The organism is Gordoniibacillus kamchatkensis, assembly GCF_000829455.1.
GTDB classification, from domain to species: Bacteria; Bacillota; Bacilli; order Paenibacillales; family NBRC-103111; genus Gordoniibacillus; species Gordoniibacillus kamchatkensis.
On sequence record NZ_JXAK01000005.1, the window covers coordinates 1 to 56,892 of the forward strand.

General features: G+C 51.8%; 52 protein-coding genes, 9 pseudogenes and 2 riboswitches. Of the genes and pseudogenes, 24 read left to right on the top strand and 37 right to left on the bottom strand.

Features of this window, described 5'->3' with window-relative positions; all coding sequences use genetic code 11:
- Together pyrH (SD70_RS35775) and pyrH (SD70_RS04050) are read right to left on the bottom strand one after the other, a co-directional pair.
- Positions 1-99 (bottom strand): annotated as a pseudogene (gene pyrH, locus SD70_RS35775) (UMP kinase); the annotation flags it as partial.
- Between the two features lie 88 nt (positions 100-187).
- On the bottom strand, positions 188-940 hold the full coding sequence (pyrH, locus tag SD70_RS04050) for a UMP kinase (RefSeq protein ID WP_041045917.1): 753 nt from the start codon (positions 938-940) through the stop codon (positions 188-190).
- A gap of 224 nt (positions 941-1,164) precedes the next feature.
- On the opposite strand from pyrH (SD70_RS04050), the gene SD70_RS04055 reads away from it, so the two are divergent.
- On the top strand, positions 1,165-2,460 hold the full coding sequence (locus SD70_RS04055; RefSeq protein WP_041045919.1) for a PQQ-dependent sugar dehydrogenase: 1,296 nt from the start codon (positions 1,165-1,167) through the stop codon (positions 2,458-2,460).
- A 234-nt stretch (positions 2,461-2,694) separates the two neighbouring features.
- Positions 2,695-2,787 (top strand): YjcZ family sporulation protein, encoded by a 93-nt coding sequence (locus tag SD70_RS37585; protein WP_231571037.1) that lies wholly within the window; start codon positions 2,695-2,697, stop codon positions 2,785-2,787.
- Positions 2,788-2,962: 175 nt separating this feature from the next.
- Here SD70_RS37585 and SD70_RS37590 read toward each other — a convergent pair whose 3' ends face one another.
- Positions 2,963-3,076 carry a sporulation protein YjcZ gene (locus SD70_RS37590; RefSeq protein ID WP_231571038.1) on the bottom strand — a complete coding sequence of 38 codons (114 nt, stop codon included), beginning with the start codon at positions 3,074-3,076 and terminating at the stop codon, positions 2,963-2,965.
- Between the two features lie 219 nt (positions 3,077-3,295).
- Between SD70_RS37590 and SD70_RS40205 the strand changes: the two genes are divergently transcribed.
- Positions 3,296-3,529 (top strand): spore germination protein, encoded by a 234-nt coding sequence (locus SD70_RS40205; protein ID WP_197080935.1) that lies wholly within the window; start codon positions 3,296-3,298, stop codon positions 3,527-3,529.
- Here SD70_RS40205 and SD70_RS04065 read toward each other — a convergent pair whose 3' ends face one another.
- Positions 3,530-4,429, bottom strand: coding sequence for a cation diffusion facilitator family transporter (locus SD70_RS04065; RefSeq protein WP_041045923.1), 900 nt, complete (start codon positions 4,427-4,429; stop codon positions 3,530-3,532).
- A 308-nt stretch (positions 4,430-4,737) separates the two neighbouring features.
- Between SD70_RS04065 and SD70_RS04070 the strand changes: the two genes are divergently transcribed.
- A complete protein-coding gene (locus SD70_RS04070; protein ID WP_052487033.1) occupies positions 4,738-5,739 on the top strand; it encodes an LLM class flavin-dependent oxidoreductase in 1,002 nt (333 codons plus the stop codon).
- 63 nt (positions 5,740-5,802) lie between these two features.
- On the opposite strand, the gene SD70_RS04075 is transcribed toward SD70_RS04070, so the two are convergent.
- Genes SD70_RS04075 through SD70_RS04090 form a run of 4 tightly spaced genes read right to left on the bottom strand, consistent with a single transcriptional unit; the run spans position 5,803 to position 7,922 of the window.
- On the bottom strand, positions 5,803-6,261 hold the full coding sequence (locus SD70_RS04075; RefSeq protein ID WP_041045925.1) for a hypothetical protein: 459 nt from the start codon (positions 6,259-6,261) through the stop codon (positions 5,803-5,805).
- Between the two features lie 19 nt (positions 6,262-6,280).
- Positions 6,281-6,733 carry a hypothetical protein gene (locus SD70_RS04080; protein WP_041045927.1) on the bottom strand — a complete coding sequence of 151 codons (453 nt, stop codon included), beginning with the start codon at positions 6,731-6,733 and terminating at the stop codon, positions 6,281-6,283.
- On the bottom strand, positions 6,730-6,921 hold the full coding sequence (locus tag SD70_RS04085) for a hypothetical protein (RefSeq protein ID WP_041045929.1): 192 nt from the start codon (positions 6,919-6,921) through the stop codon (positions 6,730-6,732). Before SD70_RS04085 ends, SD70_RS04080 begins: the two co-directional genes overlap by 4 nt.
- Entirely contained in the window at positions 6,897-7,922 is a 1,026-nt protein-coding gene (locus SD70_RS04090; protein ID WP_041045931.1) for a ParM/StbA family protein, read from the bottom strand. Before SD70_RS04090 ends, SD70_RS04085 begins: the two co-directional genes overlap by 25 nt.
- 346 nt (positions 7,923-8,268) lie before the next feature.
- Here SD70_RS04090 and SD70_RS04095 point away from each other — a divergent pair, with 346 nt between their 5' ends.
- Positions 8,269-8,910, top strand: a complete 642-nt coding sequence (locus SD70_RS04095; protein ID WP_041045934.1) for an NAD(P)-dependent oxidoreductase — start codon at positions 8,269-8,271, stop codon at positions 8,908-8,910.
- 60 nt (positions 8,911-8,970) lie between these two features.
- Positions 8,971-9,108: a multicopper oxidase domain-containing protein gene (locus SD70_RS34530; RefSeq protein ID WP_394297935.1), complete on the top strand. Its 138-nt coding sequence runs from the start codon at positions 8,971-8,973 to the stop codon at positions 9,106-9,108.
- A 94-nt stretch (positions 9,109-9,202) separates the two neighbouring features.
- Here SD70_RS34530 and SD70_RS04100 read toward each other — a convergent pair.
- The 3 genes and pseudogenes from SD70_RS04100 to SD70_RS04110 all read right to left on the bottom strand — a co-directional run bounded on the left by SD70_RS04100 (position 9,203) and on the right by SD70_RS04110 (position 13,590).
- Positions 9,203-10,968, bottom strand: a pseudogene (locus tag SD70_RS04100) (ABC transporter ATP-binding protein).
- A gap of 28 nt (positions 10,969-10,996) precedes the next feature.
- Positions 10,997-12,739 carry an ABC transporter ATP-binding protein gene (locus tag SD70_RS04105; protein ID WP_041045937.1) on the bottom strand — a complete coding sequence of 581 codons (1,743 nt, stop codon included), beginning with the start codon at positions 12,737-12,739 and terminating at the stop codon, positions 10,997-10,999.
- Positions 12,740-12,906: 167 nt separating this feature from the next.
- Entirely contained in the window at positions 12,907-13,590 is a 684-nt protein-coding gene (locus tag SD70_RS04110; protein WP_041045939.1) for an MOSC domain-containing protein, read from the bottom strand.
- A 147-nt stretch (positions 13,591-13,737) separates the two neighbouring features.
- Here SD70_RS04110 and SD70_RS04115 point away from each other — a divergent pair, with 147 nt between their 5' ends.
- Complete coding sequence (locus SD70_RS04115) at positions 13,738-14,634, top strand: LysR family transcriptional regulator (protein WP_041045942.1); 897 nt, start codon at positions 13,738-13,740, stop codon at positions 14,632-14,634.
- A gap of 105 nt (positions 14,635-14,739) precedes the next feature.
- Here the strand turns inward: SD70_RS04115 and SD70_RS04120 are convergent, their stop codons facing one another.
- From SD70_RS04120 to SD70_RS04135, 4 genes are all read right to left on the bottom strand, one after another.
- A complete protein-coding gene (locus tag SD70_RS04120) occupies positions 14,740-15,936 on the bottom strand; it encodes an acetylornithine transaminase (protein ID WP_041045944.1) in 1,197 nt (398 codons plus the stop codon).
- Between the two features lie 80 nt (positions 15,937-16,016).
- Entirely contained in the window at positions 16,017-17,255 is a 1,239-nt protein-coding gene (gene glyA, locus SD70_RS04125; protein WP_041045946.1) for a serine hydroxymethyltransferase, read from the bottom strand.
- Between the two features lie 449 nt (positions 17,256-17,704).
- Positions 17,705-18,247 (bottom strand): MarR family winged helix-turn-helix transcriptional regulator, encoded by a 543-nt coding sequence (locus SD70_RS04130; RefSeq protein WP_231571040.1) that lies wholly within the window; start codon positions 18,245-18,247, stop codon positions 17,705-17,707.
- A gap of 114 nt (positions 18,248-18,361) precedes the next feature.
- Positions 18,362-18,601 carry a glutaredoxin family protein gene (locus SD70_RS04135; protein WP_041045948.1) on the bottom strand — a complete coding sequence of 80 codons (240 nt, stop codon included), beginning with the start codon at positions 18,599-18,601 and terminating at the stop codon, positions 18,362-18,364.
- Positions 18,602-18,880: 279 nt separating this feature from the next.
- On the opposite strand from SD70_RS04135, the gene asd reads away from it, so the two are divergent.
- From asd to SD70_RS04150, 3 genes are all read left to right on the top strand, one after another.
- A complete protein-coding gene (gene asd / locus SD70_RS04140) occupies positions 18,881-19,696 on the top strand; it encodes an archaetidylserine decarboxylase (protein WP_041045950.1) in 816 nt (271 codons plus the stop codon).
- Positions 19,697-19,778: 82 nt separating this feature from the next.
- The gene (locus tag SD70_RS04145; RefSeq protein WP_041045952.1) at positions 19,779-20,204 is read left to right on the top strand and encodes a MarR family winged helix-turn-helix transcriptional regulator; all 426 of its coding nucleotides are present in this window, start codon (positions 19,779-19,781) and stop codon (positions 20,202-20,204) included.
- Between the two features lie 63 nt (positions 20,205-20,267).
- Positions 20,268-21,542 carry an MFS transporter gene (locus SD70_RS04150; protein WP_041045954.1) on the top strand — a complete coding sequence of 425 codons (1,275 nt, stop codon included), beginning with the start codon at positions 20,268-20,270 and terminating at the stop codon, positions 21,540-21,542.
- A gap of 33 nt (positions 21,543-21,575) precedes the next feature.
- Here the strand turns inward: SD70_RS04150 and SD70_RS04155 are convergent.
- From SD70_RS04155 to SD70_RS04175, 5 genes and pseudogenes are all read right to left on the bottom strand, one after another.
- Positions 21,576-23,451: pseudogene (locus SD70_RS04155) on the bottom strand (electron transport protein).
- A gap of 87 nt (positions 23,452-23,538) precedes the next feature.
- Positions 23,539-24,516 (bottom strand): HAMP domain-containing sensor histidine kinase, encoded by a 978-nt coding sequence (locus SD70_RS04160; RefSeq protein WP_231571041.1) that lies wholly within the window; start codon positions 24,514-24,516, stop codon positions 23,539-23,541.
- Between the two features lie 93 nt (positions 24,517-24,609).
- Positions 24,610-25,305: a response regulator gene (locus tag SD70_RS04165; RefSeq protein ID WP_394297936.1), complete on the bottom strand. Its 696-nt coding sequence runs from the start codon at positions 25,303-25,305 to the stop codon at positions 24,610-24,612.
- Positions 25,302-25,891 (bottom strand): annotated as a pseudogene (locus tag SD70_RS04170) (DedA family protein). The gene SD70_RS04165 and the pseudogene SD70_RS04170 overlap by 4 nt, the downstream one beginning before the upstream one ends.
- Positions 25,892-25,893: 2 nt before the next feature.
- Positions 25,894-26,460, bottom strand: coding sequence for a class I SAM-dependent methyltransferase (locus tag SD70_RS04175; protein ID WP_394297937.1), 567 nt, complete (start codon positions 26,458-26,460; stop codon positions 25,894-25,896).
- A 203-nt stretch (positions 26,461-26,663) separates the two neighbouring features.
- Here SD70_RS04175 and SD70_RS04180 point away from each other — a divergent pair, with 203 nt between their 5' ends.
- On the top strand, positions 26,664-27,200 hold the full coding sequence (locus tag SD70_RS04180; protein WP_041045959.1) for a GrpB family protein: 537 nt from the start codon (positions 26,664-26,666) through the stop codon (positions 27,198-27,200).
- A 31-nt stretch (positions 27,201-27,231) separates the two neighbouring features.
- On the opposite strand, the gene SD70_RS04185 is transcribed toward SD70_RS04180, so the two are convergent.
- Both SD70_RS04185 and SD70_RS04190 read right to left on the bottom strand, forming a co-directional pair.
- On the bottom strand, positions 27,232-27,903 hold the full coding sequence (locus SD70_RS04185; protein WP_394297934.1) for a response regulator: 672 nt from the start codon (positions 27,901-27,903) through the stop codon (positions 27,232-27,234).
- A gap of 2 nt (positions 27,904-27,905) precedes the next feature.
- Positions 27,906-29,087 carry a sensor histidine kinase gene (locus SD70_RS04190; protein WP_052487034.1) on the bottom strand — a complete coding sequence of 394 codons (1,182 nt, stop codon included), beginning with the start codon at positions 29,085-29,087 and terminating at the stop codon, positions 27,906-27,908.
- A 199-nt stretch (positions 29,088-29,286) separates the two neighbouring features.
- Here SD70_RS04190 and SD70_RS04195 point away from each other — a divergent pair, with 199 nt between their 5' ends.
- Entirely contained in the window at positions 29,287-29,796 is a 510-nt protein-coding gene (locus SD70_RS04195) for a hypothetical protein (protein ID WP_052487035.1), read from the top strand.
- 140 nt (positions 29,797-29,936) lie between these two features.
- Positions 29,937-30,980, top strand: coding sequence for a hypothetical protein (locus tag SD70_RS04200; protein WP_041045963.1), 1,044 nt, complete (start codon positions 29,937-29,939; stop codon positions 30,978-30,980).
- 133 nt (positions 30,981-31,113) lie between these two features.
- Here the strand turns inward: SD70_RS04200 and SD70_RS04205 are convergent, their stop codons facing one another.
- The 6 genes from SD70_RS04205 to SD70_RS04230 all read right to left on the bottom strand — a co-directional run bounded on the left by SD70_RS04205 (position 31,114) and on the right by SD70_RS04230 (position 35,290).
- Complete coding sequence (locus tag SD70_RS04205) at positions 31,114-31,536, bottom strand: OsmC family protein (protein WP_041045965.1); 423 nt, start codon at positions 31,534-31,536, stop codon at positions 31,114-31,116.
- A gap of 21 nt (positions 31,537-31,557) precedes the next feature.
- Positions 31,558-32,304, bottom strand: a complete 747-nt coding sequence (locus SD70_RS04210) for an amino acid ABC transporter ATP-binding protein (protein ID WP_041045968.1) — start codon at positions 32,302-32,304, stop codon at positions 31,558-31,560.
- A 20-nt stretch (positions 32,305-32,324) separates the two neighbouring features.
- The gene (locus SD70_RS04215) at positions 32,325-32,969 is read right to left on the bottom strand and encodes an amino acid ABC transporter permease (protein WP_041045969.1); all 645 of its coding nucleotides are present in this window, start codon (positions 32,967-32,969) and stop codon (positions 32,325-32,327) included.
- Positions 32,970-33,055: 86 nt separating this feature from the next.
- A complete protein-coding gene (locus tag SD70_RS04220; RefSeq protein WP_041045971.1) occupies positions 33,056-33,925 on the bottom strand; it encodes a substrate-binding periplasmic protein in 870 nt (289 codons plus the stop codon).
- A 56-nt stretch (positions 33,926-33,981) separates the two neighbouring features.
- Positions 33,982-34,563, bottom strand: coding sequence for a TetR/AcrR family transcriptional regulator (locus SD70_RS04225; protein ID WP_082053122.1), 582 nt, complete (start codon positions 34,561-34,563; stop codon positions 33,982-33,984).
- Between the two features lie 142 nt (positions 34,564-34,705).
- Positions 34,706-35,290, bottom strand: coding sequence for an NAD(P)H-dependent oxidoreductase (locus tag SD70_RS04230; protein ID WP_041045975.1), 585 nt, complete (start codon positions 35,288-35,290; stop codon positions 34,706-34,708).
- A 120-nt stretch (positions 35,291-35,410) separates the two neighbouring features.
- Here SD70_RS04230 and SD70_RS04235 point away from each other — a divergent pair, with 120 nt between their 5' ends.
- A complete protein-coding gene (locus SD70_RS04235) occupies positions 35,411-35,839 on the top strand; it encodes a MarR family winged helix-turn-helix transcriptional regulator (RefSeq protein ID WP_041045977.1) in 429 nt (142 codons plus the stop codon).
- A gap of 212 nt (positions 35,840-36,051) precedes the next feature.
- Entirely contained in the window at positions 36,052-36,381 is a 330-nt protein-coding gene (locus tag SD70_RS40210; RefSeq protein WP_394297938.1) for a GNAT family N-acetyltransferase, read from the top strand.
- On the opposite strand, the gene SD70_RS40215 is transcribed toward SD70_RS40210, so the two are convergent.
- The gene (locus tag SD70_RS40215) at positions 36,375-36,584 is read right to left on the bottom strand and encodes a tyrosine-protein phosphatase (protein WP_394297939.1); all 210 of its coding nucleotides are present in this window, start codon (positions 36,582-36,584) and stop codon (positions 36,375-36,377) included. The two genes, SD70_RS40210 and SD70_RS40215, sit on opposite strands and share 7 nt — an antisense overlap.
- Positions 36,585-36,744: 160 nt before the next feature.
- Complete coding sequence (locus tag SD70_RS04240) at positions 36,745-38,949, bottom strand: OmpL47-type beta-barrel domain-containing protein (protein WP_041045979.1); 2,205 nt, start codon at positions 38,947-38,949, stop codon at positions 36,745-36,747.
- A 259-nt stretch (positions 38,950-39,208) separates the two neighbouring features.
- Positions 39,209-39,295: riboswitch (cyclic di-GMP riboswitch) on the top strand.
- Between the two features lie 110 nt (positions 39,296-39,405).
- Here SD70_RS04240 and SD70_RS04245 point away from each other — a divergent pair.
- The 6 genes and pseudogenes from SD70_RS04245 to SD70_RS04270 all read left to right on the top strand — a co-directional run bounded on the left by SD70_RS04245 (position 39,406) and on the right by SD70_RS04270 (position 47,562).
- Positions 39,406-41,433 (top strand): CHASE domain-containing protein, encoded by a 2,028-nt coding sequence (locus SD70_RS04245; protein ID WP_041045981.1) that lies wholly within the window; start codon positions 39,406-39,408, stop codon positions 41,431-41,433.
- Between the two features lie 22 nt (positions 41,434-41,455).
- Complete coding sequence (gene biuH / locus SD70_RS04250) at positions 41,456-42,139, top strand: biuret amidohydrolase (protein ID WP_041045983.1); 684 nt, start codon at positions 41,456-41,458, stop codon at positions 42,137-42,139.
- A gap of 19 nt (positions 42,140-42,158) precedes the next feature.
- On the top strand, positions 42,159-43,442 hold the full coding sequence (locus SD70_RS04255; RefSeq protein ID WP_041045985.1) for a cytosine permease: 1,284 nt from the start codon (positions 42,159-42,161) through the stop codon (positions 43,440-43,442).
- A 616-nt stretch (positions 43,443-44,058) separates the two neighbouring features.
- Positions 44,059-44,259: pseudogene (locus SD70_RS37605) on the top strand (JAB domain-containing protein); the annotation flags it as partial.
- Between the two features lie 448 nt (positions 44,260-44,707).
- Positions 44,708-45,973, top strand: coding sequence for an HD-GYP domain-containing protein (locus SD70_RS32830; protein WP_197080938.1), 1,266 nt, complete (start codon positions 44,708-44,710; stop codon positions 45,971-45,973).
- Positions 45,974-46,794: 821 nt separating this feature from the next.
- On the top strand, positions 46,795-47,562 hold the full coding sequence (locus SD70_RS04270) for a class I SAM-dependent methyltransferase (protein ID WP_041045989.1): 768 nt from the start codon (positions 46,795-46,797) through the stop codon (positions 47,560-47,562).
- Positions 47,563-47,741: 179 nt separating this feature from the next.
- Here the strand turns inward: SD70_RS04270 and SD70_RS04275 are convergent.
- The 6 genes and pseudogenes from SD70_RS04275 to SD70_RS04300 form a co-directional block, all read right to left on the bottom strand.
- Positions 47,742-49,045: pseudogene (locus tag SD70_RS04275) on the bottom strand (nucleobase:cation symporter-2 family protein).
- The gene (locus tag SD70_RS04280) at positions 49,039-49,656 is read right to left on the bottom strand and encodes a xanthine phosphoribosyltransferase (protein ID WP_041045991.1); all 618 of its coding nucleotides are present in this window, start codon (positions 49,654-49,656) and stop codon (positions 49,039-49,041) included. Before SD70_RS04280 ends, SD70_RS04275 begins: the two are co-directional and overlap by 7 nt.
- A 163-nt stretch (positions 49,657-49,819) precedes the next feature.
- Positions 49,820-49,923: riboswitch (purine riboswitch) on the bottom strand.
- A gap of 194 nt (positions 49,924-50,117) precedes the next feature.
- Positions 50,118-50,306, bottom strand: a pseudogene (locus tag SD70_RS37610) (transcriptional regulator); the annotation flags it as partial.
- 197 nt (positions 50,307-50,503) lie between these two features.
- Positions 50,504-51,418 carry an NADP-dependent oxidoreductase gene (locus SD70_RS04290; RefSeq protein WP_041045993.1) on the bottom strand — a complete coding sequence of 305 codons (915 nt, stop codon included), beginning with the start codon at positions 51,416-51,418 and terminating at the stop codon, positions 50,504-50,506.
- Between the two features lie 40 nt (positions 51,419-51,458).
- The gene (locus tag SD70_RS04295; protein ID WP_041045994.1) at positions 51,459-52,001 is read right to left on the bottom strand and encodes an NADPH-dependent FMN reductase; all 543 of its coding nucleotides are present in this window, start codon (positions 51,999-52,001) and stop codon (positions 51,459-51,461) included.
- 118 nt (positions 52,002-52,119) lie between these two features.
- Positions 52,120-52,401: pseudogene (locus tag SD70_RS04300) on the bottom strand (MFS transporter); the annotation flags it as partial.
- Between the two features lie 157 nt (positions 52,402-52,558).
- Here SD70_RS04300 and SD70_RS04305 point away from each other — a divergent pair.
- Complete coding sequence (locus SD70_RS04305) at positions 52,559-53,452, top strand: LysR family transcriptional regulator (protein WP_041045997.1); 894 nt, start codon at positions 52,559-52,561, stop codon at positions 53,450-53,452.
- A 406-nt stretch (positions 53,453-53,858) separates the two neighbouring features.
- On the opposite strand, the gene SD70_RS04310 is transcribed toward SD70_RS04305, so the two are convergent.
- Complete coding sequence (locus tag SD70_RS04310; protein ID WP_041045999.1) at positions 53,859-54,449, bottom strand: TetR/AcrR family transcriptional regulator; 591 nt, start codon at positions 54,447-54,449, stop codon at positions 53,859-53,861.
- A gap of 301 nt (positions 54,450-54,750) precedes the next feature.
- Here SD70_RS04310 and SD70_RS37615 point away from each other — a divergent pair, with 301 nt between their 5' ends.
- Positions 54,751-54,849: a hypothetical protein gene (locus SD70_RS37615; protein WP_231571048.1), complete on the top strand. Its 99-nt coding sequence runs from the start codon at positions 54,751-54,753 to the stop codon at positions 54,847-54,849.
- A 21-nt stretch (positions 54,850-54,870) separates the two neighbouring features.
- Positions 54,871-56,041 (top strand): annotated as a pseudogene (locus tag SD70_RS04315) (MFS transporter).
- Positions 56,042-56,892: the final 851 nt, after the last annotated feature.

Consider the following 56,892-nt stretch of genomic DNA (forward strand, 5'->3'; position numbering starts at 1 on the left):
GGGCTTGTCGAAATTGAATACGTGAATCGGCAAATTGTAGTCTCGGGCCAGAATGAACGCCGACTGGTCCATCACCTTCAAATTGCGCCGGATCACATCTTGACGATAACTCCCCCCTCTAAAAAGAACAGGACAGCAGATCCCATCCGCCGTCCTGTCCATACTGCCTCGCTCCCGCCGCCACGCTTCACGCCATGGACGGCTCCTCCAGCTCCAGCACCGCATCTTTGCTGATGACCGTGCCGATATGCTTGCCCTCGCAAATTTCCTTCATCGAGCCGGGCTTGTCGAAATTGAATACGTGAATCGGCAAATTGTAGTCTCGGGCCAGAATGAACGCCGACTGGTCCATCACCTTCAAATTGCGCCGGATCACATCGTCGTAATGAAGCGACTTGTACTTCCTCGCATCGCGGCTCAGCTTCGGATCCGCTTCGAGCACGCCGTCCACGCCCTGTTTGGCCACCAGCAGCGCATCGCAGTTAACCTCGATCGCTCTCTGCACGGAAGGATAATCCGTTGTCACGTACGGCTGACCGTTGCCCCCTGCGAAAATGACGATGTAGCCTTTCTCCAAATGGTGGATCGCCCGCAAACGGATGTACGGCTCCGCGACGGAAGTGGTCGGAATTGCTGTCATGACGCGAACTTCTTTGTCGGTTTTGGCTTTGAGCACGCCGCGAAGCATCAAGCTATTGATGACCGTCGCCAGCGTGCCGATATTATCGGCCTCCGCCCGCTCGATTCCCCAGCTGTCCGCCATTTGGCCGCGGAAAATGTTGCCCCCGCCGATGACGATGGAAACCTCCACTCCCATATTCACTACCGACAGGATTTCGCCCGCAATGTGCTCCAGCCGCTCCGGCTCGAAGCCGAATTCGCTTTTGCCGGCGACGGCCCCGCCGCTTAGCTTGATCAGAACCCGCTTGTACTTGTTCAAATCGCAGCACCTCCGCCAAAATAAAAAAACACTAAAGCAACAATCGCTTTAGTGTTTCCATGGAACGGGAATAGAGGAACCCGGTTTCCTCCTCATTTTCCCGCCCCCTTTCTTTCATATTCATTACATCTATTCTATGCTCGTTGCGGCGAAAACGCAACTTCCGGCGTTATATCGGAAAGGAGTGAATACAATGGTACAAACAAGAAGGCGAGGTGACCGGAATGAGTCCCAGGAAGACGAATCCCAGCGATATTATGCTTCCCGAAGGGTATACCATCAGCGTGTTTGCCGAGGGGCTAACGACCCCGATCAATTTAACCTATACGGATGGCGGAGAGATGCTTGTAGCCGATGCCGGGGTTGCGGATGGCAACGGCAAAGTGTTGAAGCTGACGGGCAGCGGCACTACCGTTCTGGCCGACGGGTTTCATCCGCCTCTGACGGGCATTACGTATCATCGCGGAGACATCTATGTGGCGCACCGGGGGTTCATTACGAAGGTGGGGCGGGACGGGTCGAAGGAACATGTGTTGGCAGGGCTCCCCAGCATGGGGGACCATCATAACAATCGGGTCGTCTTCGGTCCGGACGGGAAAATGTATTTCGGGCAAGGGACGGCCACCAATTCCGGCGTCGTGGGAACCGATAACAGGTGGGTGCAAAACTATCCTTATTTTCATGATTACCCCGGTACATACATTCGTTTATCGGGCCAAAATTTCCGTACAGACAACGTATTGACCGAGTCCGCACACGATTACGCCGAGACGGGAGGGTTTTCCCCGTTCGGCATAGCGACCGCACCGAATGAATGGGTCAAAGGCGTCACTGCGGCCAGCGGCAGCATTTTACGGGCAAATCCGGACGGCTCGCAGCTGGAGCTGGTCGCATGGGGGCTGCGCAATCCGTTTCGCATGAAGTTTGACCGGCAGCATCGATTATACGCAACGAATCATGGCATGGACGATCGCGGCAGCCGTCCGGTTGGCCATTGTCCGGATGAGTTTCATATCATCCAGCATCGCGCCTGGTACGGATGGCCCGATTATGCCGGAGGCGTTCCCGTGACGTTGCCGCAGTTTATGCCGGAAAACAAACAGCGGCCTTCCTTCTTATTAGCCGAGCACCCGATGACGCCCCCTAGGCCGGCCGCCGTTTTCGAGCCGCATAGCGCCATTATGGGGTTTGACATTAACTACAGCGCCGCTTTCGGCCCCGCCGGCGACGTATTTATCGCCGAATTCGGAAGCGAGGCCCCCCGAACTACAGGCGGAAAGCCTGAGCCTCGGGTCGGCCACCGGGTGTCCAGAATCGACATGCGGACGGGGAGAGTGATCCCCTTCGCCATAAACCGCTCGGGCGTAGCCGCCAGCCAGTCCGGGGAGGGCGGTTTCGAGCGGCCGATCGATGCCGTATTCGGGTCTGAGCGCGATTTGTTAATAGTAGATTTCGGTATGGCGGGCGAAGAAGGGTTCGTCCAGCATACCGGCGTCATATGGAAAATTAGCCGCCGATAGCTATAAAAATCAGCAAGTATATTTGGTAGAGTAGTCCAATCCTTTCTGTCGCTCTAGCAATATAAATATCATACAAGAAAGGAACGGCAGGGCGGCTCCACCTCCCCCCTTTCCATACCGCATAAAGCATACCGCAGCCCGGCTACTGCAGATGCTGCCCGCTCCTCCGTTCCTTTCTTGCATTGATCATATACTGCGACTCAACAATTTGATATGGAAGGCGGTGAAGTGGAAATGTCTGCTGCAGGCTCTTTCTTTACCAGCACGGGGACTATTCTGGTTCTCTTTATTTTGCTTGTTATTGTAAGCCGCATGGTAGGTTGGTGATTGCTCCCGCTTTCCGGTTTTCAATCAATGTGATCGCTTTGCCTCCCCAGCAACGACCGGACTGATCCGCCATACAGTTCGGTTGTTGCTTTTTTTCAACTGAAAAAGAGAGAGCTTAACGGCAAATAGAAAACCGCCCTGGTCTCATATGAGGCCGGGGCGGTTTTTGTTAGGATTAATAGCCTAACATCGTGCGGGAAACAATCACCAGCAGAATAAAGAGCACCAAGATGGTAGCCGTGCTAGTAAAGAGGCCTCCAACACCGGCACACGACCCAGTGTATCCCATACCTTCTCACTCCCCTCTGTTTCGGATAGTATAAGATATACTTGAAAGAGACATTGCGCTTGGACAAACGTTCTGATAGAAATGTCTATTTTTTAGTAGTCTTTTTCCGCCGAAAATGGGAGATGGAACAAGCAGAAACTATCGACAAAACATATCTAATAAGATACGACAGCCAGTACTGTGTCGGTTTGAATGATACAGCAAGGGAGGTTGAGAGCGATGGCTTCCTTAATACCTCGCTTTAGAGTCAATTCCAATAGCGGCGTCTTGAACAACGGCAACGCATTTATTATAGCGCCGACATCCAGCACCAAAACCAGCAGCGGTTCGGGCGGGTCATTAACGGGCGATTTCCCGTCAACGGTCACCGTCGTGAACGTTACGATCACATGCGACTCCAATATGATGAACAAGCAGTCAAGAAGTTTCCCGGCGCTGCGGAGGAAAGCTTGATTACTTGCCGGCGCTTTCGTACCACGGGTTAAAATGGACCATGACTTCCTCTACGTCGTTATGGTGCTCCATAATGATTTGTTTAATTTTCCGCGAAACGTCATGCCCTTCTTGCACGCTCAATTGTGCGGGGATACCGACTCGAACGTCGACAATCGTGTAGTACCCGTGCTCGCGCGCGCGAATTCGGTCGATGCGCTTCACTTCCGGAACCGAACGAACGAGTTGCATAAAGGAATCAAGCTTTTCGGCGGATACGTTCCTCTCCATCAAAATATCCATCGCGTCTCTCCCCATATGGTAAGTCAGTCTCAACACCAGGAAAGCGACGATAATGCCGGCGGCCGGATCTCCGTAACGGAGGAAAGCGATGTCGTACTTGTCGCCAATGAGCGCAGCCCCGATGCCGACTACGGCGGCGATCGAAGCGTACACGTCAGCCAGGTGATCGTACGCCGTGGCGATCAGGCTTTTGCTGTTCGCCTTCTTCCCGAGCCGGATGCAATAAAAGTAAAGCCACTGCTTCCATGCAAAAGAAACGATAGCCGCGATCAAAGCGATATAGCTCGCTTCGGCCGCGGGGTGCAGCAAAGCTTCGAACGAATGAAAGGCGATGAAGAGAGCGGCGAGTCCCATAATGACGGCGACGACGGCGGAGCCGATGACTTCGGCTTTGCCGTGGCCGTACGGATGCTCGCGGTCCGCCGGCTTGCGGGCGACAATCGTAGAGCCCAAAGCTGCGGCGGAAGCGATCACGTCGCCCGCGTTGTGAATGCCGTCGGCAATCAATACTTGGCTGCCAAACAAAAAGCCGACGATCACTTTGATGGCGGTCAAAATCAAGTTGCTAACCAGGCTGACCCAGCCGGCAATAACAGTAGCTTTGTTCGCCTGCATCATTTATTGCCCCCTACATGATTTTTGCCGCCGGGAAACAAAAACCCTTGACCGCCTTGGTCAAGGGTTCCGGTATTTTTTGACGTTGGCATGTTAGTCGATAACATCATAAGGCACCACACAATGATTAAAGTTGCATTATTATACCATGAACGCCGGAAAATTACAAAGCGGCGCCTGTCCCGGCAAGCCGTCAGGCACCCGGGCTTTCGCGGCCGCCCCCCTTTACTTTACAAAGTTCCGCAACTTCCTTATGATAAGTGGTAAAACAACTCCGGGGTCATATCGGACAGGTCAGGAGGTCAAATCGCATGCTTGGCATTCCCGTTTCCATTCTCGATCTTGCCCCCATCGTGAGGGGCGCTACCGCGGCGGATTCGTTCCGCAATACGCTCGATCTGGCGCGCCATGCCGAACAATGGGGCTACAACCGCTACTGGCTGGCGGAGCACCACAATATGCCGGGAATCGCCAGCTCGGCCACCTCGGTCGTCATCGGCTACGTAGCGGCGGGCACCGAGAAAATCCGTGTCGGTTCCGGCGGCGTGATGCTGCCGAATCATGCTCCGCTCGTCATTGCCGAACAGTTCGGGACACTAGAGTCGCTCTATCCGGGGCGTATCGATCTTGGCCTCGGCAGAGCGCCGGGGTCCGATCAGCTGACCGCCCGCGCTTTGCGGCGCAGCCTCGGCAATGACGGCGACGATTTCCCCGAGCTGCTGGAAGAGCTTCGCGCTTACTTGAAGCCGCCTTCCGGAGTGCATGGGGCCAAGGTTCGTGCCGTTCCCGGCGAAGGGCTGGACATTCCGATTTGGCTGCTCGGCTCGAGCGGCTTCAGCGCCCGGCTGGCGGGGCAGCTCGGCCTTCCGTTCGCTTTCGCCAGCCATTTTGCGCCGGATTATTTGCTTCCGGCCCTGGACATATACCGCAGCAGCTTCCGGCCGTCCGAGGCGCTGGATAAGCCCTACGCCATGGTCGGAATCCACGTCGTTGCCGCCGACACGGATGAAGAAGCGCGCAGGCTGGCTACGTCGCACGAATTTCAATTTCTGAACATTATCCGCGGCCGGTCCGGTCAATTAAGTCCGCCTGTCGACAGCCTGGACGGCGTCTGGAGCGAATACGAGAAATCGATCGTCCGCCAGCAGCTCAGCTATTCGGTTGTAGGAAGCAAACAGACGGTGCGGGACAGACTGCGGCAAATCGTAAGCGAAACCGGGGCCGATGAACTCATCGCTGCGGGGCAAATTTACGACCATGCGGCGCGCTTGCGCTCGTACGAGCTGCTCGCCGAAGTTGCCAGAGGAGAGTAAGCAGAAAGAGAAAGCGGCAGGCACTCATGGACTTGAGGGCTTGCCGCTTTTGGTATGGGCTTGTCAGTTTGCCAGCTTGCGCAGCTCGGGGTACTCCTCCAAATATCCGTAGCGGTGCAGGTCACGCAGCGCTTTGCGGATGCTCTGCTCGTCTTCCCCCGACTGGTTCGACAGCTCCTGCAGCTCGCTCAGCTTGATTTGCGGATGGTTCGCCAAATAAGCGAGCAGCCCTTTGGCCGCCCACGACAACCGGTTGTCCGCAAATTCGCCGACCATGTGGCGAAATACTTTATGCGGCAGCAGCTTGTGGTCCGCCAACCTTTGCAGCGCCTTCACCGCCTGCCCGGATTGCATGCGGCCCTGCCTGGCGACCTCGTCCACCGTCGGCAAGGAGGCTTCCGCTACGTACGATTTCATGACGATATAAACCATCTGCGCGTAAATATCCAAATTCGGCTCGAAAAAAATATCGGTGGAAAGCGTAAAGTTACGCGTATTGTCGTCGATAGATGCGCCGCTCATACGATCGTTAAATCTCCTTTCACTCGTCGTCGCGCCGGTCCAGCAGCTTGCCGGTGTTTTTCCTGGACAGCGAGAAAATTTGCGCCATATTCAGTTTCCGGCTTGGCTCCGGCCGGCTTGGTTCCGGATCCGGCCAATCTTCCATCCACGCCGCGGCAGGCGGCCTGTACGTCGCCGGCTCCAATAGCTCATCATCGGCGCCGAAGTCCTCGATGTCGGCCGGCATTGGCGCAGCAGGCTCAGATGCGGGAAAGCGCGCGTCTGCGTGCGGGTTCGCGTGCTCGTGCCCGCGTGCGGTATCCCTCCGTCCTTGTACGTGCGCCGCGAGAATGTCCATAACGCCTTGGCTGAAAATGCCTTCCGCCTTGAGCCGGTTCAAATAATCGATGACTTCGGGCGGCGTCTCGGCGGGAATATAGAGGGTAACGTCTTTGCCGGGCCGGACATAAACGGTGGAGCGCCTCTTTTTCAAGGCTCCGTGCTTGCGGCAGCCGCCGCCGTTTTATGGTCTCTGGCAGCCGCCGCCTCTCCCGCATGCCGCAGCGCGTGATCGAGCAGCAGGAACGTCCCGCGGCAATTGCGGAACTGGCTGTATTCCTGGGAATCGAAACGGATCGGCAGCCCCAGCTCCGCATTCAGCTTCTCGATCCACGGCTGCAAAATGATCGCGCCGCCGCCGATAAACCAAAATTCGCCCGCGTAGCAACATGCTTCCATGCGCCTCTGGCGTACTTGAGCACTTTTTCCGCAAGCAGGCGCATGTGCCTGTTCACCAGGTTCGTCATGTCGAACACGACTTTGCCCTCGGCGTAAATCTCGTACTCCTTATTTACCAGCATGATGGTCAGCTCGGCGGTGCTCGCGATCAGCTCCTCGCCTTGCGCGTTGACCTCGCTGCGAATATGCTCCAAAGCGTCGTTGAGGTGGATTTTCGCTCCGGTCGAATGCCGCTGATCCAGCTCCAGCCCCGGCCGGAAAAAGGCGATATCCATATCGACGCCGCCGACGTCCGCGATCCCGAACCCTTTGGACGACAGCGGCGTTTTCAGCGTCGCTTCCATGTCGTACACGCCCGAAACGTCATCGATGCAAATATCGATGGGCAGCGCAAACTCCAGCTCCACCGTAACCCCTTTGAATACGGGCGTCGTGACGAAAGTGACGGAATGAATCCCGCTCGCAATGCGGTGCGCAAATTCGGCGCGGAATTTGGATATTTCGCTGATCGGCAGCCCGGTCCCGAGCTGCACCGCCGCCTTGATCCTTTTGGCGCCGCTGCGGATTGCCTCCTCGTGCTTGCAAGCTACGGCGTAAGCCGCGCCCGTGAGCAGCGTAATCATCGTTTCGGGCCGTTGCGCCTTTTTTTGCGCGGCCTTGTCGCCGACGATTTCATGGACGACGCCTTCATCGCCGATGGCCAGATTCCCGACATACACGTGCCGGTACTTGTCGCCCTCAATGGCCGGAGACGTAATCTGGACATCCAGAAAATCGAGCGGATCGCCCTGTTCGATCAGCAAAATGCGCTCGCCCGTAGGCTGCGAAACAACGTTAGGGAAAATGAAAGTATGGCTCAAATCGTCGTAGATGCCTTTAATATGACTGCTGCCGTTATCCATGGACAAAACGATGGAGGTGGTCAGGCTCTCGCTCTTGGCCAAATCGATTCTCCTTTCATCAACCTTAGGTAGGTTAGTATAAAACGTTCGGCCGGCGGATCGCGGTTTGTGTCGGTTTCGGACAAAAATAACAGTTTAGACGCAAAATGGAACTTTAAACGTTAACGTTTAAAGTTCCATTTTCTGAAGGTTACGGTTTGAAGTTTGAAGGTTAAAAGGTAAAGTTTAAACTTTAAAGCGTAAAGTTGGCATAATCGGGCTGCTTCCGGCGCATATTACCGTTCAGGTAGCCGGGTCGTTTACTTTCTCTTTGCTGATAATATCCTTCACAACGTCTTCAATGGTTATGTTCCCCAGCGCCTTCTTAACGATTTAGGAGGACGATACAATGAAAATCGGCATTATCGGTGCAAGCGGCAAGTCGGGAAGTCTTATTCTCAAAGAAGCTGTCGAAAGAGGACATGAAGTGACGGCCATTGTAAGAGACGCATCTAAGGTTCAACATAAGCAAGTTGCCGTCTTGGAGAACAATATTTTTGATTTGAAAGCGGAAGATCTCAAGAAGTTCGATGTTGTCGTAAATGCCTTCAACGCCGCTCCCGGGCAAGAACATCAGCATGTAGAGGCCGGCAAAGTGTTGATTGAAGCGCTCAAGGGCGCTCCGCAGACAAGATTGGTGGTCGTAGGCGGAGCGGGAAGTTTATTTGCGGACGAAGCGCAAACCGTGCGCGTTCTGGAAACCCCGAATTTTCCCGCGGCGTATTATCCGACAGCTTCCAACATGGCGAAAAACCTCGAAGAGCTGCAAAGCACGAGCGGAATTCAATGGACTTATATTAGCCCGGCGGCATTTTTCAACCCGGAAGGCAAGCGAACGGGCTCTTACCAACAAGGCAAAGACCGGCTGCTCGTCAATGCAAAGGGCGAAAGCTACATCAGCTATGCCGATTATGCGATCGCCGTTTTGGACGAAATTGAACATCCGCAGCATCGAAACGAACGTTTTACCGTTGTTGCCGAAGCGGAATAAGCGGATGAATCGGGGCACCTGGACAGGTGCCTTTAATTCGAATGCAGCGCTTGGTATCGGATAACAAACCCTGGCATATGGATGGATCACTGCCATAATCTCACTCACGCCGCATTAGGCATGACCCTGCACCTCATGTACGAAGGCGTCACCTCTCCGTTTTCGATCGGGAGCGCAACGAGAAACCATCCGGAATAATAATAGTCGAGGGGCCGTCCCCAAAGCCATGAGAACGGCTGAGGGGCAGCCCCTTTTTACACGCTCGGTACTGCTATTTTCGCCGCACGGATCTTCAAGTTCCGGTTCTTGCCGCGGGTGTAGCCGCCCGCTCCCCTTTTTGCAGCTGATACATTTTGTAGTATCTGCCTCCCAGCGCCATAAGCTCGTCGTGATTGCCCCGCTCGACAATCTCGCCGCGGTGCAGCACGAGAATTTGATCGGCATCGCGAATCGTCGACAGCCTGTGCGCGATCACGAAGGTGGTGCGGCCTTCGCTGACGACTTTGAGCGCTCTTTGGATGATCCCCTCGGTCTCGCTGTCGATGCTGGCCGTAGCTTCGTCCAGAATCAGAATCGAAGGATCGAACGCAAGCGCCCGGGCAAAAGAAATGAGCTGCCTTTGCCCGGACGATAGCGTGCTCCCCCGCTCCACCACCGGCTCGTCGTAGCCGCCGGGCAGCTGCTCGATGAACGGCGCAGCGCCCACGTCCTTGAGCGCCTGTTTCACCTGGTCGAGAGAGATGTCCTTGTTGTACAGGCTCACGTTGAATTTAATATCTCCGGCGAACAGAAACGGATCTTGCAGCACAATCCCCATATGTTTGCGCAGCGCTTGCTTGGACATTTCCGAGATGTCGCGCCCGTCGATCGTAATTTTACCCTCGTTCGTCTCGTAGAAGCCGAGCAGCAAGTTCATGATCGAGCTTTTGCCCGAACCCGTATGGCCGACCAGCGCCACTGTCTCCCCCTTGCGCTCTTCGAACGAAATCCCCTTCAGCACCGGCTCCCCGTCTTTGTACGCAAAGGTGACGTTGTCGAATTTCACAAAACCTTCCGGACGGCCACCCGATCGGCCTTCTCTACCTCCGTGCCTTCCAAATCCATAATGGCGAACACCTTCTCCGCGGAAACAAACGCCCGCTGCGCGTTCGTCAGCTGGTCGAAAATCCCGATAATCGGCTGGAAAATGCGCCCCAAATAATCGATGAAGGCGTAAAACACGCCGAACGATATCGCCGTCTGCAGCGATTCCCGGCCAAAATACCAGACGACAAAAGCGGTAACCAGGCTGCCTATCGTTCCTACGATATTGCGGGAAGACAGGGAGAACACCCGGAACTGTTTGATTTGATTCGCATACCGGTCCTCGTTCAGCTGCTCGAATTCCGCCAGCGTCACTTTCTCGCGGCGAAACGCTTGAATAATCGGCATGACCGTGATCGATTCGTTCATCATGGCGTTCATATCGCTAAGCCGGGCGCGCATAATGCTGATGAACACCTTGGAGTATTTCAAATGGATTCGCATAATGAGAGCGAACAGCGGCGGCAGCAGCAAACAGAACAGCGCAAGCCGCACATCCAAAATAAACAAGGCGACGAAAATGCCCGTCAGCTGCACCAGGCTTACGACGAACGTGGCCATGAAGCTCATGAACAAATCGCGCACGGCTTCCGTGTCGTTCGCTATTCTCGATACGACTTGTCCGATCGGGGTGTTGTCAAAATACCGCAGCGGGATGCGCTGGATGTGCCGCATCAAATCCATCCGCATATTTTTAATAATTTGCAGCGCCGTCGATTGCAGGATGTACGATTGGGTGAAGTTTGCGACACTTGCAGTCAGAAGAAGACCCATATACAAGGCAAGCAGCCCGAACACCGGCGCTAATTCCGGCGCCCCCGCGGACAGGTGCTTGTCGATAATCGTTTTGGTTATGTACGGCCCGGCCAGCTCTGCGCCGACCGCACAGAACAGGATAAGCAGCGCGCCGATAATTCGGAACTTATAGGCGAGAGCATACGCGAGCAGTCTTCTCGCCGTGGATTGCTTTGGCATCGTTATGGCCTCCTCATCGTTTGCACCGCTAGTCCTCCAGGCTCGCTTCCATTTGTTGGCGCTCCCACTGTTCCTTGTACCAGCCGCCGAACAGCATCAGCTCGTCGTGCGTGCCCTCCTCGACGATCCGTCCCTCGTCCAGCACAAGAATCCAGTTCGCATGGCTGACCGCAGACAGACGGTGCGTCGCAATCAGCGTCGTTCTGCCGTCCCGTTCCTTCCGGATATTATGGAGGATGCGGCTTTCCGTGCGCGCATCGACCGCCGAGAGCGCATCGTCGAGCAGCAAAATTTCCGAATCGACGAGCAGCGCCCGGGCGATCGCCAGCCGCTGCTTCTGGCCGCCCGACAGCATGACGCCGTTCTCGCCGACGATCGTATTCAGTCCTTCGGGCATGAGGGCCACGTCCTGGGTGAACGAGGCCATCTCCACCGCTCTGGCGATTTCCCCGGGCGTCGCGTCCGGCTTACCGAGCGCGATATTGTCGCGAATCGACTTGGATAGCAGCAAGTGCTCCTGCGGCACGTAAGCGACCCAACGCTTCATCCTGTCCAAGGCGATATGTTCGACCGGTACGTCCGACAGGAAGAGCTTCTCCCGATCGACCGGATATTGGCGCAGCAGCTGTTTCAATAACGTGCTCTTCCCGCTGCCCGTCTTTCCGACGATGCCCAGCGTCTGCCCCCGCTCCAAGCGGAACGAAACGCCCAGGAGACTGGGATAATTGGCTGTCGGATACGTGAAAGTCAGCTTCTTCATCTCGATGCTTGCCGGCACTTCGAGCGCAACCGGCTTTTCCGCATCGTGCAAGTCCGCCTGCTGCATGAGCGCGGTTTCCAGCCGGTCGGCCGAGGCGCTTCCGCGCTGCAGCACATTGATGAATTCGCCGAACGAAATCATCGGCCAGATCAGCATGCCCAGATAAATATTAAACGAAATAAGCTGCCCGAGCGTGATCTGATCGTGAAACACGAGATAAGAGCCGTAGCCGATGCCGATGGAATAGCTCACCCCGACGATGAGCGAAATGAGCGGCTGAAACAGCGCGTTCAGAATGGAGACGCGTTTGTTTTTATTCATCACGTCCGACGTGACGCTGTCGAAAGCGTCAAGATCGTGATTTTCCTGCACGTAGGAACGAATGACGCGGATACCGGATATCGATTCCAGCGCATGGTCGTTCATTTTGCCGAAGGAGGCTTGGGCTTCCAGAAAGCGGCTTCTTACTTTTTTGCCGAGCTTGCCTATGACCAGCGCCAGGAACGGCAGCGGCACAAGCGCCGCCAGCATGAGCTTGAAGCTGATCAAGGAGATCATCGTCACGATGACGACGGACGCCCCCACCAGCGTGTTCACCAGCGTCATAACGCCGTAACCGGACGTCTGCCCGATCGCCAGCACGTCATTGGTCGCAAGCGCCATCAATTGGCCCGTGCTGTTGCGCTGAAAGAAAGACGGCGTCATCCGCGTCAAATGCGCCATCAGCCGCCCCCGCAGCACTTTCTCGATGAGCGCCGCGTTCCCGAACAGCGTCGTAATCCAGACGTAGACCATGACATAAAGAAGCAAGGAAAGACCTACGAGCAAAACGACCGTTTGGCTTAAGCCGGAAGCGGTCAAATCCCCACTGCGGATATGGTCGATCGTATTTCCTATCATTTTGGGCGGTATCGTCGTAAGCAGGCTGACCGCCGCCATCAAACCGATAGCGAGCGCATAACTGCCCCATCTCCATTGAAAAAACCACCGCAGCCGGGTCACAAACGACATTGCCGCCCCACCTTTTTCCATATTCAAATGCGCGTAGAATCATTTTACAGTTTTTTCCGAACCGCGTCTATGCGAACAGCCATCCCGAAGGATGGCTGCATCTTTCCCATATTCGTGAGATTTTACCGCTTCGCCTGCATTCTTGTATGGTCAATGCCCGATTCACCTCAAGCATTGCCGGTCAGCCTTTCCCTTGAATCGGTTTCATGGCCTTCCAGCCGTTTTAAAAACGTGTTTCTCCAGTTCACCGACAGCTCTTGCACTTCCAGTATCTTTCGAATCCCGATCAAATTCTCTTTCTCGTGATGCATGATCCGGTTGGCGTACTCAACCGTTATGGCTTCGGGATGCGGAGCGAGCCGGATCAAGCCGTCCGATGCGCTTACGTTCCCTTGCTGCAGCACGCGAAAATAAAAGCCGGTATAGCCCGTATCCTGCACGATCAGAGGCATGTCGGGACGACCGTACACGGCGGATAATTTGAAGCAGGGCTGCCGCGGTTGGCTGACCTGAACGATCGCTTCGCCAAGCAGGAACGTATCGCCGATGCAAACGTCCGTTTCGAGCAATCCTCGAACGGTTAAATTTTCCCCGAATGCGCCGTAAGGCAAGGCTTGCCCCAGTTCCTGCTCCCAGAACGGATAATGCTCGTAAGGATAGACGCAGACGGCCTTCTCTCGCCCGCCGTGGTGGACAAGGTCCGCCTGCCCGTCTCCGTCGAAATTCACCCACGATAAAAATAAAGGTTCCTTGACGGGATGCTTGAATAACCCGGTCGAGATATCCTTGCTTTGATACGGAATCGTCTTCGGCATGCCCACATTGATTGAAAGAATTTCGGCACCGTTCATAGCGAGCTATCCTCCCTGCTGTTTAATCCTACTATAATCCAACGAGTCTTTCATTCTCTTTTTGCGTCTCGAAAATAGATTGGAACTTTTATATGTTTTTCTTATAATGATTGCCATAACCTATCGATGCTCGGTGGAGGAACAACCATGGAATTGAAGCAGCTGGAATATTTTATGGCCGTATGCCGGGAATTGCATTTTACCCGCGCCGCCGAGAAGCTGGGTATCGCCCAGCCTTCGCTCAGTCAGCAAATCCGTTTGCTCGAACACGAAATCGGCGTGCCGCTGTTCGATCGCATCGGCAAGAAGACCGTCATTACCGAGGCCGGCAGGACGCTGCTGCATCACAGCTATAACGTGTTTCATGAGCTGTCCCAGGCGCGCGCCGCGATCAACGAATTGCAGGGCCTGAAGCGAGGCACGCTGAAAATCGGCGCGCTGCTCACGGTCGTCAACTATTTGCTCCCGCCTACCGTGATCGCGTTTCACCGCAGTTATCCGAACGTCGAGCTGTCCGTCCTCGGCTTGCGGACCGGGGACATTTATGACGGGCTATTGCAGAACGAGCTCGATCTCGGAATCGTCTATTTGCCGATGGAGCATGAAGATCTGGAGACGATCCCGCTGTACAAGGAAAACTTGGCGCTTGCGGCTCCCTTGGATCATCCTCTTGCCAAGGAGCCTTTTGTCACGCTCGATGTATTGAAGGAGACTCCCTCCGTTTTGCTGCCCGGGACGTACTTTTTGCGGCAGCTCGTTAACGAGCAGTGCGGCACGCTCGGCTTTACCCCCCAACCGGTCATGGAAATGACGACGATGGAATCCATCATCAACATGGTTGGAAAAGGCGTCGGCGTCACGCTTTTGCCGAGAGCGTATCTCAATTACATCGAGGATAAGCGGATTCGCACGGTTTCGCTTCAAAATCCGATGCTCACGACGCAAATCGGGCTCGTTTACCGCAAAAACAAATATTTGTGCGCCGCAAGCCGGGTTTTCATGGAACAGTTGATTGCGACGGTCAAAAAGCAAAACGGCGATTAAAAAGGACGATACCCCCAGGTGAGTGCGCCTCTCCCGGGAGCTTGCGGTGCTGTACGGCGAGCAGCCGGACCACAAGCCCGACACGTGCCGCCGCTAAGCCGAGAGTTACGCTCGGTTCGAGCTTGCCAGGACACTGGACAACAGATCGACGGCTTCGTCGATTTCTTCGTTCGTCACATACAAGTTCGGCATAAACCGGATCACGTGAGTGCCTCCCGGCAGCACAAGCAGGCCGCGCCGGTGCAGTTCCGTCACGATCGGGGCGACCGGTTCGCTGCAGGCGATGCCGATCAGCAGCCCGATTCCCCGTACGGATTGAACGATGGAATACGGAAGCAATCGCTCGGACAGCTTTTGCATCGCATACGCCCCCGCTTGTTCGGCGCGTTCAGGGAGACGTTCTTCCGTCAGCGTCTCCAGCGTCGCCACCCCGGCCGCGGCAGCAAGGGGAGCGCCTCCGAATGTGGACGCGTGGCTTCCCGTGGAGAACGCGTCCCTCAGCTTGTTTTTGCCCAGCATGGCACCGATCGGGAAGCCGCTGGCCAGTCCTTTGGCAAGCGTCACGATATCCGGCTCGATGCCAAAATGCTCGTAAGCAAACAGTTTCCCCGTTCGCCCCAGTCCGGTCTGCACTTCATCGACGATAAGCAGCAGTCCGTGCTCTTGACACAGCGCGGACAAACGAGTCACGAATTCCGGGTCCGCGAGATTCACGCCCCCTTCGCCCTGCACGAGCTCGAGCATAACGGCCGCCGTACGGTCGGTGATGTTGTCCTTCACGGATCGAATGTCGTTGTAGGCTGCGTAGGCAAACCCTTGCGGCAGCGGATAATAGCCATCCTTCACTTTATCCTGGCCCGTCGCAGTCAATGTCGCGAGCGTACGACCGTGGAACGACTTCTCGAAAGTGATGATTTCGTACCTGCTGTTGCCGAGCACGCGCTGGTGGTACCTTCTGGCGCACTTGATCGCCGCTTCGTTCGCTTCCGCCCCGCTGTTGCAGAAGAAGACGAGATCCGCGCAGCTATTCGCTACAAGCAGCTTCGCCAGCTTCTCCTGATTCGGAATGCGAAACAGATTGGACACGTGCCATAGCTGGTCAAGCTGTTCCTGTATGCGGCGCTTGACCTTCGCCGGCACATGTCCCAGATTGCATACCGCAAGTCCGGACATGAAGTCCAGGTACAATTTCCCCTGATCGTCCCACAGCCGGCTCCCTTCTCCGCGGACAAGCGTTATAGGATGTTTCGCATATGTCGGGAACAGAGCGCTCTTCTCTGCCAAGCTCTCGCCATTTCCCATCGAATTCGCTCCTTTACTTATTGATGGAAGCTCGCAAGCAGCTTGCGGATATCGGAAAGCTGCCTGTTGTTCTATGCGGTTCATGGTTGATAGAGAGGAAAACGGGATGTAAGCTCGCTTACCTTGCCGCGCAGCTGCTCCTGAACGGCATAACGATGCGGATGTTTTAAAGCGTGCGCCACGATGCCGGCAATCGCCTTCATTTCGTCCGGCCCCATGCCCCTAGTCGTAACCGCCGGGGTTCCGAGACGAATTCCGCTCGTCACGAGCGGACTGGCCGTGTCGAAAGGAATCGCGTTTTTGTTGACGGTAATCCCGATGTCATCCAGCAGCTGCTGCGCTTCGTTTCCGGTCAGCCCGATATTGCGCAGATCGACGAGCACAAGATGGTTGTCCGTCCCCCCTGTGACGAGATTCAGTCCTTCCGCCAGCAGCGCTTCCGCCAACGCTTGCGCATTGCCCAGCACGGATTCCATGTACGTATTGAACTCGGGCAGGGCTGCTTCGTGAAACGCAACAGCTTTTGCCGCTATGATGTGCATGAGAGGACCGCCCTGAGTGCTCGGGAAAACCGCCTTGTCGATCGCCTGCGCCCACGGCTTCCGGCATAAAATGACGCCGCCCCTCGGCCCGCGAAGCGTTTTATGGGTCGTCGCCGTAACGAAATGGGCGTGCGGCACCGGGCTCGGATGCAGTCCTGCCGCTACGATGCCGGCAATATGGGCCATGTCTACCAGAAACAGGGCGCCCGCTTCTTCGGCGATTTGGGCGAACGGCTCGAAATCGATCGTGCGCGGATAAGCGCTGGCGCCTGCTACCAGGATGCGGGGCTTGTGCTTCAGCGCCAGCTTGCGCACTTCGTCGAAATCGATCCGGTACGTCTGCTCGTTCACCCCATACGGAATGAAGTTATAGAGCTGGCCGGAAGAATTGACCGGACTGCCATGCGTGAGATGACCGCCATGGGAAAGATTCATGCCCAGAATCGCGTCCCCGCGTTGCGCTGCGGCGAAGTATACGGCCATATTGGCTTGGGCTCCCGAATGGGGCTGGACGTTGGCATGCTCCGCGCCGAACAGCTGCTTGACCCTTTTCCTGGCCAGTTCTTCCGCGATGTCCACGTACTCGCAGCCGCCGTAATACCGTTTTCCCGGATAGCCTTCCGCATACTTGTTGGTCAGCACCGTGCCCATCGCCTCGAGCACCGCTCCGCTCACAAAATTTTCGGAAGCGATCAGTTCGATCTTGCCGCGTTGACGTTCAAGCTCTTGGCTGATGGCCCGGGCTATGGCCGGATCTTGTTCGAGCAAATGCCGCATACGGTTTCCTCCTTAGCTTATCGCTTGCGCTTCGGCAGCGACCTTGACGTTTTTCAACGATAAACCCTCCGGCCCTTTTACCGGCAATCCTACTTCGAGGTGTTCGAGAATGTAGTCGATGTGCCGATTCCTTGAACAGGATAAATTCCGTATTGCCATAAAACGCAGCCCTTGGCGTTAACGTAAGCTGCGGAATGTCGGGAAATGCGATGATGGTTCGTGATCACTCTCGTTTCCTCTTCGGTTGCCGGATGGCTGTTCAAGCTTCGGGTTAAGTATAAAGGGAGAGAAATCATTGCTCAATACAATAATTCATATCATAACAATAGACATCACCTATGATTTGGTTACGGGAATTCAGCCGATCTGCCGGAATCAACTGAATGGGTCGGAGGGAGTATGCTCGGGGCATTCTTTCAGAGAGGCTTCGTCGGACAAATAGCTTTGTATCATTTCGCAAAAATGGGGAGCCGCGTCCTCCCGAACGTTCGGCGAAAATGAACGCAGCCCGGGCAAGGTTCCGAAATGACGAGATTTCCGCGTTGATGCATGGCGGAAACGATAACTCCAAGTCCAAGCTCGAAGCTTGCCAAAACGCTATCGGGAATGGATTGAAGCGCGTCCTCCAGCGTATGTCCCCAGTCCTCAAGCTTTAAGGCTGCTTCTCTGCCCTTTGCGGTTAGATCAAGCAAGGTCACGCGCCGGTCCCCGGACATTTTCTTTTTGGTCATCAAGCCTTTTTGCACCAGACCGTTGACGATCTTCACCGCCGTTACATGCGTCGCTCCGATCGACTTCGCGAAGTTGCCGATGGAAGCCACGTCGTTCCGGGTATTGAACGCGAACAGCAGCGCTTGAATTTGGACCGGGGACAAGCCTTGGGCATCGCTTTCCGTCTGCGTCAATTTTTTAATGGCCTGCGACATACGGAACAAGGCCATACTGACTCGAGCTGCGCGATTGCCCGTGCGCTCCTGCGGATCGAATATCATATGCTCTCGTACCTTCCATGCCGGGTTTTATCCCCTATTGTACACACAAACGCCGCCGGAAAAAAGCATACGAAAAACAAAAAGGTGCCGCTGCGAGGCACCTCGAGTCAGTCATTAACCGTTTTTAACGTCTTCCAGACTTGCGCCAAAATTGATGTGGTAGACGTTGCCGCCGACCACCAACGCCGGAACGGATTTTACGCCCGCTTGTTCCGCTTCCGCAATGCGGCTGCGGTCGGAGCCGAGGTGAACGACTTCCGTGTCGACTTTCGCCTTATCCAGGTACTCCAGTACTGCTTGCTCCGCATCGACACAAACGGGGCAACCCGCATGATAAAAAACCGCCTTCGCCATTTGAATCCTCTCCTGTTCTTTTAATATGTAGCATTGCTACGTATTTATCTTAGGATGGCGGCTCCGGAAGATCAATTACGAATCTCCTATCGATATGATAGGCTGGACCAATATACAGCCGCACAAAAAAACAAGGGCCGATTGCCCTGCTGCATAAAGCTCCTCCGCATACCCCCACGCCAGCCTATCGGAACAATAAGAAATTCGTAATTGATGTACACGCCCTCTCACCTTATACTGCATGTGAAAAAACATTTACAAGCAAGGTTGGCGATCCGAATGTCAGATCGGCATTTCTTACGTTTATTGACTGAGCTCACGTCCCATAAATGGCTGTCGCGATTGGTCGGCGCGTTGACGAAGTCGAGGGTGAGCCGCATCCTGATTCCGTGGTATTCCAGAACTTATGCCATCCAGATCCAAGAAGCGGAGAAGCCCCTCCGCGATTACCGAACGTTAAACGATTTTTTTATCAGGAGGTTGAAGGAAGGGCTTCGGCCCGTTCATCCGGATGCATCTTCGCTTGTTAGCCCGGTGGATGGTACAGTGACAGGAATCGGACGCATTCACGACGACCTGGCTATCACGGTTAAAGGCCAGGATTACAACGTATGGGAGATTTTGAATCAAGAGCAGGTTTCCGATACGTACCGCGGCGGCTTTTTCATTGTTCTGTATTTAAGTCCGGCCGATTATCACCGCGTTCATTCTCCGGTTGCGGGATCGATCGTCGGGAAAGCCCACAGCCCGGGAAAAGTTTACCCTGTCAACGGATTCGGTTTGCGTCACATGCGCAAAGTGTTGAGCCGAAATGAACGGCTCCTGACTTACATCCGGCATCGCTATGGGACTCTTGCGGTCGTCAAGGTCGGCGCCATGAACGTGAGCAGCGTTCAATATGCGGAAGGACTAAGGGATCGCATTGCTAAAGGGGCGGAGCTTGCCTATTTCGAGTTCGGCTCAACCGTCGTTTTGCTGACGGAAAACGCGTCTTTCGCATTCCGCGACGATCTCGCCGTAGGCAGCCGGGTGCGGGTAGGCGAGCCGATAGGCTTTTGGGGGGACATTCGGGAGGACGAGGAAGATCGGGGTTAAAATTCTCCAAACCACATATTGACATCGCCTCGCTTTGCTTTTATATTTGTTGTACATACAAACGAAGGAGGAGCATGCCGCCATGGACGACTCTTTTTTGCACAACTGCTTATTTTTTACGGCGAACCGGCTCAGCCGCGCCATCACGAAGCTCGCCGAGGAAGAATTCGCGCCGACCGGATTGACCCCCATGTACGGGTATCTCATTCGGCTCGTGAACGGAGCCCCGGGCATATCGCAAAAAGAATTGTCCGAGAAGCTGGCCATTACCGCTTCCACGCTCACGCGCTTTGTCGACAAGCTGGAATCCAAGCGGCTCGTGGAACGGAAAGTTCAAGGGAAGACTGTGCTCGTGTACCCGACCGCGAAAGGGAAAGAACTGGAGGATGCGATTCGTCTCGCCTCGAAAAATTTGCACAGCAAATATGAGGCGCTTATCGGCGAGGAAGCTTCGGAGCAGCTCAAGGCGGTCATTGTGGCCGCGAGCGAGAAGCTGGAAAAACGGTAACATTTTTGATGAGTCTTTTGTATGTACAACTAATAAAAGTCGCCGAAAGCGAGGGTTCACCCAATGAAAGCAAGCCCGCCTACACCGAAAATGTATTACGGATGGATCGTTGTCGCCATCACCTTTGTGACCTTGCTTGTATCCGCAGGAATCCGTTCCATACCGAGCATCTTCATGCTCCCGTTCGAAAAAGAGTTCGGATGGAGCCGCGGCGGCATATCCAGCGTCGTCTCGATCGGCATTTTTTTGTACGGATTGATCGGCCCTTTCTCAGCCGCCCTGCTGGAGCGGTTCGGCATCCGCCGCGTCATGGTCGCCTCGCTGGCGGTGCTGGCAGTTAGTCTGTCGATTACGCCTCTGATGAAGCATCTGTGGCAGTTTGAGCTGTTATGGGGACTTGTGGCCGGACTTGGCACAGGAATGATGGCGAACGTGCTTGGCGTTACGGTAACTAATCACTGGTTCGTCAAAAGGAGAGGGCTGGTTGTCGGGATTCTAACGGCCAGCGCGGCTACGGGCCAGCTGCTGTTCCTGCCGCTGCTGGCCAAAATTACGGTGGAGCTGGGCTGGAGATACTCGGTTTACACCGCCGTCGCCGTCATTGCCGTCTTGCTGATCGTCGTCGCCATCTGGATGAGAAACCATCCGTATGATGCGGGTGTCGCCCCATACGGCGAGCAGGAGCTCGTCAAACCGGCCCCGTTTCGGGGGAATTTGTTTCTCACGCCGCTGCAGGCGCTTCGCTCCGGCCTGAAAAACCGCACCTTCTGGCTGCTCGCCGGCACGTTCTTTTTTTGCGGCTTCTCGACCAACGGACTGATCGGCACCCATCTCATTCCCGCCTGCGGCGATCACGGCATTCCCGAGGTAATGGCGGCCGGGCTGCTCGCTCTGATGGGGCTGTTCGACCTGTTCGGCACGACGCTGTCCGGATGGTTATCGGACCGGTACGACAGCCGCTGGCTGCTTTTCTGGTACTATGGGCTGCGCGGCCTTTCCTTGCTCTTCTTGCCTTATGCTCTTAATGCGAGCGCAACGAGCCTTATGATTTTCACAGTTTTCTATGGCTTGGACTGGATTGCCACCGTTCCGCCCACCGTCAAGCTGGCGACAAAGGAGTTCGGCAAAGAGAAAGCGGGCATGATCTTCGGCTGGGTTGTCGTGTCTCATCAAATCGGCGCGTCGGTGGCTGCCTACGGGGCCGGGACACTCAGAGATTTGCTTGGCTCTTATACCGTTCCTTTTATCGCGGCCGGTTTCGTATGCTTGTTTGCCGCCTTAATGGCTATCCGGATTGCCAAAGTCGCCTCTGCTTCCGCATCTGCTCCTGCAGCCTAACAGCTGCAAGCTAACATGCGGGGAGCCTATTACTTATTTGCCCGTCAATGAAAGCAGGTAGTGGATCAAGGCGTCCTGCTGTTCTTTGGTGAAGCCTGTCGATTCATCCACCCAAAATTCGTGCCCGGTCCCGGCGGCATGCACGTCTTGAAGCCGCTTGGATTGCCGGTTTGCGGCGATCACTTTTGCCGCAATTGCTTGTCGACCAAAGCGCGCAAGCTGTTGGCCGGATCGGGCGCGACTCCTTGCAGGAGGGTGCCGGGGATGCCGATTTGCTTAGCGGCGTCCGGTCCTACCGCAACTCCACCGTCATGCAAATACGGAGCCGTCCACAGGAGCCCGATAAGCCCTTTGACCTTGTATCCGCCCGGTGAATCGCCATGCGCAAAAGCCAGCTTGATCTGCTCGGGGTCCAAGTGTCCGGTCGGAACAGCAACGGCCTTGGCGCCTGGCGGCACGGGAACCGGCGTGTCCGGGGCGTACATCGATGCGGGACCGAACATGTTCCCGGTTTTCTTGAGCGCCGCGGCGCGGGACGGTTCCGTGCCAATGACCGTGGACGGAACGACGCGATTGTTCGTAAACGCGTCTCCTGCGTGGCAAGAAATGCATTGCGCGCGTTTAAACACCTCTTGCCCCATTTTCAACGTTCGCCCGTTCGCTTGTTGTTTCCCGGCGGGCGGAACGATCGTGTTCTGATACGCGGCCATTGCGTTGACCTGTTCGCCTACTTTGTAACCGGGCGAGCTAATATACAGCCCATCTGGGGCCATCATGGTCAGCTTCGGGAACGACGGGGGCTTGATCATTTCGTTTACCCCCGGGACGCCCGGAGTCGGATCGACTTTGGCGAAAAACTGCGACGGCTTCACTCCGCTCTTCGGATCGTACCGAAATTTGCGGCTCGCGGCGTTTTGCAGCAGCGTGCCAGGTACACTTCCTTATCTATGCCGAATAAAGCCGGACTCGCTTCTACTTGGGCCAGTGAGTCGGAGTTTTGGGCATGGACGTTGTTGCTGAACGCGCTAAGGCCGTGAAACGGCCCGGCTGCGGCAAACCCGCTCCACCCGTACGGATGTCCGCCTTTCGTAAAGGAATCGGGAATTTGCGCCGGATTGCTTTTCAGATCGATGGTCGAATCGAAATTGCCCCTCGGCCATTTTACGAGGTTATCGTCCACCGCCTTCTCCAAAGCGGCCGGATCGGGCAGCGCGCTTTTGCCGCCGTCTGCCGTAGTGACGGTACGGGTTACGTCTTTCACATATTTCTTGAGATTGTCGACATCGGTATGCGTAAAATAGGCGGCAGAATTGGTCGCCAGCGCCATGAGCAGGCCGGCGTTGAGGTCGGCATTCGGCGCGCCTTCAACGACCGTTTTCGTCTGCGGATCGACGGTTGCATGGCAAGCCATGCAGGTGATTCCTACTTTCACGGCCCCTCGCGAAAACTTTACCGGCATCCCCAGCGGGGCGTAGGCTCCTTTGGGCACATCGATGCCCGTATCGATTTTCTCGCCCTTTCTATACGTTTTGCCGCCCAGCGTCACATCTTGGGCAAGTTCGACCTGCAAATTGGACGTCCCTTGCCCTTTTAACTGCGCGATCGCCTTGCCTATGTTCGTTATCGTCAACGGGCCGTTCACCAGCCCCATAATATCGGTCAAAAACACTTCATTACCGAACGTTTCCTGATATAACGTTTTCCTGCCTAGGCGGAGCAGCTCCTCGCTTATGGGAACGTCCCTGTTGCCGGACGAGAGCATTTGCAATCCGCCTGCGTTGGCAGGATTCAGAACTTTGTCCCGCGGCGGCAAATAGGCGTATTCCGGCTCCCGCCAGGTTACGGCGATGCCGACCGCTCCGAGCAATACGACAGGGATAAGAAAATATAGCCAGATGCGCGGCCTCATGGAAAAGCTCCTTTGTCGGGTAATGTTGCGAATTGGGATTCAACGACAATAGGTTCTCCTCATTGGCCGAATATCATGTCCTTTCTTTTATCGGCAAGGCTCGGCGCGCGGGGCAATACGGGGCAATTCGAGATAAAACGTATAATGTCCGTCCTCGTGATGGAGTCCCATCTGTCCCCCGTGCAGTTCCACGATGTTTCTGGCGATCGACAGTCCTAACCCGGCTCCCGGCGGCATGGCGCTGTCCGAACGCGACGGCTCGGCTTTATAGAACCGCTCGAACAAACGCTGCTCCTGTTCGCGGGTGATCGGCTTTCCCCGATTTTCCACAGCCAAATAAATGCCGTGCGCCCGTTCCGACAGCCGAACCGTGATTTCGCCGGGCTTAACGGAAAACTTGAGCGCGTTCATCAGCAAGTTATCGACGGCCCGCACGAACTTCTCCGTATCAATGTTCGCCGCAACCGCCGCAGGCTCCCACATCTTCACAACGGTCAGAGCCTGCTCTTGGGCGATCGGCTCGAATTCAAGGATGATTTGCTCGAGCAAGCCGCCTAGATCGACGGTCTGAGGGGAAAGATTCACTTCGCCGCTCGTCAAACGGGTATACTCGAATAAATCGTCAATCAGCTTTTTCAACTGCTGCGATTTGTTAAAAGCGTTGAAAATATATCGTTTATGCTCTTCGATATCCCGGTAATCGTCGTTTTTGAGCAAATTCAAATAGCCGATGATGCTGGTGAGCGGCGTCCGCAAGTCGTGAGAAATATGCGTAATCAGCTCCATCTTCGACGTCTCGATCGTGCGCTCCCGCTCCATCATGCTTTGCAGCTGCTCGGCCATATAGTTGATGTTGCGGGCGACGCCCCCGAGCTCGTCCTGGTTGGAAACCGGCACCCGATAATCCAGATCCCCTCGAGCGATAGACATGAGACCGTCGGACAGCTCCCGCAAATCCCGCACGATCGGACGTGTAAACAAGTAGAAGAAGAACAGGAACGTGAAGACCCAAAGCAAAAAGTTGCCGGCAGGCCGAAGCTCATCGACAAATTGGCTTGCAGCCACGATACGCTCACCATAAGAAAAAAGCTGAGCAGCGCGGTCCAAAACATGCGGATGCGAATATTTTTTTTGCCGCTCACAACGTCAAGGAACGTTTTATTCAAGCTTATACCCTACCCCCCAGACGGTTTTAATGTACTGCGGTTCGCGCGGATTTTCCTCCAGCTTCTCCCGGATATTGCGAATGTGGACCATGACCGTATTATCGGACAGGAACTTGTCCTCCTTCCATACGTTCTGGTAAATCTTTTCCACATTGAAAACGTGGCCGCGATGGCTCGCCATCAGCTCCAGAATCGAAAACTCGATCGGGGTAAGCGCTGCTTCCCGGCCGCGTACCGTCACGCTATGCCGGTCCCTATTGATAACCAGATCGTTGATTTCAATGATCGATTCGTCCGGGACTTTAGCGCCGCTATTGCCGGTCAGCGACTGCCTGCGGAACTGGGCCTTCACCCTCGCGATCAGCTCCAGCGGATTGAACGGCTTGGCGACATAATCGTCGGCGCCTGTCGTCAACCCCGCGATTTTGTCGATGTCCTCCCCTTTGGCGGATAACATAATGATCGGGATGCTGGACTCTTCCCTGATTTTGAAGCAGGCTTTTATTCCGTCCAGATTGGGCATCATGACATCAAGGATCACCAAATCCACCGTTTCGCGGCGGAGGATGTCCAGCGCCTTCACCCCATCCTCCGCTTCAAACACCCGGAATCCTTCGTTTTTCAAATAAATGCGAACGATATCCCGAATTTCGGTATCGTCGTCCGCCACTAATACGCTCCTGCTCAACATGCATTCCTCCTGCGCATAATAAGAAAGATGGCCATTAGGACGAACGGCAGCCAAAGGAAGTGGAGCCCCTCCGCGTAAACGAGGTAACCGACGTCTTTCGCGCTGTGGCCGACATAACGCCCGACCGTAAAGAACGCAATCGTCCAGACCAGACCCGTTGTATAGGAAAAAAGAGCGTAGCGTCCGTAGCTCATTTTATTCACGCGGACCACATACGGCATGACATGCCGAATCACTGGAAAAAAATAGCTGATGCATAATGCAAAGCTACCATATTTTTGCACCCATGTCTCCGATAAATCCATATACTTGCTCAATTTTTTCTTGCGCCTCAGACTGTTCACAACCGGCGTTCCCACGCACCGGCCCAACACATAACCGAGCGTCAAGCCGGTAACGACCCCCAAGTACGTCAAGAGAAAAGAAGGCAGCGGCTGCAGAAGCCCGCCCGCCGTCACGGCTCCCCCAGTCATGACCACGACTTCATCCGGAATCGGCATGCGACGATCCCGAGCCATAAAGCAAAAAATAGCGCCGCGTAGCCGAAATGATGAATGAGGGACAGCAAAGACTCATAACTCATAGTCAGCCCTCCCCTTTGCGGCAAACGTACACAAAAGCAGGCGGAAAATTGAGCGGAACGAAATGCACGTGCTCGATATGAAACCGGGTGGCGAGCTGTTTCCTCATCTGTTGGGAATATTGGAATGCGATAAATAGACCGCCAGGCTTGAGAGAAGCTGCGATTTGGTCCATCAGCCGCTCACGCAAAGCTTGCGGGAAGTTGAAGAACGGAAGCCCGCTCAGAATGCAATCGAGCTGCTCGATCCCCTCGCGCCGCATGGCTGTCTGCAGCTCGGCTGCATCTTCGTGGCAGGAGCAATCCGGGAACCGCCCCGCCAATTGCTCGCGCATCGAAACGTCCTTTTCAAACAGCAGCACTCTCGTATCGCTTCTTCTTGCCGCGTGAATGTAATTGGTAATTGCGCCTGTGCCCGCACCGAGTTCGGCGATATGCGCAATCCGGCTCCACGGAACCGGTTCGGTCATTTTTCTGGCCAAACACGTCGAACTCGGCGTTACGCTGCCTATGTGCCTGGGATCTTGTAAAAATTTATTTAAGAACAGAAGCTTTTCCTGAACGGCTTTCATCATGATATGTCTTTCCTCCTCCTTCGTTCGTATATGCTCATGTTACCCAACAAATCTTTAGCGCGAGGAGAGGAATTTATAAAGAATATCTGAATGATTTCTGTATGGAAAAAGCAGCCCGGAACGCGGCATCACGGTTCCGGGCTGCTTATGGTATCCTTGTTAGGCGCACCCTGCAATCTTTATTTGAGGAGGCTGAATCGATGACTTATGATGTTCAAGTAGTGCCTTACCGTCCGGAATGGTCTGTCGCGTTCGAGAACGAGAAAGCCCGTCTGCTCGAAATTCTGAGCCCGCATGTCACTGCCATCGAACACGTCGGCAGCACTTCGATCCCAGGCCAGGAAGCCAAACCTATTATCGACATGTTCGCGGCCGTTCATACTTTGCAGAAGGAGTCGGTGTACGCTGACTTGCTGAGCTCTTCGGGTTACCGGTACGTAGAAACAGGCATGGCGGGCCGACATTTATTTGCTAAAGAGTCAGCCGGCGAACGCACACATCATTTGCACGTGCTCCCGTTTACGGGGTTTTATGAAAGAAATGAGCTTCTACTCCGCGATTATCTTCGCGCTCATCCGCAGTTCGTCAAGGAATACGGCGATCTGAAACGGACACTGGCCGAACAATACCGTGCCGATCCTGAATGGTACACGCGAGCTAAAACTGCCTTTATCCAACGGGTTGTTGACCTTGCGCGCACGGAACGGGGACTTCCACTCGAAAGCGTGTGGGATTAACCGATAAAGCCATCTGGTTAGAGTGGTCCTGCTATTTCACCAAACCGTTGCGCAGCGCCGTGACCACGACCTGCGTCCGGTCTTCGCAGCCGAATTTTTGCAAAATGCGGTGAACGTGCGACTTGACCGTTCCCTCGCTAATGACCAGCTTTTGCGCGATCTGATCGTTGCGAAGCCCGTACGCCATCTCTTGCAAAATTTCCTGTTCCCGCTCCGTTAGTGGCTCCAATACGAGCGGTTTAGGGGCCGCTCCGGGCGCGATGTAGCTGGCGGATACTACCTTGGAAAGGGCATGAGCCGCTAGTCCCGTTCTGTATACCGCTTCGCCGCGGAAGGCGGAACGGACGGCTTCCAGCATGTCTTCCACTTCCGCATCCTTCAGCAAATAGCCGACCGCTCCCGCCCGAATCCCTTGAACTATATACTCCTGGTCGTCAAACGTAGTTAAAATGACGATTTTCGTGGCCGGCAACCGCGCCATAATGGCTTGGGTCGCTTCAATCCCGGTCATGCGCGGCATCTGGATGTCCATAAGAACGACGTCAGGCTGGCTGGCGATTGCCATGTCGACCGCTTCTTTCCCGTCGAAAGCTTCGCCGACGAGCATCATATCGGCTTGCAAGCCGATCACATACCCGAATCCTTGCCGTATCATCGTCTGATCGTCGGCGAGCAGAACTTTGATTTTCTCCCCGGGCGGCACGTTCATCCCTCCGTTTCGCTATGTTGCCGGCTAGCCGGATCGGCCGCCGGAATTTCCGCGACAAGCTCGAAGCCGTGCGGCTCCGGAACCGTATAGCGCAGACGCCCGCCTCGTTCTTCAAGCCTCGTCTTCATCGTCTTTAAACCAAACCCTTCGCTAATCCCGCCAGCGGATCGCAAAATACCGTTATCCCGGATACGCATCACGATATGCCCCGGCTGTCTGGTCAAGCTGACGTCCACCTGGGTAGCCCGGGAATGGCGAATGATATTGGTGACTGCTTCCTGCAACACTCTGAACACCATACCGTTCATGTCGACGTCCAGATCTTCGTCGTTGATGTTGGCGTGAAACGTATACCGAATAGAGGCCGAAGCTTCCATGCGGGAAAGCAGCGCTTTTAAAGGCGCCAGCCCCGATCCCGACCGGTCGTCGGCCAACGAATGAACGGAAGTCCGGATATCCTGCAGCCCTCGGCGGGCTACCGCCAGCATTCCTTCCAGCGATTGTTCCGCTTGCGCCGGATCGTTTTTGATCATGTAGCGCATAGCCTGCATCTGCACGATTAACGAAGTCAAACTATGTCCCACGGAATCGTGAATTTCTCTCGCAATCCGCGTTCTCTCCTCCAAAACCGCATGCTGCATCGCCGTTACCGATGCATCCTGCAGTTGATCGTATGCCTCCTGCAGCTCCGCCAAATGCTGCTTGTTCAGCTCGTACATTTCGTTTCTTTGCATGCGGTTGCGAATATTCAAGAATAAAACAACAGTCAGCAAGAGGAACGACAAAATACTGATCAGGTCGTTGCGGCCAAATTGGATATAGAGAATTGCCGTCACCGACATCGCCACGATTGCCGGAATGGGCGTTCTGGACAACGACAGGCGAATTGCGGTGCCAAGCAGGCAAATGGCCACAAAGTATACGAGCTTGATTTCTTGATAAAGGACAAGAGCAGCCGCGCACTCCGCCGTAAGGATACAAAGCGTGACGAATACGCGCAATCTTGTCCACCATGGCTTCGGGAAAAACAGAATGCCGGAACATGTGGCCCAGATCAAGAGATGCAGTCCGATTCTGGGAGGGGGCCCGATAAACAATTTGAGCACATTCATGATAAAAAAGAGGGTCACGGCGCCTGCCAGCGGCCTTCCAAACGATCGAAAATCCCTCGGAGCCATCCCATTCCCCCCGCAAACGCCGTATTTGTACATCCATTTTATGCGGCGGGGGCCGCAAAATCAAAGCCTGCGCAAAATCTCTATCTGCAGATAGAGATTTTGCTTTATAAGATTGTATCTCCGGTTAGTCGTTCGATTGCTGCAAAAGAGGTAACATAGGAACCGTTACGAGCATAATCGACAAGGAGGAAACTGAACCATGCAGCTTCAGACCATTATTCCCATTCTCTTAGGCATCTTTATTCTATACAGAATCTACCTGCGCGTGCGCCGAAGCTTCGGATGGCAGCAGCTGAACCCGGGGAAAATGGGGACAACGATCATCGTCCTCTCCGTCATCGGCTTATTGTTCCTGATCGTGGGCGGCTTACATCCCATTAGCCTCATCTCGGACGCAATCGGCATTCTGTTCGGCGTCAGCCTCGCTTATGTTGGGGCGTCCTTGACCCGGTTCGAACAGCGTAACGGAAGCTGGCATTATCGGCCGAACACGTGGATCGGCGGCATCGTCACCTTGTTGTTTTTCGGCCGGCTCATTTATCGCATTTACGGTATATTCACAACAACTTCCGGCGGAGGATTGGACCGCTTACAGGCGATGGCCGGCGGCTGGACGGCCGGACTCATGCTGATCATGTTCGCTTACTACGTGGTTTACAACATGATTATCCTGCAAAAACAGAAGCAGTCGTTCAGGCTAAGCAAATAAGCGAGCAGCAGAAAAGGAGCCCTCGGGCTCCTTTACATTTTTATCATAACGCAAATTTCAGAAAATGACCAGACTACCAATATTTGCGTAATGATGCCTATAATGAATACGTCAAAGCGAATGGATGGAGGGTGTTGTTTATGAGAGTCGGTTGTGCCCGAGCTGAAGCGGCTGAATGGGTTATGCAGCATGCCAGCCTGGAGGCTGATTTCCGAGGTGCGTATTTCAGCGGTTCAACGATAGCGCTGCCGGATGACGCGGAGTTGTCCCCCGCCTCCGATATCGACGTCGTGATCGTTACCGCAGCGGCCAAACCTCCGCTCAAGCTGGGGAAGTTCATCTACCGCGGCACGCTGGTGGAGGTCACGTATTTGTCCTGGAATGAGCTTGTCTCGGCCGAGGAAGTGCTGACGTCCTATCACCTGGCAGGCAGCTTCCGGGTGAACACGATCATTTCCGATCCTACCGGACATCTCCGCAAACTTCAAGCGGAGGTATCCCGCCAATTTGCCGAACTGAGCTGGGTGCGCCGCCGCTGCGAGAACGTTCGCCACAAAATCGAAACCGGGCTGCGAGCTATCGACACCTCTGCACCGCTGCACGATCTGGTGACGTCGTGGCTGTTCCCGACCGGCGTGACCACGCACCTCATCCTTGTCGCTGCGCTTCGCAACCCTACTGTCCGGCTGCGCTACCTCGCCGCGCGCGACGTGCTTATGGAATATGGCCACGCCGACTTCTACCTAGAGCTGCTGCAGCTGCTCGGCTGCTCCCACCTGACCCCGCAGCGCGTCGAACATCACCTTGACGAGCTCGCCCGAACGTTCGACGCCGCGGCGGCCGCAGCCAAAACGCCGTTCTTCTTCAGCACCGACATCACCGCCGCAGCACGGCCGATCGCCATCGACGGAAGCCGTGACCTTATCCGGACCGGCCATCACCGCGAAGCGGTTTTCTGGATCGTCGCCACTTTTGCCCGCTGCCATAAAATTTTAGCCGCAGACGCCCCGCCGGACCTGCAACGCGCACTCGCTCCTGCCTTCGACGCAGTCATCGCCGATCTCGGCATCACCTCAACTAGCGACTTCATCCGCCGCGCCGAGGTCGCCCTTCAATTCCTCCCGAGACTGTGGGAGACCGCCGAAACCATTCTGCTCGCCAACCCGGACATCGTAGCAAAGTAGTACTTTACCGCTGCACTACTTGTTGCAGCATTCGGTTCAGGTGCCCGACATCATCGCCCAGGACGGAGAAGAACGTCGAACCGCTATGGAGGGGCTGCCGCGGCAGCCCCTTCCATTTTCGTCGAACGACGGTTTAAGCTTGAGGAACTTCTTCCCCGTTCAAAACGACCTTATAGCGTATGTCGGCTTTTAACGAATCCGATACCGCGCAGTACTTCTTGTGGCCCAACTCAATCGCCTTCCAAATGCGAAAACCTTCAATATCGCCGTCCACCTTGAACGTCAGCTCGATTGCCGTAAACCCGGTGGGCATTTCTTCTTTCCGCGCGCCGTCGGCTACAATCTCCATATGCCGGATCGATTCCAGAAAACGGTTCAAAATCATCGTAACGTCAATCCCGATACAGCCGGCTAAACCCGCCAGCACCAGCTCCATCGGAGTCGCTCCTTTACCGTCGCCTCCGTACGCGGCCGTCGCATCCATGCCGACCGGGTATCCGGAATCTCCAACGGAAGTAAAAGCTCGTTTGCCCTGCCATGTTGTCGTTACTATCATTTTACATCCCTACCCTTCAATTCAATGATCGCTCAGCTGATTCAGAAATTTTTTGGCTCGTTCGGTTGCAGGCTCCCGGAAAAATGCTTCCGGCGGCGCTTCTTCTACAATCGTCCCTTCGTCCATAAACACGATACGGTTTGCGACCTGGCGCGCAAACTTCATCTCGTGCGTCACGACCATCATGGTCATGCCTTCCTTGGCCAGCTCCCGCATGACATCGAGCACTTCCCCGACAAGCTCCGGATCCAGCGCCGATGTCGGCTCGTCGAATAGCATAATGTCCGGCTCCATAGCCAGCGCCCGGGCGATAGCGACTCTTTGCTGCTGGCCGCCCGATAGCCGGGATGGATAAGCGTCCTTTTTGCCGGCCAGTCCGACCCGTTCGAGCAGCCGTTCCCCGATCTGCACAGCTTGATGTTTTGGCATCTTCTTGACGGTGAGCAGCGCTTCAATCACGTTTTCGAGCGCCGTCTTATGCGGATACAGATTGAACTGCTGAAACACCATTCCGGTATGCTTCCTGATTTCCCGGTATCTGCTGCGCTTTTCCCGAACTTTCATCGCTGCGTCAACCCGAATCCCGTTCAACTCGACCGCACCGCCAGTGGGCTCCTCCAAGCCGTTCAAGCAGCGAAGCAGCGTGCTTTTTCCGGAGCCGCTCGGCCCGAGCAGAACGACGATTTCGCTTTTGGCTACCTGCAGATTGATATTTTTCAGCACTTCCGCTCCGTGAAAAGCTTTCGACAGCCCGATCGTTTGTATCATGTTCGTACCACGTCCCAACTTCAATATGCTCTGGATAACCGCTTCTCAATCGCCTCTAATATAGCCGCAAAAACAGTGCTCATCACCCAGTACATAACGGCAATCCCTAGGTAAAAGGGCATGTTGACATAGTACTGAGCTATCAGCAATTGCGCGGACCGAAGCAATTCGGTGACCGTAATGACGGAGACGAGCGACGTTTCTTTGAGCATGCCGATAAAGGTGTTGCCCATCGGCGCGATGGCCACACGGGCCGCTTGCGGCAGCACGATCCTTCTATACGTCTGCCAGGGCGTCATTCCCGTTGCGTAAGCCGCCTCGGTCTGTCCTCTCGGAATGGACAAAATCGCGCCGCGTACGGTCTCCGATAAATAAGCCCCCACATTGATGCTGAGCGCCACATAAGCTGCGGTTAACGGACCCAAGGTGATACCGTAATCGACAAGCCCGTAATAAACAATAATAATTTGCACGAGGGTCGGCGTGCCGCGAATGATGGACACATAAGTGCGCGCCAGCCATCTGAGCGGAGCGTTGCCTTTCAATCTGGCCAAGGCAACTACAACCCCGATAATCAGTCCGAACAAAATCGAAACGATCGTGATAAGCAGCGTATAGTAGGCGCCCTTGAGCAAAAAGAATCCGTTCTCCAAAACCAAACTCATACAACCGAATTCCTTTCCGATTCCGCTGTTAGATTAGGAAGGCTATGACTCGAAATCAGTCATAGCCTTTTGTCCAGCCTCGCATGTTATTGCGCTGGGGGTTCCTCGCCGAACCATTTTTTGAAGATGGTGTTGTAGGTCCCGTCCGCCTTCATATCCGTCAACGCTTTATCGAGTGCGGCCAGAAATTCCGGGTTGTTTTTGCGGACCGCGACTCCTGCCTTGTCGGCTTTGATGGCTTGACCAACGGCTTTGATCTTGAACCCGTTCTTGTCTACGATCGGCTTCAAAGCGTACAGGTTGTTGATGGTGGCGTCGATACGGCCTGCGTTCAAGTCTTGAAGCGAAGTAATGACATCATCGTACGTTTTGATCGTAAAATTGCCGACTTTGGGCAGAACCTCGTTGCGCAAATAAGCTTCGTCGTTCGTCCCGAGGCCTACGCCGATATTTTTCCCTTTGAAATCCTCAAGCTTCGTGATCGTGTTGTTGTCTTGGCGAACGATGATTTTCACTTCATTCGTAATATAAGGCTGCGTAAAATCAATCTGCTGTTTGCGTTCATCCGTAATCGTTACCTGACTGATGATCGCATCGATTTTGCCGGCTTGCAGGCTAGGGATCAACGCCGAAAACTCTTGAGGGGCAAATTCGACTTTGACTCCGAGACGTTTGGCGATTTCTTTGGCGATATCCGCGTCGAAACCGTCGATTTCTTTCTTATCGTTCAGAAAGTTATACGGAGCGTAAGTCCCCATGAGTCCTACTTTCAAGGTGCCGGAGCTCTTCACTTTGGCAAGCAGATTGTCCGCCTTGGCTGCTCCGCTATCGCCGGCTGCCGGCGTCCCCGCAGCACGATTGCCGTCTGTGCCGGCTTTCGTACCGCAGCCTGCAATCGCCAGAATGAAGACGAGCAAAAGCGCCATAATCGTTAAACCCTTTGACTTTCTAAGCATTGGTTCTCTCTCCTTGCCATCTTTATATTTGTTTTCATGATCTCCAAAGCACCACATTAAATACCGAGCAACCCAAAAAATTCAAATTTGGCCGTCTCGGCCGCGAGCTGCTGAGCCGTCTTGCCTTCAACCCCGTTGCCCGGGAACATGGACTCGAACAGCCAACGTGAAATGACGCCCTCGATGAGGCTCATGAGGAGCGATGATCTCAGCCTCGTATCAATGGCTTCCGGAAGCATCCTCAGTTCAATCGCCCGCTCGATGTTGAGCAGAAACGCGTTTTCCATCGCCATGCGGGTATCTGCAATAGCCTGATTGATCAAGTCGCTTGCCGCCTTCCTTCCAAGCAGCAATTCCATTAAATATCGGTTAGCTTCGGCAAAGAGGAATAACCTGCACAGCATGGCTTCCGACGCCTGCACCATATCAAGAACGGTTCCTGCATCCCGACGATAGCCCCGAGAAATAACGGCAAGCAATTGCTCCCGCCCCTCCTTGATGATTTCAAGGAAGATGGCCTCCTTACTTTTGAAATACCAGTAAAACGTACCTTGTGCTACGCCCGCATCCCCGACGATATCGGATATTTTGGTGGCATGGTATCCGTCGACTGCGAAGCGCTTCAAAGCGATGTTCATCAGCTGCCTTCTACGCTCGCCGTTATACTGAACATCTGAATCAGATGTAGGAATATCTCATCACCCCTCGATTGACTGGTCAGTCAATTGCTTTAATCCTATCGGGTAACTAGAATATTGTCAAGATATTTGTACGGGACGATTACCGACCTACCGTTTTGAAATAGCGATAAACTTTTTGCAGCTTCTCCCCTTGTCTCCCCTTCGGGCTCTCCATGCTGCCGAACTCAAAAAACTTCACTTTTTTGATGCCTACAAATTGAAAGAGCGCTTTTCGCATCAACACTTTGTGAGCGTTATTGAGCCAAAACAGCGGATAATACGTCGGCCCCTTCATCGTAGAAACGCAAACGACCGACTTCCCCTTCAGAAGTCCCTCCGGCAAAAGCCCGCCCTTCTCCTTATAAGCAAATCCCGAAGCAAACATTTGATCTATATACCCCAGGAGCATAGCCGGAGGGCGCCCCCACCAGATCGGGTAAACAAAAACGATTTTGTCGGCCCACTTTACCTGATCTCGATATTTGGCGAGAGACGGGTCGATATGCATATCTCTTCGGCGCTTGCTTTCATTGAGACGAGTACCGGGTTGAACCTCCTCATATAAATCAACTACTTTTATCTCTTCTATATTGGCGTTATCCTTGCATCCTCGAATGACCTCCTGCAAAAATGCATAGCTTAAGCTCTGATGATTCGGATGCGTGAAAATAACGAGTGTTTTCATTATATGGGCCCCTTTACTTATCGATTGATAAGTAAAAAGTAGCATGCCCGCTTCATAGTTGTCAAATGATAATTGTTTTGTGACAATTGTTTTGCTAATGTGTCGGTAAGAGGTGATGTTGTGGACAGCAATGCTCTGTTTCGTAAATTTGTGGCCTTTACGGTCTCCGTCCATGAAATGACGAATGAAATGGCAAAAGAAGTCCGATCCGAGGCGATCACGCTTGTTCAATATAAAATTCTTCAATACATTGCCGTCAGTCAGCCTGTTACGCTCAGTGAAATCAGCGATTGCATGCATATGTCCATGCCAAATACGAGCCGCGAGCTGAAAAAATTAAGCGAGAAACAATTGTGTGAAAAGGTTGCCGATAACGAAGACCGGCGCAAGCAATTCATTCGCCTTTCCGCCAAAGGGGAAGCGATGATGAACGATGCTTTTCAACGCATCGAAGCGCGGTTCGCCGAACGCGTCGGAGCTATCTCCCCTGACGAAATGAAGGAGATCGAACGTGCGCTCGATCTCCTCCGCGCCAAAGTTTTTTATTGAGCATTAAATCCGATTATATGAATGGGGTAATTATGGAAACTTCCAATCCAATTGAGAACGTTGTTTTCTTTGAAGTCGATCAAAATCGTTGGCCGGATTTCGAGAAGCTTTTTGAGAGCAGGGGAGGGCCTAAAAATTGCTGGTGCATGGTTTGGCGCGGGAACTCTGAGGACCGCAAAAATAAAGAAACCAAAAAAGCTGCCATGCGGAAAATGGTGCAAGATAATGTCCCCGTAGGTCTATTGGGGTATGCAGGAGATAGACCGGTAGCTTGGTGCTCGATTGCGCCGCGTTCGACTTACCGCGATCTTGGGGGCTTGCATGAACCGAATGAGAATCCGGATCGTGTCTGGTCCTTGGTTTGTTTCTATGTATCTCGGGAATATCGTGGACATGGAGTTATGAAGCAGCTGATTCAAGCGGCCGTCGAACATTCACGTCAAAGGAGCAACAGTACTGGAAGCCTATCCTGTTGCTCCCGATTCTCCGAGTTACCGGTTCATGGGTTTTGTTCCGCAATTCAGAGAGCTTGGGTTTATTGAAGTCGGTACTGCGGGAAGCCGCCGTCACGTGATGCGTTTAAAGCTGCAACCAAACAATACTCCCGAATCCGCACCCTCATCTTCGGCGTCATATTATGCTCCTTTTCAAAATAAGCATCCCAATTCCCATACTTTCCGATCACCGCAGTGAAAGTCGCCTGCAAATAATCAGCGTCCGCCGTGAATAAAGGCTTAGGTGAAATCGCCTAAGCCTTATCGCGTTTCTAACACTACCCGTTTAAACAATTGGAAGCTTGATCGTTTTGTGATCGATCATGTAATGAATGAAGATGAGAAGTTCGGATTTTAGTGCCGGGTTAGCTTGTTCGTCCGAAAATTTTTCGATCTTGTCGCTTAGCTGCTTCAGGGAATCGTACCCTTTAGCCTCAAAGAAGGCGGCTTGATCCGCTTTGCCTTGATCTCTGAATACGACCGCTTGCCGGAAAGTCTTCTCCACGTTGTCGATGTGGCTGACGACGGATTCCTGAGTTCCCTTTTGCCCGAAGGATTCGTTCTGTACGAGGCTCGCAGGTTCGCGATCGTTGCGGATGTCACCTTGACGGTTTGCGTTTGCGGAAGCTCGACATTCCCCGCTTTGTCAATAGCATGGAATTGAATATCGAGGATGGCGTCTTGGTTCAGCGCAAAAGATCCGGTATAGAGATTCCACGTATTTCCGCGATCCAAGCTGTACTCGATTTTCTCCACGCCAGAATAATCGTCCACCGCCGCAAGACGAACGATGGCCTCGTGCAGGTAGGAACCGTCTCTCAAAAGCGTGCCATCTAGGGTCAATGTCGTCGTCGGAGGAACCGAATCCTTGACGGTCAAATGGTATTGATCCTGCACACCGCCATATTCGGCGGTGATGACCGTATCTCCTGGACGCAGCGCGGTAATCATACCGCTAGTTTTGTCTACGGATGCAACTTCGGTATCGCTGCTCGTAAAGGTAAGTCCTTCCGTCACCAACTCGGTCGAAAAATCGCTATAAGTCGCTTTGACGACAGTCTGGCTCGTCTCGCCCGCTTTCATAGGATCGATGGTTTGAATTCGGATTGCCCACAAGGTGACAGGGAGCTTTTCCGGCGTGGCGTCGATCTTCATGGAGCTGATGATTAGCGGAAGTTTATTGGCCGCTACGATGCGCATATCGGCCCCCCCGTTTTGGCGATTCGTGAACCTAGCTCCGGGCATGTCCAACGTAACGGTCTGCCACTTATCGACCTGATCGGCCTTTATACTGACTCTTGCGGTGCTCTGGTACGTGGCTCCCGTAGCCGCGGATTCGTACTGCAGCACGAACGATCCGGCAACAGGCGACCGGTATTCGATCGACGCGGTGGCTTTGTACGGCCCGCCGTACATACGTTCATCGTCGATTTTCATATACAAATTGTTGGCGGTGCCGAATGCGCTGCGATCGAGCTGCAATGCGGTTCTTCCATCGATTTCGATCTCATGCGCAGGTCCGCTTTCGTACGGAAACCAGTCCAATCCGTTCTTATACTCGTTGTCTTCCCCGAACGCCATGGATACCGTTTTGTCCCCTGTCGCCTGACTGTCGCCGGGGTTCGGATTCGGATCCTGCCAGTCCGTCCGGCTGGCTACATAAGCTTTCTTCGTAAACGGATCTTTCTTCAACGTGAAGGAGTAGACGACGGTTCCCGGAATATTGACGTAATCCACCGTCAACGTTTCAGGTGTAATTGTGAGACGGACCGCTCCATATTCCGAGTTGTCGCGGAACATGCTGCCCGGAACGGGAGGGAATAGCGGAGTTAATCCCTGGCCGCCGTTGCCCGTAATGACTTCGTTATACCCTTCCGGCGTAACGATATGCTCTGCATGATGATCGTGACCTTGCAGCAGCAGGTCGACACCTGGAGTCATCAGCCAGCGCCGATTGAGGTTATTCCCGGCTTGGCCGGAAGAGAAGATCGGTTGATGCCCGCCCGTCAACACCCACTTCGCGTTTGCGGAGCTTTCGTTGACGGTATTTTTGTAAGCATCGAATATAGCCGGTTGGGCGCCGGTTTGGCTGGACATGTTGCAGTTGACATCCGGATTTATGAAATCGACCAGCCCGTTGCCGAAACCGGCGACGTAGGAAGCGGGGATTTTAAAATAATCCAGACTCGGTTTCAGGCTATCCGGGGAACAGCCGTTTCCGTAATCGTGATTGCCGTAAATCGGGAAGAACCGGCCGGCGGCAATATCCGTCCAATAGGGCTTCTGATCGGCTTCCACTTCATCAACCGTACCCAGCCGGTACGAATTGTCCCCAACGGTCAGTATGGCTCCGGGATTCCAGGAATGGACGAGATCCGCCACGGCTTGCTCGTGTTCGCAATTACGGTAGCAGTCCCCATAATCGCCGATGACGGCCAATACCAGCTTGTCGGCCGGCGGCTTCGAAGGGTCCGCGATTTCGCCGATCCGCTGCAAGCTCGCAGCTCCCAGATCGGCCCCTTCCGCCTGCGCCGTTCCATTGGGGACGAACGATGCGGCCAGCATGAATAAAGCGAGGCAAACGAGCAGCGCGCGGTTCATCAAGTTTTTTTTCATATGTATCCTCCTCCTTACTCATGATGTAATAGATACGCAGCGAGATTAGAATCTAAGTTATGTGATTGATAGATTCCTTCCCAATTTTAGAACGCAAGTATTTTCGAATGATTAACGCAAGGTATGATGAATATTATCGTTCGGACTAGGGCAGACGTGTCGATTTCACATCAACCGACATCCCGACTTGGCTGATTTTGTATTTTCTTGTTGATTTATTTAACCTTCTTTGTATAATAAATTCCAGTAGATAAACAATTTATGAAAAAGGCAAACCAATTGAAAAATTGGGACGCAAAGCCACGGGTCTAAGGTCCTAACAGACTATGATCGCCGAGTTGCCATTATTGGATCTAATCATCAGCTTAGATCTGACTTTGCATTTTCGGGCGTGGAAGCTGCGTCATTACGGCGCAGCTTTTTTTGTTTTTCAATCATGATGGAGGTTGTGGACCAATGAAAAAGCTGCAGTTGAAGAAAACTCCGATTCGTTTCAAAAAAACTTATTTACCCGTAGTCATCTCCATTACAGTTGGAATTCTGCTTTCCGCGTTCCTTGCCGTCTATTTGTATAAATCGGAAACAACAAAAATTGAGGACAAGCTGAAATTGCAGTCCGACATTCTTACGGGAACCGTTCAGAAGGGGATCGACAAATACGTTGAGGTGCTGCTGTCACTCGGCGATTATTACAACACGAAGGACAAGATCGACAGCAGCCGGTTTACCGCATTCGTCAATCGGGCTTTATCCAAAAATTCCGGAATTTCGGCTCTCGAGTGGGCCCCGCGCATTACAGACCAACAGCGGGACTCTTTTGAAAAAACCATTCAAAAAGAATTATCCAACGGTTTTCAAATCACCGAGAAAAAAGCAGACGGCACTTCCATTCCGTCGAACCACAGACCGCAATATTATCCTGTGACTTACGTGGAGCCATTCAAAGCCAATGAAAAGGCGCTCGGCTTCGATTTATATTCAAACCCTCAGCGACAGTCGGCAATTGATAGCGCCGTAAAATCCGGGAATATTGCAACGACGGAACGGGTAAAGCTTGTCCAGGACAAAGGGGACGAGTACGGATTTTTAATGTTTTTGCCCGTCTATGCCAATACGGCCGCAGGACAGAAACCGAACAGCAACGACATACTCGGGTGTTTGCTGAGCGTATTCAAGATTTCCAACATCATCAACGAGTCGATCAACAAAGTGAACTACCATATCGATTTTGCGATCTACGATGAAACCAGTGCCCCTGAAAACAGCTTTTTCGGCAATTACGATTCCGAGAATTCAAGTTTCGTCATTACCGGTGAACCGGATGTTAAAAACTTGAAATATTCTTATGAAAAATCGTTAACGGTAGGCGACAGGCAGTGGAAGGTCGTTTTCTATCCGACCAAGCAATTCATCAGCAACGAAAAGAACAATCTATGGATCTTCCTTCCAGCCATGCTGCTGCTTATTGCCGTGGGAATCAGTTTCTATTTGTTCGTAACGAACCGTAGAGCGGCAGAAATCAAAAATTTGATCAGCGAGGTCGACAATCGGAAAGGATTCCTGGAGAACATCGTTTCGGAGGTTACGGCGGTTTCCGAACAGCTTTCGGAAGTGAGTCATAACGTTGCCAATTTTTCACGAATCAGTACGGATATGAGCAAGCAGGTCGCAGCAACGATCAATAATATTTCAGAGCAGGTTCAAAGACAGAGCGGCGATACCGAGATCGGATTGAATTCCGTTAAAAGTATTGTCTCCAGCATTCAGGAGATCGCAGCCACTTCGGAAACGGCAACCTCCTTTTCCTACGATATGTTGGATGAATCGACCCGGGGTCACGAATCCATACAGCAGATTGTGAATCAGATGGACAAGCTGAACGGTATCGTTGTCAAATCGTCGGAGTCCATCCGGGAATTAGGCGAATACTCGGAGAAAATTAAAGAGATTGTCAAAATCATCACCGATATTTCCGGACAGACCAATTTGCTCGCCTTGAACGCTTCAATCGAAGCGGCGAGAGCTGGAGAGCACGGACGGGGCTTTGCAGTCGTAGCGAGCGAGATTCGCAAATTAGCTTCGCAGTCCGAAGCATCGACACAGCAAATTTCGGAATTCGTCGGCAGCATCCAATTGCAAACTGAACATTCCATCCGCGCAATGGAGGAAGTATCGGACGAAACCTCCGCCAGTATTTCTTTGGTGATGGATGCCGGACAAAAATTCGAGCATTTGCTGCAAACCTCGAACAGCTTGATGGCACAAATCGAAGCCGTTACGAATGCCGTTCAGAGCATATCCACCGAATCGCTGTCCGTCATTTCGATCGTCGAAAAAATTGAAAGCACATCGAAAGCGAACGAAGCGGAGACTGACCACGTCAGGAAAGTAACGTCCGAATACAATTCCGTCTTTGAGGAGTTCTCCTCGGCCATCGAGAAACTCACGAATATGGTCGAAAAATTGAAGACGGTCATCCAATAATCCCAGGAAGGGTCGATCCAAGATGTTCATCCAAGCTAACCCGTATTCATGGCCTTATAACGGTCATTTTGATCCCCGAAAAACGGCACTCCTAATCATCGATATGCAAACCGATTTTTGCGGCAAAGGCGGATATGTCGATCAAATGGGATATGACTTGTCCTTGACCCGCCGGGCCATACAACCGATTCGGCGGCTGCTTGACACAGTCAGAAAGATTGAAGGTTTTACCGTTATTCATACCCGTGAAGGACATCGGCCGGACCTGTCCGATCTGCCGGCAAATAAACGATGGAGAAGCAAACAAATCGGCGCGGAAATCGGCTCACAGGGGCCAATGGGGAGAATCCTGGTACGCGGGGAGAAGGGCTGGCAAATTATCGAGGAGCTCCAACCGCTGGAGAACGAAATCATCATCGATAAACCCGGAAAAGGAAGCTTCTATGCAACGGATCTGGATCTGATTCTTCGCACCTTGGGCATTACGAATCTCATTTTAACCGGTATCACAACGGATGTTTGCGTTCACACCACGATGAGAGAGGCCAACGATAGAGGTTATGAATGCCTCATTCTAGAGGACTGTACAGGAGCTACCGACTATGACAATCACTTGGCGGCTTTAAAAATGGTTACCATGCAAGGGGGAGTTTTCGGGAGCGTATCTTCGTCGGAGCATGTGATTCGAGCTTTAGAAAATATGTAGGGACAAAGGGGATGGGCCAATGAGCAAGAAAGACCAGGCATTGTTGGAGGAAGAATACGAAAGCTCGCCGGTACCTGTTCACGCAAGAAAAGGGCTTTTATCCGTATCGTTAGTTTGGGTCGGATTCCCGATGATCATGACGGGAACCGTCACCGGAGCAACTATCGTTTCCGGTTTGGGCTTTATAAAAGGAATGCTTGCCATCCTGCTGGGAAATCTGATTTTATTCGCTTACGTAGGCATTTTGGGTTATTTGTCAACGAAAAAGGGCTATAACTTCAGTATGCAGGCTTCCATTACGTTCGGCAAAAAGGGTTCCATCCTTGTGTCCGGGCTGCTTTCCACGCTGGTCATCGGATGGTTTGCGGTTCAGACCGGATTAACGGGCAGCAGCATGCATTCGGCGTTCGGCTCGAGCACCTTCGCCATCACCCTGCTGGCGGGTATCCTGTACATTTTGGTTACAATCATTGGGGTTAAAGCGTTAACCTATATCGGCGCTATTTCCGCTCCGTTCTTTTTCATTATCGGTTTATGGGGAGTGAACGATGCGATCTCCCGTACCGATTGGACTTCCATTTTACAATTCAATGGAAGCGGTGCGTTATCGTTCGGTGTTGCGGTTACGATGGTTGTCGCTTTGTTTGCCGATTCGGGCACGATGGCCGCGGACTTTAATCGCTGGTCCAGAAACGCTAAAGAATCCGTATGGGCGACTTTCACCGCCTTTCCCGTGTCCAACATGATCGCCATGGTGTTCGGAGGACTTATAACAGCAGCAGCATTATCAGACACAAGTTCCGATTTCTTTCAATATATCGCTTCCAAAGGCGGGGCAGTATCCATTCTGGCGGTTATCCTTCTTTTCCTTAATTTGGGCAGTGTATGCTCCCATTGTCTCTATAACGCATCCGTAGGCTGGTCGAATTTACTGCATAAGAAAATGAGAAAAACAGCTCTGGTCATTGGCGCGATTGGCACCGTACTTGCATTATCCGGAGCGTGGAATCACTTCATCGACTGGTTATCGTTACTGGGGATCATTGTTCCTCCTATCGGCGCTGTCATTATCGTCGATCAAATCATCTACAGAAAAAACGCCGACATTACCGACAGCATGAGAACCAAACCGTTCGTGGCATGGGGATTGGGGGCATTGGGCGGTCTCTTGGTCGAGTTTTGGGCTCCGTATCTTTCCACTGCGTTTATCAGTTTGTTGACGGCGGGTATCTTCTATTGGGTCTTTATGATGATGGAGTCCAGGCAGACTGCAGAAATAGAAAGCCGGATGTCGGAAGGCTGATAAATCAGAGGAAAACCGCTTACGTTGGACAACCATCAGGAATGTTTACGAAATATTTAAGGCTGACGGAAAAGTTGACTCCGAACTGCAAAAGACCTTTTTTTGGCGCACTTGTGGCTGCGTTGACTGATAAGTTCGGAGTTAACTGGAACCTTGCTTATTTTTTTCGAAATAGCAGATTCGGGTGGTTGCAGGCTGCCGCTTTGAAGTGAGCAAAAGGGTATGATTGTTTGTCACACAAGCACAAAGTCTTTTGATCAGCACCTGGAGCGAAATCATTTACGATGTGTTTCACCGTAAAATCGCTAAGGCGAAATCTTTTGTGATACGGTTCTCCGTAACGTAAAGACAAACCATTGAAAGCGGAAAGACCAGCCCGATAACTAGGGCTGGTCTTTCTTTCAATACATACATAAGTCAATTGCACAGCCGGCAGCTCCTTCATGTTGTTGCCGTTTGTTCATTCAACCCGCGTGAACCGAGGCTTCGCATCTGCTCAGAACAAACGCACCTCTCTGGATTCCAGAAATTGCAGTGCCTCGCCGAGCATATCGCGGCCAAAACCGAAGGTCGTTCTCATCATGTCCAACCACTCCGAGTGGCCGGTCAATTCGTGCGCTTAGCCATCAAGCTGGCGGCGGCGACCATCATCTGCGTTCACAATCATCCAAGCGGCGTCCCTACTCCTTCATCGGAAGACATTGAGCTAACGAAACGTCTGGCGGAAGCAGGAACGATTGTCGGCATCGACGTACTCGTCCATGTGATCGTCGGCAAAGACCGCTTCTGTAGTATGAAGGAGCAAGGATTTTTCTAGTCTCATCTTCGGTTGTGCTTCGCCTCCTCCAGGGCAACTTTCCTCGCCCTGCAAGGGGAAAAGGTCAAAAATTTCGCCTAACTTATGGTATGGTTCAGCTTAACGAGTTTATCGGCAAAATTAAAGGGCACCACACTTGGGATGCCCCTTGATCCGATCGCTAGCAGGATTCGACATGGTTGGTATCGAATCATGAACATACTGGCAGGAAGTTAGCTTATATTGGAAAGTTGGAATGATGATGCCACGTTCACCTCGCGCTCTAGTCATAACCATGTCTATAACCACTGTCGTTCTTCTTCTGGGGTATGTCTATCTTATAACGTTCCCTGGACATAGTACCATGTGGGATCTCCCCCGTTTCCACTTTTACGTTATTTCTCCGACACTCCTTGCCTTGGCCGTCAGTGCTATAGCCGTTGGCTGGACGGGGATTCGACTTCGGGATATGAGTGCGCTCATGCTGGCATTAGCTATCTTATCTCTAAATGGCTTTTTTCTGATTCACGCAATTTCGACCCCTGGGTTCATTGTTGCTGATCAACACCACTTGGCAGGTGTTTCCTCACAAGTCGCGATGACAACGTGCGCAGTCTGGATTTTTCTCTCGACCTTATCATCTGACCACTCTATTATCCGCATTGTGTCGAAATATCGGAGGAGTATTGTCGTCGGTTGGGTGACCATTATCATCCTGATGAATATTGCGGCTCTTATCTATCCCAGCATTTCCAACTTCATTCGCATCGATTTCACGCCATTGAATTATCTGATGGCGTTTCTCACAGTCTTCCTGTATCTTTGGGCGGCCAAGAGATATTTTCAGCAGTTTCGGTTAGTCAAATTTCCTTTGCATGCGTCTATCGTATTTGGTTCCGTTCTGCTTACCATCACCGAATGTGTCATGGTTACAACCATGATGTGGACTTTGGCCTGGTGGCTGTATCATGCAATCCTCGCAGTGTCGGCCTTAATGCTGTTGTTTGGAATTATAGCTCAGTATCGGTCGAACGTATCTATAACTCAAACATTTCATCAGGTGGACGGGTATCCTTCTTTGGATCAACTTCGCATTAGCATCTCCAGCAGCATGCGAAATCTGATTGTCGCCACAGAGACCAAAGATGAATATACGGCCGGTCATAATTACCGTGTAGCCATGTACGGATTGCAACTGGCTCAGGCCATGAATCTGGATTCCGAACTAATGCGAGCCCTGGCTCGGGGCGGTCTCATTCACGATGTAGGGAAAATACAGATTCCTGGCGAGATCCTGAATAAACCGGGAAAGTTGGATGCGGACGAGAGAATTGTGATCGAGCATCATCCTGTGATAGGTTACGAGATTTGTAAATATATTGGCTTTATGACCGAAGAGCTGTCCGTCATCCGGCACCATCACGAGAAATGGGACGGGACGGGGTATCCGGACAAGCTGAAAGGCACAGAGATTTCACAACTCGCAAGAATCCTTGCCATTGCGGACGTGTACGATGCGTTGACCTCGCGAAGATCATATCGCGAGCCCTGGTCTCAAGAACGCGCGTTGCAAGTGATTGTTGAGGGCAGCGGCACACACTTTGATCCCGAATGCGTCTCCGCCTTTGTTCGACTCTGTAACAGTGGTGAGTTGGTTTTTCCGGAGGCCATGGGACACGTTTATGGGAGAGCGTTGGGTACTCAGAGAACAGCAGCAAATCGCTTAGCCAATTGAAAAATGTGCTCATTGTCTGAACCTCAAAAATTGGCTGCCTGGCTCTGGAGTTTAGGTTAGCCGTTACTTATGGTACGGTTCAGCTTAACGGGTCTATCGGCGAAAAACGTGCCTAAGTGTGCCGCGTGGTGGCTTGCAGCCTCTTAAAGTATCGTTTAAACAACAAAACGCGGAGTTCATACGCTAAGGAGAAAAGTCCAGTAAATCGTTGATTTTCCGCAGGCTAACGAAGATTTTTATCTGGTAAAGCGGCACTACGTGATCGACAGTGCCTAGGCGTCGGCCACTTTTTTTCTGGTTTTTATCTTTTAACAAGTCATAATGATGAGTCAGTTTAAAACATATTTTTCAGAAAGCTGCCGAATATATCGATTCCAAACCTCTTAGAATCTACAACTCCGGTCTACAACTTTATTTTCTTTTTACATCATGTGTTTAGTTTTGAATGCCCCTGGTGCCCTCGTCAAAGGTTAGGGTTATTACACTTTTCCTACAAACAAACTTCCGTCATCGTACAGAAGGGAGTAGGCTATTGTCGGTTGAATATGAGGTTGTCCACCGCCAAATAATTTGACTTAAACTCGCTGATTTGCCACCAGAGAATCTGGCGGTGAACACACTGTCTGTAACGGCAAGTTTTGTTTCAATTGATTTGTCATGTTGATCAAATTTTACCTCGAATCTATAATTGAGATAATTTTACAAAAAGGTGAGTGATTCTCATGCAAATCCTTAAATCCATCACGTCCATCTGTAAGGTGCGGAAGGGATAAATGTAAACGAACCCTTCCGTGGTCATTCCAATTCACGGAGGGAAATGTATGTCTTTTAGTTACTATGGAGAACTATGCACTGAGGTTTATAATCTCACGAAGAAAATCGGTCAATCTTTGGGCGGGGATATAGAGTATTACCGCGACAGACTTAAAAAATGTAAGGGTCGCATTCTAGAAGCAATGGTTGGGACTGGACGCGTAATGATTCCGCTTCTCGAATCAGGTCTTAACGTAGATGGAGTTGACTATTCTCCTGAAATGCTGGCTTCTTGCCGTCAACGTTGTGAGGAGCGAAAATTAGCCGCCAATTTGTACGAATCAACCCTTCAAGAGCTTTCTTTACCGGAAAAATATGAAGCGATTATTATTCCAGCCGGTTCTTTCTTGTTAATTGAAAAACGAGAGGAATCCATTAACGCTTTAAAACGCCTTTACCACCATCTGCAGCCAGGCGGGCGTCTAATTCTTGATCTCTTCCTGCCTGACACTAACTTTGAGTGTGGGCAGTTTGGTGGAACGTCAACATTCGCATTGTCGAATGGGGATATCATCATAATGGAAGGCAAGCTTGTTGAAGCAGATTTATACAATCAATACAAAGTCTCATTTTTAAAATATGAAAAATGGCGTAATGGTGCACTGATCCAGACCGAATTGCAGCGTTTTGCACTACGTTGGTACGGTGTCGAAGAATTTAAACTCGTTTTAGAAAGCATCGGCTTTTCTGACGTGGTTGTATCCGCTGATTTCGAATATGGCAAGGCACCAACAAATGCGAAGCAGCAATTTGTATATGAAGCCATACGAAAGTAAGCGTAACTCAGAGGTTCTTGGTTTCCAAGACCTCTTTTTTCGTACTACGAAAATCGAATCGATGCCCTTTTTCAGAGTTATATCGTTACTTGTGGTACGGTTTACCGCGCTATCCATAACTGGAAATATTAAAGGCCACCTCTTACGGGGGGGCCTTAACCAGCGATAGAGCTTATATTTTAACGGCTTATCGAAGTTTGTATTTTTTCCAATGATCCTGTTTGTGTTTCTTGCTTGGACAGGAACAAGTTCAATAATATAGCGGTTAAAGAACCGGACACGATACCGTTTTGCAACAGCATTTTAGCGAAATCCGGCAGTTGGTCAAACATTTGAGGAAGGGTGGCCGAGCCCAGGCCGACAGCGATGCTGCAAGAGGCAATGATCAGATTGTTCCCCTTACGCAAGTCAACCTCTGACAAAATCGATATACCGGAAGCCGCAACAGAGCCAAACATAACAATCATAGCGCCTCCAAGTACTGCATTTGGAATGACGGTCGTTATGGCTGCCAGCTTAGGCAGCAAGCCCAAAACAACCATGATGCCTCCCGCGGCGAAAATAACATCTCGGGATTTAATACGGGTAAGCGAGATCAAACCGACATTTTGGGAAAAGGCCGTATAAGGGAAGGCATTGAAAATACCTCCCAGCATGATGGCAATACCTTCTGAACGCAATCCGCTCACAATTTGCTTTTGCTCGACTTTTTGTTCGGTCGCTTTTCCTACAGCGAAATAAACGCCTGTAGACTCTACCATACTGATTATATTCACGATTATCATTGTGATAATAGCCGTGATACTGATCTGAGGAATGCCAAAGTAGAAAGGCTGCGCGATGCTAAGCCATGACGCTTCCGAAACAGATGAGAAATGAACCATGCCCAAGGCGTATGCAACAATCGTTCCTATCACCAACCGACGAGAACGGAAATGGAACGTACAAATCCGGTAGTAAAACGGTTGACTAGCAAAATAATGACTAGCGTCAGAAGTGCGAGCAGCAAATTTTTCGGCTGACCGAAATCAGGACTTCCCTGACCGCCCGCTGCGTTATTCATTGCTACAGGAATCAAGGAAAGTCCAATGATTGTTACGACCGAACCGGTTACAATGGTCGGGAAGAATTTCAGCAATTTCCCATACAGAGGCGCGGCTAAAACAACGAACAAACCGGATATGATAATGGCCCCATACGCTGTCGCTAAATTCGAAGTGGAAGCAATGGCAATGATCGGGCCAACAGCAGTAAAGGTACATCCCAAAATAACAGGTAATTTGCTGCCGAAATACTTCGTTCCCATAACTTGCAAGATCGTAGCAATCCCACAGGTAAATAAATCGGCCGCGATCAGATACGCCATTTGTGCAGAGGTAAGTTTTAGCGCTCCTCCGACAATCAGCGGCACGATGACAGCTCCGGCATACATAGCCAGCACGTGCTGAAAGCCTAAGGTAAATATCTTTTGTTTACTTAACATTCTACAATCTCCTTTGAGTGAGGATTGAATAAAATATCGTCTTCTACAAAGTGAATTTCACCAGGTGCCATAGAAGCAATCCGGGCTAGGGAGTGAACCCTCACACCCATTTTCTCCAAGAGGCTTCGGCCTTCTTGAAAACTTTTCTCGATAACGCAGCCGGCCCCCAATAGCTCGGCTCCCGCTTCTTTCACGATATCGACCAACCCTGCCAGTGCCGCGCCTGTAGCAAGAAAATCATCGATAATTAATACTTTATCGCTTGGATCAAGATATTTTTGAGAAACGCTAATTTGGTACGTTTCCTGGCGGGTAAACGAATGCACCGATGCTGAAAAAACGTTCTCGGAGAGAGTGACGGCTTTCTTCTTTTTTGCGTAAATAAAAGGTACGCCCAGTGCGATCGCCGTTGCCATAGCAAACTGAATGCCGCTGGCCTCGATGGTAAGCACTTTTGTGATCGGTTGATCGCCAAAAATTCGCGCAAACTCCTTACCGATCTCCAGCGCTAGCTGCGTATCGACCTGATGGTTTAAAAAAGAATCAACCTTCAGCACCTTGTCGGACAAGATTAACCCATCTTGACGTATTCGTTCTTGAAGTAATTTCATTTCGCATTTATCGCTCCTTCTCCAATTAAAAAAGGACAGGTTCCTTGAGCATTTCCTCTCAAGTGAAACCTGTCCTTCTGGGTTTTTGTCCCTTTTGGTGTAGCACAAAAGTGCCTGCATCGCTCGGACCAGTCTTTCTTTCCACAAAAGAAAAAAACGGAACCCTAGATGCTCTTTCACTCATAGTCGGATGATTACCGTGGTCATCCGGTAGAAACTTATGGGCCATATCCCCAAAATTATATGAGTCATATTAAGTTTTACTTTGTATATAGTACATGCACTATTCAACTGTTTCAAGTGAAACTTTTAAAAATTCGCCCTACATATGGTACGGCTCTCCGCGCTATCCATTAAACCGATCCATTCTAAAGGGCTTTGATTGCTTCAATAATCCCCTTTAATGACGAAGAACGAACCTCGAATTGTTCCAGCCCCTCATTTCCTCCTGCTGATCTCGTTTACTTCTTCACAACCGGAATCCGCATTGCACCATATACGAAGCCGTCTCGCTGCCCCATTTCAACCGTTGCATTGGGCCCGCCAACATAGGCGTAATTATCGGCTGCTGGCAAGACTTGGCCAAAGGCAATGCCAGTAAGCATACTACTCAACTCATCAGCCGACTTCCCTTCGCCTTTAACGACGAGGCGAGATATTAGGGAAATTGAAGCGATTGGATTCAAAATATAAAAACTGACATCGTTAGCGGAACGACGCCAGTTAAAGCCATGGTTAGCTTTTTGTATGGATCAAGCCAATGATGTTTCCGAAAGGGTCTACGACCGACGCAAAGAAGGGAATAGGTATGCCGCTCCCTTGACTCCTATAAATCTCCCACCTCCGCTTAGCCGATGGTGAGGACAATCTTGCCACGGCCGTGCCTCGTTTCGATCAGTTGATGTGCATCCACGACCTGTTCAAGCGGGAACGTCTGCCGGATATGGATGCGAAGCTTGCCCTTACTGTGCAGCTCGACGAGCTCGGCTAAACGTGCGGCGGAGCGCTGGCTGCGGATGACTCGGAGACCAAGCTCCTCGATAAGGTCGTAAGCGACAAATGTGCAAATACGGTTTCTATCTTGTACCAATTCGACCGAGGCACGCACCGCTTCCGCCCCGGCCGTATCGAATGCGGCGTCGACGCCGTTCGGCGCCAGCGCCCGCACTCGCTCGACAAGACCCTCCCCGTACGTTATCGGGATAGCCCCGAGCGAGCGCACGTAGTCGTGGTTGCTCTCGCTGGCTGTGCCGATGATCGTCTTGGCCCCCCACTCCTTCGCCAACTGTACCGCAAAAGCCCCGAGCGATCCGGCCGCCCCATGGATCAGCACCGTATCGCCCGGTCCAACGCCGATGGCTTTCATGGCGGTATACGCGCCCTGGCCATTGCCGGTCAGCCCGCCTGCCTCTTCCCAGGTCATGCTTCCGGGCTTACTTACGATTTGGTCAGCGCCCACAACCACATATTCGGCGTAACAATTCAATAGCCCGAAGCCGAGCACCTCGCTGCCTACGTGAAAGCCGGTAACTCCTTCGCCCACTTGATCGATGATGCCCGCGAACTCATTGCCCAGAATTTGCGGAAGCTGAATGGTGACGCCCTGCGGAGTCCAGCCGCTCCGCACGCTGCAATCGTAATGCTGTACCCCGGCCGTTTTCACCCGGATCCTGACTTGGCCTGGACCGGGCTGCGGATCGGGAAACGACATGACCTCTAATACCTCGGGTCCGCCGACCAAACGAAATGCTGCTGCTTTCATAGAGCAATCCTCCCCCAGTTTATCCCTATTTGTCGCGTCGTTACCGTAAAGTTTTTAATGCGCCGCTCCATGCGATAAGTTGATCTAACATGATGTTTATTTTATCAACGTGCAGTTCGGCAGGTTTGAATGTTTTGAAGTTTTCAAAATCCGTAAACAGCGAAAACGTTGGATGTGCGCGAACGTCCGCTACGAGTAGCTCCCCTAAGATTCCTCGTAAATGTTCGGCTGCACGGGCTCCGCCCGTTGAACCATAGCTAACGATGCCGGCCGCCTTATTATTCCATTCGTCTCGTGCTGAATCCAGTGCATTTTTTAACGCCCCCGTAATGCTGTGATTGTATTCTTGGACAATAAATATGAACCCGTCCAAGTTGGAGAGCTTTTCTGACCAAGCGATTAATCCAGGCTCCTTACCCGTACCTTCTCCGAAAAAAGGCAATTGAAAATCTGTGATATCCACGATTTCATAATTCGCATCTCTGCGTCGATCGGCAATTTCTTTAACCCAATTTCCTACTTGCGGACTTACGCGTCCTTGACGTGTGCTTCCTAAAATAATGCCAATACTTAATGGTTTCATTTGGGTTCCTCCCATTAATTCATGTTGATTTGTTTCAGTTCATCTTCCCTTGAACCGGTATTTCTAGCCTCGCCGAATTGCATAGAATAGAACAACAAAATGCCTACATGCAAAACCGCAAGAAGATCATCGAGCCAAGCGCGAAGAAGACAAGGCCAAAGGTAAGCAAATTTTTGAGCCGATACGTATCGGCCAGCTTCCCGTAGGTCATCGTCCCTATCGCATAGATAAGCAAAAATGCGGACGAGACCCAACTGACCTGCGACAAAGGAAGGTTGAAATCGGCGGCGATTTCGGGCAACTCCATATTGAACTTTGCGCTCATGGCGGAGATGACAAGCGTGACGGCCAGAGTCCGAATCAATTTTTCGCCGGCTTGTTGCTGGACTGCGCCTTCCATGGCAGTGAGCCCTCCTTTCTGTCCTATGTGATATTTTTTTCGCAAAACGTAATTGATCTCCCTACGTGTTTTATTTTACAATCACGTATAAATAAACAGAAATATATCTTGACCCATAATAGGTATATACTCAGGTATATGGAAAGGAGAGACGCGTATGGAACTGCTGCAGTTGCGGTATTTTCGAACGGTTGCCCGGATGGAGCACATGACTAAGGCGGCACAGGAGTTGTTAATTGCGCAGCCTGCTTTGAGCAAAACGATTTCGAGGCTGGAGGAAGATGTGGGGGTTCCGTTGTTCGACCGGCACGGAGGCCGAATTCGCCTGAATACGTTCGGCAAGGCGTTTCTGGACAAAGTCGAGAAGGCACTCGCCCTATTGGAAGAAGGTAGGAAAGAAGTATCCGAGATGGCGGGACTCGAGCAAGGGAGCATTCACCTCGCGACATCGACGCTGGACCGGTTATCGGATGCTCTAGGCGAATTTCTCGCGCTTCATCCGGAAGTCAACTTTCGAATTACACAGACTTCAATGGAAGAGATGACGCAGTTAGTCGAGGCAGGCGGGGTCGACATATGCTTCACGGCGCTTCCAATCGATCGGCCCGACATTAGCAGCGTATCCGTCTTGAAGGAAGAGGTTTATTTGGCTGTTCCCCAAGGACACCGATTTGCAGGAAGGAAGAGCGTCCGGTTGAGCGAATTGGCGGAGGACCCGTTTATCGGGTACAAGGAGGGATTTCCTTTTCAGAAAATGAACGATTTGTTTTTTCAAGAAGCCGGGATAACGCCTAACTTCGTCTGCCGTGTCGACGAGCCTGCCGGCATCGCGAGTCTTGTCCGGACCGGGCTGGGCGTTGCACTTGTAGGAAATTGCGGCGGCCCGAACTCCACGCTGAGCTTGCTGCATATTGAGTTCCCCGTTTGCCAGCGCAATTTCCAAATCATATGGCACGAGAAGCGGTACCTATCCCTCGCTGCGCGCAGGTTTCGCGACTTTCTCATCGAGTACTTTGCCCAATCAGCGAAAACGCTAAATCCGCTCCTCTAATTTCGCCTCACTTATGATACGGTTCACCTTAACGGTCATAACGGCTAAATTTCTCTTCTCTTTACGAATAAACCCTTTCCCAAAGTAAAAACCGTCAGACGAAGGGAATCGTGCTGGCGGCAGGTAGCTTCCCGCCGAGAGGACATTCTGGACTCTATGAAAATGTTTTATTTTATAGCACATCTGAAGGGTGGATGGTACTAATCCACCCGGATGGCCATATCCAGAATTTTCGAAACAAAGATGCTGTGCAAGTCGACGATCGGGAAGGATGATCACAAGATTGGGGCCAGGTAGTCGTACAGCATGCAAGGATAGCGGGTTGATTCATTGTGATACACAACAACCGGTGATTCAAGTTAATAGATTCATCTGAACGGGCAGGGCAGAGCAATAGCGACAGGACCTATCCCAGCAGTTCTTTGGCTCCGTTCATCACTAAAGGCAAAGACTGTTTAACGAATGATTCCGCACTTATTAGACACCCCTCTTTGTTCCAAACGTAAGCTGCCCCATACATCCCCCAACTTAACATGATAGAAGCTGTATTTATTAAGAATTGTGCGTTTGGATTCGATAGCATCTTGTCTTTATCTATATAGGAAAGAAGTATCGTTTGAATTTTTTCCTTTATTTGAATTTCGAATACAGGTACAAGCGATGTATTTCTTCTTTTGCACATAGTACTTAGACCCTTGTGAAATTCGCATATCCCCAAAAAAATACTCTGAATTGTTTCTTCATTCAATACTTCGTGACCGCTTATTCTACGATTTATGATTGTCATAAATGATTCCATTAGTCTGGCCTCAAGAATTTCGAATTTATCTACGAAGTGCGCATAAAATGTCGCTCTGTTAACAGTAGCCCGCTCTGCAATATCCCTGACGGTTATCGATTCAAAGTCTTTTTCTTGAATTAATGAAGCAAAAGCGTCTTGAAGGAGCCGCCGTGTACGTATCACACGAGGATCAGCTTCATTCTTTTTAATTGTCATGGTTAAGATCTCCCCTGTAAAACGACATTATAGAAATGGTGTTGTCTATACAACGGTTTATGGTTATTGATGATTGCGTACCATTCGGTTGTTATTATAACATACAATCACAACAAATGTTGTTCAAACAACTAGTGTTGCATTGAAACAAAGTATGGAATTCCATTTTTTTCAAAGGGGGGGGAGAGAACCATGTCGGTTTCACAACCGTCGCAAATGAGGGAGCACCAATTTTTTTGATATTATTCGAGAACGCCGGTCGGTTCGTAGCCATGATCCCGAGATTAAGATTTCGCGGGAGATTGACCGAAACATTACGGCAAGCCCCGCGCTGGCTCCTTCAGCTGCTAACATGCAGCCGTGGCGGTTTCTCGTTACCGACAAAAATATTGTTATTTAAAACACATCAGGAGAGTGAATTATGAAGAGTACATGGAAAGTTTACGTACTAGCCTTGATCAGCTTTTTAGTTGGAACATCCAATTACATCGTTTCTGGGATATTAGACCGAATCGCAGAGACGTTGGGAACAAGCGTTGCGGCAGCAGGCCAGCTCATTACGGTTTATTCCCTGGCCTATGCGGTCGGCACTCCTATTTTGATGGCGCTGACGGCCAAAATGGACCGGCTTAAGCTCCTACTTTATTCGCTGGGCCTCTTTATTGCCGCAAATCTGCTTACATTTATATTGTCCGGCTTCGGTTTCTTCATTGCCGCGAGAATCATTACGGCGTTAGGCGCCGGGGTGGTCACAGTTAACGCGCTCAGCATCGCTGCCAAAATCGCTCCGCCAGGTAAGCAGGCCAGCGCCATCGCCAACGTCACCATGGGTATTACCGCATCGCTCATCATCGGCGTCCCGCTCGGCAGAATGGTAGCCTCGGCTTTTGGCTGGAAAGCGGTATTTCTGACCATCGCAATTGTCGGGAGCTTGGCCATGCTTGTCATTGCTGCGGTTATACCACGTATGCAGGGCGACAAGCCTGTCCCTTTGATCAAACAATTTGCTTTGTTAAAAACCTCAGGTTTTGGTTGCTTTAGCGATTACTTTTTTCTGGTTGGGAGGATATTCCCTCGCCTATACTTACTTATCACCTTTTCTGCTAGAGGTGACTCATTTAAATGAATCATTGATTAGCGCAGCTCTGTTCGTGTTCGGCGTTGCCAGTTTGATTGGATCGAAAGTCGGCGGCTACAGTGCGGATAAACGGGGCATCAAATACACGCTCGTTTCAGGGATGGTGCTTCATATCATTTCGTTGATTTTGCTATCCCTAGTCGGACAGTCGATCATTGCCGTATTCGCCATTTTGATCCTCTGGTCTTTTGCCGCTTGGTCATCCGCTCCCGCGCAGCAATTTAACCTGGTTACGCTTGTTCCTGAATCCTCGGGCGTCATGCTGAGCTTGAACAGTTCCATGATGCAGTTTGCCATGGCTGTCGGCGCAGGAATCGGAGGGCTGATCGTTAACCGTGTTTCTTTAACATCCATTACCTGGTTCGGGGTAATCGGCGTACTCATCGCCATCATTGCTGTGTTTGTAATGTCCAGCATGGCATCACGGCATTCGGTGGTTCAATCAGTGAATTAAGGGTAAGCTAACCATGGAATATTTGATAAAGGGACTCTGCTCACTAAGTTAATCTTTCGGATCTTCATAAAAAAGCAGACCGCAAATGAACTGCACGTCTAAATCCATATATAGAAAAACCAATGAGAAATACTCAGTTTGACGAAAATATGGGGCAGTTACCATTTTTACTCCTGGATATGTACCTGTAGGATCGCCGGGAAATAAGAATTGGTCAGATTTACACAGGGATATTGTACACATTCAGCGTTCTGAATTCGGTGGTGGAGATATATGGTTTGGTGATATCCTGATTCGCAAGAATGGAATGTTTATTCCTGAGACATTACTAGGATTAAACCCCGAAAACTTAAAGTGAAACCAACGGCTTAATAGTTTAATAAAGCCAGTCTAAAACCTTCCATAAGAAGCAAACTAGATTTAGTAGCTCTTATGGAAGGTTTTATTTATGATTTTAAGTGAATTATGGCGACTGTCTGAACCTGATAAACGTATCCAGGGGTTTAGTCTGAGTACATTGAGAGCTTACGCCCTTCAATTCAAGATGCTGGTAAGAGAGCTAGGAAACCTGTCTATTTCCGCAGCTGGTCAAGCTCCGGCAGCAACATATGTATGTGGTCCACGCAGGCTTTGGCTTCGATTCTACTCCTTTTCGATCACACAATTGTCAGATGATCTTCCCAATTTCACGTTTTCATTTCCCGTAGATCACTTGTCTCCGATATTTGGGTGCGAAAATAATCTGATTAGCCTTTTCAGGTTAACCGGACCTTTGCTATATCATTTCAATTTCATTCTAACAGCTACAGTCTGATTAAAAAGTTCTCCACTAATCGGATACAAAAATTTAG

What these genes read in the sequence shown, in the direction of transcription:
- SD70_RS04055 (WP_041045919.1), top strand. Translation starts at nt 1,165, where the DNA reads ATGAGTCCCAGGAAGACGAATCCCAGCGATATTATGCTTCCCGAAGGG.
- SD70_RS37585 (WP_231571037.1), top strand. Translation starts at nt 2,695, where the DNA reads ATGTCTGCTGCAGGCTCTTTCTTTACCAGCACGGGGACTATTCTGGTT.
- SD70_RS37590 (WP_231571038.1), bottom strand. Translation starts at nt 3,076, where the DNA reads ATGGGATACACTGGGTCGTGTGCCGGTGTTGGAGGCCTCTTTACTAGC.
- SD70_RS40205 (WP_197080935.1), top strand. Translation starts at nt 3,296, where the DNA reads ATGGCTTCCTTAATACCTCGCTTTAGAGTCAATTCCAATAGCGGCGTC.
- SD70_RS04065 (WP_041045923.1), bottom strand. Translation starts at nt 4,429, where the DNA reads ATGATGCAGGCGAACAAAGCTACTGTTATTGCCGGCTGGGTCAGCCTG.
- SD70_RS04070 (WP_052487033.1), top strand. Translation starts at nt 4,738, where the DNA reads ATGCTTGGCATTCCCGTTTCCATTCTCGATCTTGCCCCCATCGTGAGG.
- SD70_RS04075 (WP_041045925.1), bottom strand. Translation starts at nt 6,261, where the DNA reads ATGAGCGGCGCATCTATCGACGACAATACGCGTAACTTTACGCTTTCC.
- SD70_RS04095 (WP_041045934.1), top strand. Translation starts at nt 8,269, where the DNA reads ATGAAAATCGGCATTATCGGTGCAAGCGGCAAGTCGGGAAGTCTTATT.
- SD70_RS04105 (WP_041045937.1), bottom strand. Translation starts at nt 12,739, where the DNA reads ATGTCGTTTGTGACCCGGCTGCGGTGGTTTTTTCAATGGAGATGGGGC.
- SD70_RS04110 (WP_041045939.1), bottom strand. Translation starts at nt 13,590, where the DNA reads ATGAACGGTGCCGAAATTCTTTCAATCAATGTGGGCATGCCGAAGACG.
- SD70_RS04115 (WP_041045942.1), top strand. Translation starts at nt 13,738, where the DNA reads ATGGAATTGAAGCAGCTGGAATATTTTATGGCCGTATGCCGGGAATTG.
- SD70_RS04120 (WP_041045944.1), bottom strand. Translation starts at nt 15,936, where the DNA reads ATGGGAAATGGCGAGAGCTTGGCAGAGAAGAGCGCTCTGTTCCCGACA.
- glyA (WP_041045946.1), bottom strand. Translation starts at nt 17,255, where the DNA reads ATGCGGCATTTGCTCGAACAAGATCCGGCCATAGCCCGGGCCATCAGC.
- SD70_RS04130 (WP_231571040.1), bottom strand. Translation starts at nt 18,247, where the DNA reads ATGATATTCGATCCGCAGGAGCGCACGGGCAATCGCGCAGCTCGAGTC.
- SD70_RS04135 (WP_041045948.1), bottom strand. Translation starts at nt 18,601, where the DNA reads ATGGCGAAGGCGGTTTTTTATCATGCGGGTTGCCCCGTTTGTGTCGAT.
- asd (WP_041045950.1), top strand. Translation starts at nt 18,881, where the DNA reads ATGTCAGATCGGCATTTCTTACGTTTATTGACTGAGCTCACGTCCCAT.
- SD70_RS04145 (WP_041045952.1), top strand. Translation starts at nt 19,779, where the DNA reads ATGGACGACTCTTTTTTGCACAACTGCTTATTTTTTACGGCGAACCGG.
- SD70_RS04150 (WP_041045954.1), top strand. Translation starts at nt 20,268, where the DNA reads ATGAAAGCAAGCCCGCCTACACCGAAAATGTATTACGGATGGATCGTT.
- SD70_RS04175 (WP_394297937.1), bottom strand. Translation starts at nt 26,460, where the DNA reads ATGAAAGCCGTTCAGGAAAAGCTTCTGTTCTTAAATAAATTTTTACAA.
- SD70_RS04180 (WP_041045959.1), top strand. Translation starts at nt 26,664, where the DNA reads ATGACTTATGATGTTCAAGTAGTGCCTTACCGTCCGGAATGGTCTGTC.
- SD70_RS04190 (WP_052487034.1), bottom strand. Translation starts at nt 29,087, where the DNA reads ATGGCTCCGAGGGATTTTCGATCGTTTGGAAGGCCGCTGGCAGGCGCC.
- SD70_RS04195 (WP_052487035.1), top strand. Translation starts at nt 29,287, where the DNA reads ATGCAGCTTCAGACCATTATTCCCATTCTCTTAGGCATCTTTATTCTA.
- SD70_RS04200 (WP_041045963.1), top strand. Translation starts at nt 29,937, where the DNA reads ATGAGAGTCGGTTGTGCCCGAGCTGAAGCGGCTGAATGGGTTATGCAG.
- SD70_RS04205 (WP_041045965.1), bottom strand. Translation starts at nt 31,536, where the DNA reads ATGATAGTAACGACAACATGGCAGGGCAAACGAGCTTTTACTTCCGTT.
- SD70_RS04210 (WP_041045968.1), bottom strand. Translation starts at nt 32,304, where the DNA reads ATGATACAAACGATCGGGCTGTCGAAAGCTTTTCACGGAGCGGAAGTG.
- SD70_RS04215 (WP_041045969.1), bottom strand. Translation starts at nt 32,969, where the DNA reads ATGAGTTTGGTTTTGGAGAACGGATTCTTTTTGCTCAAGGGCGCCTAC.
- SD70_RS04220 (WP_041045971.1), bottom strand. Translation starts at nt 33,925, where the DNA reads ATGCTTAGAAAGTCAAAGGGTTTAACGATTATGGCGCTTTTGCTCGTC.
- SD70_RS04225 (WP_082053122.1), bottom strand. Translation starts at nt 34,563, where the DNA reads ATGAACATCGCTTTGAAGCGCTTCGCAGTCGACGGATACCATGCCACC.
- SD70_RS04230 (WP_041045975.1), bottom strand. Translation starts at nt 35,290, where the DNA reads ATGAAAACACTCGTTATTTTCACGCATCCGAATCATCAGAGCTTAAGC.
- SD70_RS40210 (WP_394297938.1), top strand. Translation starts at nt 36,052, where the DNA reads ATGGTGCAAGATAATGTCCCCGTAGGTCTATTGGGGTATGCAGGAGAT.
- SD70_RS04240 (WP_041045979.1), bottom strand. Translation starts at nt 38,949, where the DNA reads ATGAAAAAAAACTTGATGAACCGCGCGCTGCTCGTTTGCCTCGCTTTA.
- SD70_RS04245 (WP_041045981.1), top strand. Translation starts at nt 39,406, where the DNA reads ATGAAAAAGCTGCAGTTGAAGAAAACTCCGATTCGTTTCAAAAAAACT.
- biuH (WP_041045983.1), top strand. Translation starts at nt 41,456, where the DNA reads ATGTTCATCCAAGCTAACCCGTATTCATGGCCTTATAACGGTCATTTT.
- SD70_RS04255 (WP_041045985.1), top strand. Translation starts at nt 42,159, where the DNA reads ATGAGCAAGAAAGACCAGGCATTGTTGGAGGAAGAATACGAAAGCTCG.
- SD70_RS32830 (WP_197080938.1), top strand. Translation starts at nt 44,708, where the DNA reads ATGAGTGCGCTCATGCTGGCATTAGCTATCTTATCTCTAAATGGCTTT.
- SD70_RS04270 (WP_041045989.1), top strand. Translation starts at nt 46,795, where the DNA reads ATGTCTTTTAGTTACTATGGAGAACTATGCACTGAGGTTTATAATCTC.
- SD70_RS04280 (WP_041045991.1), bottom strand. Translation starts at nt 49,656, where the DNA reads ATGAAATTACTTCAAGAACGAATACGTCAAGATGGGTTAATCTTGTCC.
- SD70_RS04290 (WP_041045993.1), bottom strand. Translation starts at nt 51,418, where the DNA reads ATGAAAGCAGCAGCATTTCGTTTGGTCGGCGGACCCGAGGTATTAGAG.
- SD70_RS04295 (WP_041045994.1), bottom strand. Translation starts at nt 52,001, where the DNA reads ATGAAACCATTAAGTATTGGCATTATTTTAGGAAGCACACGTCAAGGA.
- SD70_RS04305 (WP_041045997.1), top strand. Translation starts at nt 52,559, where the DNA reads ATGGAACTGCTGCAGTTGCGGTATTTTCGAACGGTTGCCCGGATGGAG.
- SD70_RS04310 (WP_041045999.1), bottom strand. Translation starts at nt 54,449, where the DNA reads ATGACAATTAAAAAGAATGAAGCTGATCCTCGTGTGATACGTACACGG.